The organism is Pseudomonas fluorescens (assembly GCF_002022275.1).
Taxonomy (GTDB): domain Bacteria; phylum Pseudomonadota; class Gammaproteobacteria; order Pseudomonadales; family Pseudomonadaceae; genus Aquipseudomonas; species Aquipseudomonas fluorescens_AJ.
The window spans coordinates 1-45,620 of the sequence record NZ_MSDF01000050.1 but is presented as its reverse complement, the minus strand read 5'-3'; the positions used below and the strand labels follow the sequence as shown (position 1 = coordinate 45,620).

Here is a 45,620-nt window from a genome sequence, read left to right as displayed (position 1 = left end):
GAGCCTAGGCGAGGTGCCGAGTGGTGGGGCGAAGACCTTTTGCTTACTTTTGGGTCTTTCCAAAAGTGAGCCGCTGTAAGAGCGGAACCATAAGCAGCCGTTACCTAAATAACGGATATACACGCAACCCCTACCGCCCCAATCCCTCATTCAAAATCAAACTCCGGTAATGCCCCGGATTCGACCCGGACCACTTGCGAAACGCCTTATAAAACGAACTCGCATCGGCAAACCCCAACCGTGCCGCAATCTCGGCAAAACTGATCTGCGGTTCCGCCAGCCAGACAATCGCCAACTCCTTGCGCACGCTGTCCTTAAGCCCCTGATACGTCTGCCCCTCCTCCGCCAGCCTGCGACGCAACGTCGACGCCGAGATGCACAACGACGCCGCCAGGCCCTCGGTTTCCGGCCACGTCTCGGCAGGCAGCTGACGCAAGTCGTGCTTGATCCGGGCCGCCAGGCTTTGCGGATCGCGGTACTTCACCAGAATGTTGGCCGGCGCATGCGCCAGAAACCGCTTCAGTTCATCAGCGCTGCGCTTGATCGGCAAATCCAGGCAATCCGCCGAAAAGATCATCCGCGTACGCGGCCGATCAAAACGCAAGTTATCGGAAAACATCACCTGATAGTCATCACAAAAATCCGGCTGCGCGCACCGCAGTTCGATGGCCAGAATCGGAATCCGCCGCCCCGCCAGCCAGCAGGCCACGCCGTGAACAATCATCCAGTAGGCAAAGTACGTAAACGCCCGCTTCGGCGGCACCTCAGGCTCAAGTAGCACGATTTCCGCCAGGCTTTGCTGACGCACCAGTTGCGCCGGCAACTGGTCGAGCATCAGTGACAGAAACTGCAGGCCGGCTTCCAGGCTCGCGCCCAGGTTCGGCTGCGCCATGGCGGCACGGCACAGAAACTCGAAGCTGCCGGACTTGAGCTTGCGCGGGTCCATGCCGAAAAATTCATCGTCCAAGCGCCGCGCCAGTGAACGCCACAAGCGTGCATACGCCGTGGCTGGCACCCGAGCGTTGGGCTGCGTCAGCAACGCCGGATCGATCCCGACTTTATCCAGCGCCTCAAGCGTCGCAGCACCCGGCGCGCAGCTCTGCAGCAGCGCTTCACGCACAAGGTGAATGGAAATGGTGTCTTTTTCCGCCATGGGAATTCGGCTATTCAGCTATCAATAAACGTGGCGTGCATCATAAGGGCGGTTGCGATTCGCCACCACCGTTCAGCCACAGTTCAGCAAAGCTCAACATTCACTGTTTAGTAATGAGTATCATTATGTTACAAATTAGCATCCCAACCAGTCTCGATGCGGTGCTGAATGCTTGTTCCCTTTCTAATCATGCTGCGCGAAGGCATTGAAGCCGCGTTGATCGTCGGCATTATTGCCAGTTACCTGCAACAGACTGGCCGTGGCCAGTGGATGCCTGCCGTGTGGATCGGCGTGTTTCTGGCTGCCGCCCTGGCCTTACTGGTCGGTGGTGGCCTGGAGCTGGTCAGCGCTGAATTCCCGCAAAAGCAACAGGAACTGTTCGAAGGTGTGGTCGGCCTGGTGGCTGTTGGCATCCTCAGTTCCATGGTGTTCTGGATGCGCAAGGTCGCGCGCTCCATCAAGCACTCCCTGCATGAATCCCTCGACCACGCCTTGGCCGGGTCCAAACACCAGGTGATCGCGCTGATTGCCATGGTGTTTTTCGCCGTGGCCCGCGAAGGCCTTGAGACCGTATTTTTCCTGCTCGCCGTGTTCCAGCAGAGCGAAGGCCCGGGCGCGCCCATTGGCGCCCTGCTCGGCCTGATCCTGGCAATTATCGTCGGCTTCCTGATCTATTCCGGCAGCATGCGCCTGAACCTCGGCGCGTTCTTCCGCTGGACCGGCCTGTTTATCCTCGTGGTCGCCGCCGGCATTCTCGCCAACTCGGTGCAAGCGCTGCACGAAGCCGGGGTGTGGAACCACCTGCAAACCGTGCTGTTCGACTTCAGCGCCGCGCTGCCGATGGACAGCCCGCTGGGCTCGGTGCTGGCCGGGATGTTCGGCTATCAGGAGGCGCCGACCGTGAGCACCCTGGGCGCTTATCTGATTTATCTGGTGGTGGCTTTGGTGATGTTCTTCCTGCCCTCGGCCCCCACCAAGCCTGTCGCCAAAACCTCTTCCGTTTCCAGCCAGTAAGGACCGTCTCTTGTCCAACCCAATCCCTCAACCGGCACCGCCTGCCCGCGCCTTGCGCTGGGCGGTGGCCGGCTCGGTGGTCGTGATGATCGCCGCCGGTGGCCTGTTTTATTACGCCTCGCAACTGGCTGCCGCCAAGCGCCAGACCAACAGCAATGAAATCGCCGTGACCATTCACGGCCACGCCTGCGAGCCCAACGAGCTGACCGTACCTGCTGGGCGCGCGAGCTTTCGTATCATCAACCGTTCCGACCGTGCGGTGGAGTGGGAAATCCTCGACGGTGTGCTGGTGATCGAGGAGCGCGAAAATATCGCCCCGGGCCTGAGCCAGATCATCAACGCCAACCTGTTGCCCGGCGACTACGCGATCACCTGCGGCCTGCTGAGTAACCCGCGTGGCACCTTGCATGTGACGCCGACCGCCGAGTCCGACGCACAGGCCAAAGCCAAGCCGTCGATGGTCGCGTTTATCGGCCCGCTGTCGGAGTTTCGCGTGTACTTGAGTGGTCAAGGCAGCGCCCTGGTCAAGGCTGCGACGGCATTGCAACAAGCCATCGACGCCGGCGACCTGGCCCAGGCCCAGGCGCTGTACGTACCGGCCCGCGAGGCTTACCAGCGTCTGGCCCCGGCATCGCAACGTCTGGCCGAGCTGGACAATGCGATCAACGCCCGCGCCGACTACTTTGAAAAGCGCGAGCAAGACCCGGCTTTCAGTGGCTTCCATCGCATTGAGTACAGCCTGTTCCAGCAACGCAGCCTCGACGGCCTGGCCCCGATCGCCCAGCGCCTGGTCACCGACGTCACCACCCTCAAGACACAGCTGCTGGCCCAGTCGCTGCCACCGGAGCAACTGGTGAGCATCGTGGTGCGCAACCTCAACAGCCTGGCCGACGTGCGCGCCGCCAGCGGTGAAGAGGAACGCTACAGCCATATCGACTTGAATGGCTTTGCCGCCAACCTCGAAGTCGCCCATAAAGTCGTCGAGCTCATGCGTCCGTTGCTGACCAAATCCGCCGCCGACCTGTTGCCGAACATCGACAGCGCCCTGAATGCCTTCGATGCTGAACTCGCCGGCTTCAAGGTCAATAACAGCTACACCACGTACGACAGCGTTACGGCCGATCAGCGCAAGCAGATCGCCGACAAGGCCAAGGCTCTGGCCGTTGCACTCGATGGAATTGACCCCGCCCTTGGCCTTTCCGGCCTGCAGTGAAGACGACCGCACAGATGAGTGATTCAGAACAGCTTAACCTCCAGCGCCGCCGCGTCCTGCTGGGCATGGCCGCCACCGGCGCCGCCATTGCCGGCAGCACCCTGACCTGCCCGGCCATGGCGGCCGCAGCCGAGCAAGTCACCACGGCGCCACGCAGTGACAAGACCCAGGACCACCACGACTTTTTCGGCAAGCACCAGGCCGGCATCGTCACGCCGCGCCCGGCGTGCGGCATGATCGTGGCCTTCGACGTACTGGCAAGCGATCGCGACGACCTGGACCGCTTGTTCCGCACCTTGAACGAGCGCATCGCGTTCCTGGTGACCGGCGGCACGGTGCCGCAAGTCGACCCGAAACTGCCGCCCACCGACTCCGGGATCCTCGGCCCGGTGGTCGCGCCGGACAACCTGACGATTACCGTGTCGGTCGGCGAGTCACTGTTCGATGAGCGCTTCGGCCTGACCGCGGTCAAACCCAAGCGCCTGAGCCGCATGGTCGGCTTTCCCAATGACGCGCTGGAACCGGCGCAGTGCCATGGTGACCTGAGCCTGCAGTTCAGCTCCAACACCCCGGACACCAATATTCACGCCCTGCGCGACATCGTCAAAAACCTGCCCGACCTGCTGCTGGTGCGCTGGAAGCAGGAAGGCAGCGTGCCGCCACAGGCGCCCGCCAAACCGGGCGAGCCGGCACAAAGTGCGCGCAATTTCCTCGGCTTTCGGGACGGTTCGGCCAACCCCAACTCCACCGACGACAAGGCCATGGACCAGATTGTCTGGGTGCAACCTGGCAGTGACGAACCGGCCTGGGCCGCCAATGGCAGCTATCAAGCCGTGCGCATCATCCGCAATTTCGTCGAGCGCTGGGACCGTACCCCGCTGCAAGAGCAGGAAAGCATCATTGGCCGCGTCAAACCCTCGGGCGCACCGATGGATGGCGACAAGGAAACTCAGGTTCCCGACTACAGCAAGGACCCGGAAGGCAAGTTGACCAAGCTCGATGCCCACATCCGCCTGGCCAACCCGCGTACCCCGCAGACCCAGGCCAACCTGATTCTGCGTCGGCCGTTCAACTACTCCAACGGCGTCAACAAAAACGGTCAGCTGGACATGGGGCTGTTGTTCATCTGCTACCAGGCTGACCTGGAGAAAGGTTTTATCAGCGTGCAAACCCGGCTCAACGGCGAGCCCCTGGAGGAGTACCTCAAGCCGGTCGGCGGCGGGTATTTCTTCACCTTGCCAGGCGTCGCAGGGCCCAAGGATTTCATTGGGCGCACGCTGCTCGCTGCAACGCACCCTCAAACCACTGCCAACACCTAAAACAAACCAGAGCGGATACCGTCCCATGAAGAAGTCGACTATTGCGTTGTCGTTGTTAATGACCCTTTCGCCGCTGGCAGCGTTCGCCGCGACCGCGCCGCTGGACCTGGTAGGCCCGGTGTCGGACTACAAGATCTACGTCACCGAAGAAATCGGCGAGCTGGTCACCCAGACCAAAGCATTCACCGACGCGATCAACAAAGGCGACCTGGCCACTGCCCAGAAGCTCTACGCACCGACCCGCGTGCACTATGAGTCCATCGAGCCGATTGCCGAGCTGTTCAGTGACCTCGACGCCTCCATCGACTCGCGTGTCGACGACCACGAAAAAGGCGTGACAGCTGAAGACTTCACCGGCTTCCACCGCATCGAATACGTGCTGTTCTCCGAGAAGACCACCAAAGGTCTGGAAACGCTGACCGCCAAGCTGAACGCCGACGTCAACGACCTGAAAACCCGTGTTGACGGCCTGACCTTCCCGCCTGAAAAAGTCGTCGGCGGTGCTGCAGCGCTGCTCGAAGAAGTCGCCGCGACCAAGATCTCCGGCGAAGAAGACCGTTACAGCCACACTGACCTGTATGACTTCCAGGGCAACATCGACGGCGCGAAGAAAATCGTCGACCTGTTCCGTGGCCAGATCGAGAAACAAGCCAAGGCGTTCCTGGCCAAGGTCGACAAGAACTTTGCCAGCGTGGACAAGATCCTCGCCAAGTACAAAACCAAGGATGGCGGCTACGAGACCTACGACAAGGTCAAGGAAAACGACCGCAAGGCGCTGGTGGGTCCGGTCAACACCCTGGCTGAAGACCTGTCGACCCTGCGCGGCAAGCTGGGCCTGAACTGATTCACCGCCCGGGCGTTCGAGCGGCCCTTGCGGGCAGCCGAACGCCTTGGGGTGTCACACCTCACGCCGCTTGAGGTGTGAACCGCTCAAGTGGCGCACCTTCGGGTTTGCCACTGATCGGGTTGATGGCGTACCACGCGCCGTTCTTCTCAACTGCAAGAACTTCGCGATTATCGCTGGCGCCCATTCGGGCTCCCGGCCATTGGCTGGCCGACCGGCTAGAGCCTGCGAACAAGGTGTCGCGTGCGCCCAACGTCCATCGCCACTGCTCGAACGTCTTGACCGGCAGATAGAGGTTCGCCCCAAGACGAATCGTTTGCCCCTTCGCAACCATCTTCAGCGCGTTTATTGCGTTCGGGCCAGACCGCATGATGTCGGGGATGCTTTCCAATGGATTGAACAGCCCGCGAAAAAACGTTCCCGCCCCTTTTAATCCGGCCATGCTGAATGGTTTGCCACTGAACGGGATCAGCATTCTCAACCCTTTGGCAAAACTCTTTGCCCCTGCAAGCCCACCGGTGGCGACAAAGGACGCAAGGTCGATGAGCAAGCCCTTTATCCCGTCTTCTGTTTTGCCGTCCACTAAGTCGGCAATCGCGCCCACATAGGGAATCAAGCTGAGTATCGAGCGGGCATTTTCAGCGGTAAATAACGTGCTCGTCGCGTAGGGATGTTTACTCTTGTGCAGTGCGGTCGGCTCGTTGGCATGGGCAATCCGCGCTGCACGGTCGTCGGCAAAGCTATAGGCCTGCAACCTGTTCACGATGTGCGCGGTTTTGGAAGAAACAAAGGAGTTGGGGATGCGCGAGCGGAACGTCGACGGCGTATCAGGCAGCGCCGTGCCGTAGCGCTCAATGATGACCTGCGATTGCACTCCGGAACGCGGCATGGAACCTGTGTCGTACGCCTCGAAATCAAAGGGCTGGCGGGTGCCTTTCTGAAACTGGGCGTTGACGTAGGCAAAGGGCCCGAAAGGCTTTTGACCGTTTTCGACTTTGCCGCCCAGAGGCAGAGTTTCGGGCAGGTCGGTTCGCTTGACCATCTTCATGGAACCGGGAAAAACCTCGAAATACCCGAACCTCGGTTCGACCGCGTCAGTTTCGTAACGCATCAGGAGCCCATGAGTCCCCTTGTTTTTGGCAACTTTCGAGTCAGCGCCTGTGTCCGCCTCAACATCTTCCCCGGTTTCGTTGCGCACGCTAAAGAACTCGATCTTGCCAGACTCCAATGCCCTGCGGTCCTCGAGGGGCAATTGAGCGATCATCAACTTCAACGCCGTGGCCTGAGCCGCCCGGGCATCGGCAGTGTATTTATCAACCGCGGGCGCAACCAAAGGCATGATCATCGGTAATTGTTTGAGGCGCTCTTTAAACGCCGCAGAAGACATCTTGAGGTTGACGCCACTCACCCGACTCTCACGTAAGCCATGTTGCGGGTCGCCCACCGCCTGGTTCATCAAGATGACATCGGTCAGCAGCCTGGGAGCGGCGGGTCGAATCAAATGTGTGTTGTTAAGAACCACCACATCGATATCGCTTTCCCTCTCCACCTTGATGTTGCGAATGCCCTCTTCGGTCATCTCTGGAAACAACAGTGCCAATTGCTTGACCAGCAGGCTGGTTTGGGTCGGCGACTCACTCAGCAACGTGGCGAATGCTTCACGCGTCTGGTTTTCCCGCTCGGTAAAGGCTTTTGAAGCAGCCTCATAATCGCCCGGGGAGTACTTCCCGTCCGAGGTTGCAGGAAAAATCCCCGTCATCACTCCCCAGTCGAGCAACGGTTGAGTCGCGAGTTGCTTGATCAAGGTTTCCTGTTCCGGCCCGGCAGCGCTCAACCGCGACAGCGCCATGATTTGCGTGAAGTTCAAAGACCTTGAACCACCCGCCACGCCCAGAGAATCAACCAGTGCACATCCCAGGCGCAGATTGAGCCAGCCCGTGGAGCCGACCTTGATCGACTCAGGGTCTTGATTGAGTAGCTGAGCCGTATCGGCGGGCACCGTAGGGTCTTTTTTGATCAGCATTTCCGGCGCCGACTGGGCCAAAAACAGGTGGGCCATCAATGACGAGACCTTGCTATCCACACCCTTTTTTTCAAGGTGCGTCTCAACGTCTGAGCGCACCTCCTTAAGCGTGCGCCCGTTATTGCCTGCCTGGTATAAGCCATAACCGGCAACCGTCCCTGACTGGCCCGGAACCGGGGCCTCTACGCTGAGTTTGAGGGCTGCCGCCAAGAGTTGATGTCGATCAGTCTTTGGAAGTACCTGCCCCTCCGCTACCGAGTAGAGTCTGAGCGACTTGGCGATCGTTTCAGCAAGAGCGGTGGCCTGCGCGGAATCAAAAAAAGCGGCGAGCTGACTGTCCGGATCGGGAAAGGATTCAAAGCCTGACCAGCGGCCCGAGAACGCCTTGAGCAGCGCCATCACCTGCGTCGATGAGCCTTTGAGTTTATCCATGACGGCATCGGATAGCCCTCCCGGCCCATAGGGTGTCAGCCCTGCATAATCCCTTGCCAGCGGAGGTTGCGGCAATTGCGTATCCAGCCAGCCCAGGGTCGCACGCAATTGGCCGACGGTATTCGCCGCGTCTGGCGCATACATCGCCAATGCCTGGCGCGCATCATAGGTGCGCGTGGAGTACAGCGCATTGCCGGTTTTCTTCGCCATGCCCACCAACACGTTGTAATCGGCGTTCATCTTGCGGGCGGCCGCTTGTTCCTCCTTACTGCCGCCCGTTGCGACTTTGCTGACTTCGTCGTCGAACGCTCGCTGCAAAGGGACCCATTGGCCTGCACGATTACGCATCTGCAAGTCACCCTCCGACAGTCTGAACTCAGTCATCCTGAACTCGCTGCCGGGCTCCTCGAATCCGGTTTTTTTCAGGAAGGCCGTGAAGGCCGGTGACGCCAGGAATTCGAGAAACTGTTTACGCGCCTTATTGCTCCGTTGATCCAGAGCAGACCCGGGTGCCGCCACCACCCTGTGCTCATCGAGTGTCAGCGGATCGCTGTCAGATTTGCCTTGAATCAGTGAACGCAATTGTTCAGCAAGATCCGCGCGCAAGGCGTTGTCGTCTCGACGCTGCGCCTGTTGTTTGAAGCTGCCCTCCCATTGTTCGCGTTGCGCCACGGAAATCGTGGGCCATCCGTCTTTTTTGAGCTTTTTGCCCAACTGCGGCGCGGACTTTTCATTCAATGGCGGCCGGACGCCGTAGAAATCCAGCAAGACATCACGAGGGACCAGATCCTGTAACTTGCCCGGCATACCGGGCATGCCCAAGTCATTGGGTGACAGCGCGTTCTGCGCCGCACTGATGTTCCTGCCGGCAAGCCCCCAACCTGACCCGTCCGTGGTCGAAAAACGCTGGAAGATTTCCTTGCCATCGCGCACCACAATGCCCGTTACGCAGTCGCTGAAGACACGCACGGTTGCGAGCTTGAAGCCTTTGGACTTGAACCAGGCCTGGAGGTGCGGCTCATGGACCGCTCGCTCGTACGCCTCGATGAAGGGTGTGCCAGAGGCGTTTTTCGGAATGAGATTTTCATTTGCATGACCGCTGTTCAACCACTGAACCAGGTTTTTCTGCAGCCTGGTATCGGCCTTGGTTGCCGCAACGGCAGAAGGGAAACGAAGCCTGACGCCATTGCTGTTCAGGGGGGGTTGCGAACGCGTTGGCGACGTATCGCGCTTGGCACGGTCCGACGACTCTTGCAGCTGCTCGTGCATGCGCATCGCTCGCAAGGAGGTTTGACCGGGATCAGGCGCTTGCCGTGGTGTTGGCGATGGGATTGTTTCGGAGGCGGGATCAAGCTTTTTTTCTGCGTGAGGTGCGGGCGCCTGGAAGGCGTCGGTAGCGTTGAGCACCATCACGTTACGGCTGACGCTAAGTGTAGACATTTCTATTTCTCTCAACCTGATTGACTGGCGAGAGTTCTTGTCCGTAAGAACTGTCAGTAGAAAGCCTACGAAGCTATTGGCAAACGGCGTATAGGCCTATTCGCAAGTTGATGAAAAGAATGTCCTGCCCTATCAACTGAAAAAACCCAGGCCTTGGGTTAGCCTGGGTCATTGTGCTGCGCCTTGACTGCATCAAGCGCTGAAAAACCCGTCCAGCGGTGTGCCCACCGGCAAGCCTGTTTTCGGATCAGTCGCGTACCACAGGCCGTCAATCTGCGTCGCCTTGATATTGACCCCGTGATAAAGCCCATCGGAAGCAGTCGCCTGCTCACTCCCCCGCTGGGTTGTCGCTAACTGCTTCACCCCGCCACTCACGCCGAGGTAGGTGCGCAGTTTTTCCTCAACGGCCCCGAGCGTGGTCATTAGTGTGGGCTTTGGCACTTTGCTCAACAGCTTCGGCACGGCGAAGATTCCTTTCGCGCCGGCGGCCAGCAGGTCCGCCGAACCGTCCAGCGGGTTCAAGAAGCCGCTGACGACGAGTACGCCTTTTTCCAACACACGAAATGCCTTGGCACCGAAGGGAGCCACAACTTTCGTGGTCTTCACCAAAGACCCGACCGCTGACGCTGCGCCTCCGACCAAAGCGCCAACGGTGTCGATAAGCAGTCCTCGCGTGCCCTCGACCCAATTGCCCTTGACCAGATCCATAATCGCGCCCACGAACGGGATCATGCTCAGCAGAATGGCGTCATTGCGTCTTAGCACTTCCCGGCTTTGTTCCAGTTGCAACTCGCCCCTTGCGGCCGTCAATACGCTGTCTCGGTGATGCACGAAATTGCCCTGCATTATCCGGTCGATAATCGCGTCAGTTCGCGCCGAACCAAAGCTGTTGGGCATTGAGTTGGCAGTGCCGTTCTGTGCGGATGTCGGCGCCACCAGGGTGTCACCCAACTTATCAATGATGATGCCTGGCGACGTCGTGCCGGGCGTGGGCTGCGAGTCTGAGCTGTAGGCCTTGAAATCAAACGGTTCCGACGCTCCGTTCTGCACCTGAGTATGTGTGGTCGCCCAATTCCCGTAAGTCTTCGGTTGACTCTCAAAGGTGCCCCCAAGCGTCAATTTGGCGGGTAGATCATCGCGTTTGACCATGAGCATCTTGTCCGGGAACACCTCAAAGTACCGGATCACCCCGTTATATTCGCTACGTATCACCGTGCCCTTGCGCCCTCGCCGCTCCTCTACTTGCCCCGGAGTCAGTTCAACCGTCGGCACGCCGTCGGTTTGTTCGCGCAGGGCAAACAGTTCGACATTACCGAATTCCAACGCTTGGCGATCAGCCAATGGCAGGTTCGCAATCATCCTGCGGGTGACCGTACCCAATCCTTGCTTGAGGTTGTCAAGATAGGTGTCAACTTCAACGGACACCAGGTTCTGCACGTTCGCCAATTTGTCGATCCTGGCGTTCAAGGCTTTTACGTTTTGATCAACGGCGGCTTGCTGCTGCTTGCTCAGGCCCTTATCAGCGGCATAGGGGGACTTCGGCTTGGCGGGTTGAGGCGGTTGCTCGCCAGGGGCCAACAGCATCCAGCGGTTGGTGGTCAGGTCACCGGTCATGTAAGTCTCGATGAGTGAGCGCGTCCTCGGTTCCGACAGTTTCATATTGCGCCGTTCATTTGGATCAGCGATGTACACCCTCATGGCTTCCAGCTGCTTGACATCGAGATCTGGAAACTCTTTTTGCAACTGTTCGATCGCCAAGCTTCGTCGAGTCGGCAGCGGCGTCTTGAACGCATTCAGGGCTTGCAGGAGCTGGTCGCGCTGAGCATCGAACGCGCTGGCGGCCTGCTGATACTGCTGCGGTGTATACGCCCCGTCTGCCGGTTTCGTGTAAAGCCCCTGCATCAACCCCCAATCCAGCAATGGGGCGATCCCATGGTTATCCAGCACCGCTGCTTCTTCAGGGCTTCGGGGGTCCAGCCGGGTCAGTGCCATGACTTCCTGGTAACTCATGGCCCGTGAACAGCCAGGCCCGCCCTGGCGTTCGGCAAACGCGACGCCCAGGCGCAAGTCGGCCCATTCGGTGGTGCCCATGCGCAGCGTGGAGACACTGTCCGCGATCAGGAATTCGGGGGCGGCACTCGCCAGGAACAGATGGGCCACCAGCGGAGCAGCCTTGGCATCAGGCCCCAGCTTCTGTTTAAGGTGCGCCTCAATGTCCTCGCGCACAGCGGCCATCGAGCGCCCGTTGTTGGCGGCCTGGTAAATGTCATACCCGGCGATGACCCCAGGCTTGCCGGGTGCATCAGGGTCGATTTGCAGCATGATTGCCGCCATGGCCCACCGCATGACCTCAAGGGTTGAGGGCCCGGCGGCGGACTGCCCGCGGAACTGTCGACCCGTCGCAATATGCTCCCAGCGCGCCTGAGGTTGACTTCGGTACAGGGCCAGTTTCAGATAATGCTCAGCCTTTGAACGCAGTTCATCAGGGCTGGTGGAGTCGACAAATCCGCCGGAAAGAAGATCGCGCGAAGGATTACGGTGAGAGGGATCCACACGGCTCAACCCCGCCAGGAATTGTTTGTCAGGCTCAGACAACGCCCCCGGCACCCATGGGGTGGAGATCAATTGCGCAAAATTACCCAAGGGTGGCGCTGGTGGCAGCGAAGCATTCAGCCAGCGGATCGTGTTACGCAATTCACCCACGGTTTTGGGCAGCGGCAGATCATGGGTTTTCAGGACGTCGCTGACTGACGCGGTGGTTGCAGCCGCTTTGGCTAGCGACGATGTACTGCCGATTTGCGCTTGAACACCTGTGAGCACCAACGCTTCGTTGTCAGGCTTGTTACCCAAGAGCGCACTCAGCTGGTTTGACAGATTTTTGCGTTCGTCGATTCTGTCGACAACCGTTCTGGCCGTCAGTATCCGCTGATTGATCCGCGCCTTGGTGTCGCCCGGCAGCGCAAGCCAATTCGACGCCGCAAGCTCGTTACGCACTCGGCCCAGATCGCCCTCGTGAGCGGGTGGTTTAACCCCATACCAGCTCAGGACCGTATTGCGTGACAAGATATCGCTGTCATCACTGAGATAGGGCAAGCCGTTGCCCGCAACATCCAGCGCGGCCGCAGCGGCATTTATCCGGGGGCTGATGCGCCACCAACCCGAACCGTCGCCTGCGGTGAAGGTTTCCAGGCGCGTGACACCGTCTCGCGTCACGTTGCCGGTCACCGAATCGGGCTTGATGACGACGGAGGACATTACGATGCCCTGTTTCAAGAACCAGGCGATGGCCTCGGGTGTGTTGATCGCGCTGCGGTACGCGTCAAAAGCGGGGAAAAGGCTGGAGCCAGGCGGGACCTGCACGCGTTTGTCTGTGAGACCGCCCAGTGCAGAGCCACTCATGGAGTCTTGCAGCTGGCGGTCGGCGAGAGGTGCCAAGCGACTCCTGCGGGTGGATGGAGGAAGAAAAGTCCACCCAGGCCTCCTCTCGTCGGTAGAGGCTTGTTGTGTCGTACTGCGCTTGGCGCGAGTACTGCTGGTGTCGGTAGCTGGCGTATCTAACGCTTGCGAGTTGATAACATCCCTGAAATTAAACGTCCTGGAAGCATTGATGCCGGAAATAGGCATAACGACTCTCCCACTGAGTTTGGATGAGTGAAGCAACTGCTCCGATTCCAGAGCAGCAAGGGGCACCTTAAAACGCCATTTATGGCGACGTTGTAAGGAAAATCCCAAGCCTCAACATCCCGCGCCCGGACGGGCGCGACCTCAGAAAGACACAGCGAAATCGCTACAAAATGCGATACAACAACCGCTCGATGCGCACTCGGCTGACCCTGCGCAGGAACTTGCCGACCGCTGGCGGATAATCCAGCAGCGTCTGCAACTGCTGGTAACCCTCAATGCGCGTGGTGTGCTGAAAAATCTGCGCCAGCTCAGTGCGGCGCGGCGCCAGCCATTGCCCCTGCGGGTCATCAATCAGCAAGCCGTTTTCCAGATCCAGGCGGAACGCGCGCGGGTTGAGGTTGTTGCCGGTGAGCAAGGTGTAACGCTGGTCGACCCACAGGCCTTTGAGGTGATAAGTGTTGTCGCCGTCGCGCCACAGGTGCAGGTTCAATTGCCCACTGTCGATCACCGGCTGATGGCGCTTGGCGAAACGCCGCAAACTGATTTCGTACAGATAAGGCAGCGCCGAGATCACCTTGAACGGTTCGCTCGGCGGAATGTAAAAATCGTTGGCGGTTTTGTCGCCGACAATGATGTCGACCTTCACCCCGCGCGCCAGGGCACGGTTGATTTCCCGGGTCACCGGCAACGGCAGGTTGAAGTACGGCGTGCAGATGGTCAGTTGATGCTGGGCGCTGGCGATCAGCTCCAGGATCACCCGGTTCAGCGGGTTGTTCTTGCCCACGCCGAGCAATGGGGTGACGGACAGGTGGCCGTTGGGCAATTGCCCCAGCGTCGTGTCGTAGGTCGCGTGTTTCAGGCGGCTGCGCAAGTCGCCAATATCGTTGCGCAAGCTGCGGGTCGTGGGCGGGTTCGGCAGGTCAAGGCGATGCACCGCCTTGGACGCAACAAGACCGTGCTCAACCAGGTGCTGCATGGAGTCGGCCAACGGCTGGTTGTGAATCAAGTGATAACGGTCAAACCGGTACTTGTCGAACTTGTGCAGGTACACATTGTTCAGGCTCGCGCCGCTGTACAGCACGCTGTCGTCGATCACAAAACCCTTGAGGTGCAGCACGCCAAACAGTTCGCGGGTTTGCACCGGTACGCCATACACCGGCACTTCACTGCTGTGGGATTGCGTCATCGCCTGGTACCAGGCGCTGTTGCCTGGCTGCTTGCCGGCGCCGATCAAACCACGCTGGGCGCGCAGCCAGTCGACCACCACCACGATGTCCAATTCCGGCCGTGCCGCCTTCGCGGCGTGCAAGGCGTCGTAGATTTCCTGCCCCGCCTCGTCCTGCTGCAAATACAGCGCAACGATGTAGATGCGCCGCGTCGCCAGGGGGATTTTCTCCAGCAGGCAACGGCGGTAGGCATCGGCACCGGACAGCACCTCAATGGCATCGCTGGAAAGTGGGAAACCGCGCAGTTTGGGCAACAGGGAGCGTTTGAAGAACGACGGCATAAGGCTCGCAATGGGTCGAATCCGAAGAGGCCCCGAGCTTACACCATGGGGGTGCTCAGGTCTCGTTGCGCGGCATGGAAAAAAGTTTATTGACCAAGAAGAACGATCGTTCTACTGTACGACCCATGAACGACATGACCCACAATGAAACCCGCGACATCATCCTCGACGTCACCGAGAAGTTAATCTATCGCCATGGCATCGCCGCCACCGGCATGGACTTTCTGGTGAAAACCGCCGGTGTATCGCGCAAAAGCATTTATCGCTATTTTGCCAACAAGGATGAATTGGTGATCGCAGCGCTGCAACGCCGAGATGAACGCTGGATGCACTGGCTTCGCACTGAGGTAGAACGCAGCGAGGGTAGCGGCGAACGCCTGCTGGCGCTGTTCAGCGCACTCAAGACGTGGTTCGACTCGGCGGATTTTCGCGGCTGCGCCTTCATCAATACCAGCGGCGAAACCGGCGACCCCCAAAACCCTGTGCGCCTGTTGGCCAAGGCGCATAAACAGAAACTGTTCGAGTACGCACTCGAACTGTGTAAAGCACATGGCACCCCCGACCCGCAACGGCAGGCCGCGCACCTGCTGATCCTGATCGATGGCGCCATTACCGTTGCCCTGGTGATGGGCGATTCAACAGCGGCCGATAATGCGCAATGCATGGCGCAAACGTTATTGGGACTTTGAACGCACTCACGCTGCAACTTTCGATTAACCCTTATTGTTTTAAGGAGCTGCCGAATGACCTCGATTACAGAAACCCGCCCGCCGCTGCCGCCGTTTACCCGTGAATCGGCCATCGAAAAAGTGCGCCTGGCCGAAGACGGCTGGAACTCCCGCGACCCGCAACGAGTGTCTCTGGCCTATACCCTGGACACGAAATGGCGTAACCGCGCCGAGTTCGCCCATAACCGCGAAGAAGCCAAGGGTTTTCTCACCCGTAAATGGGCCAAAGAGCTGGATTACCGGCTGATCAAGGAACTGTGGGCGTTCACCGGTAACCGAATTGCCGTGCGTTACGCCTATGAGTGGCATGACGACTCGGGCAACTGGTTCCGCTCCTACGGCAACGAGAATTGGGAGTTCGACGAGAATGGCCTGATGGCTAACCGTTTTGCCTGCATCAACGACCTGCCTATCCAGGAAAGCGAGCGCAAATTCCGCTGGCCGCTGGGGCGCCGTCCGGATGATCATCCGGGGTTGTCCGAACTGGGACTGTAAGACCTGCCTGCTGAAACAGTGGGAGCTGGCTTGCCAGCTCCCACACAAACCCACCCTCAATCCTGATTCAGACCTACCCGGTACAGCACACCCTTATCCTCATCCGTCAGCACATACAGGTAGCCATCCGGCCCCTGCCGCACGTCACGAATCCGCGCCTTCAGGTCGCCGAGCAAGCGCTCTTCATGGATCACCTTGTCACCGTCGAACTGCAAGCGGATCAACTCCTGACTGGCCAACGCGCCGATAAACAGGTTGTGCTGCCAAGGCTTGAACCGGTCGGCATCATAAAATGCCATGCCGCTGATACCCGGGGATTGTTCCCAGACGTGATGGGGTGCCACCGTGCCCTCCACTGTCTTGCCCTGGGCTTCGGGAATCGGCGTCAGCGAATAGTTGATCCCGTGCGTCGCCAATGGCCAACCGTAATTCTTGCCCCGCTCGATGATATTGATTTCATCGCCACCGCGCGGGCCATGTTCGTTTTCCCAGATAGTGCTGCTCCAGGGGTTCAGTGCCAGCCCCTGGGGGTTGCGCTGGCCGTAGGACCAGATCTCGGGACGTACGCCCGGCTGGCCGACAAAGGGGTTGTCATCCGGAACGCGGCCGTCCGGAAAAATCCGCACCACCTTGCCTTGCAACTTGTCCAGGTCCTGGGCGGTCGGCCGGTCGTTGTTTTCGCCCAGGGTCACGAACAGGTAGCCGTCACGGTCGAACGCCAGGCGCGAACCGAAATGGTTGCCGGTGGAGAGCTTGGGCTCCTGGCGCAGAATCACCTTGAAATCCTTCAAGCCGCTCAAGTCATCCGCCAGGCGGCCACGCCCGACAGCTGTCCCGGCCTTGCCGCCTTCGCCGCCGCCTTCAGCGTACGACAGGTAGACCATACGGTCCTGTTTGAAGTCCGGCGACAGCACCACATCGAGCAAACCGCCCTGCCCTTTGGCCCACACCTGCGGCACGCCGGTCAGTGGCGCGGACAGTTTGCCATCCGGGCTGACAACGCGCAGGTGACCGGGGCGCTCCGTCACCAGGAAGCCTTGTTTGTCCGGTAAAAACGCCACGGCCCAAGGGTGATCAAGGCCTTTGGCAATGGGTGTTGCGGTAATGCTGCCTTGTTCACTGGGGAACTGCTGGGCGTCGGCGGCATAGACTGCTGACAGTGGAAGAATAACGCTGGCGCAAAGGGCGGCTAACAGGGTTTTGCGTGCAAACATAAGACAGAGTCCTTACCGGCGATTGCCGTTGGCATCATAGGTGGGCGCTTTGGTATCGGTCGCAGGGCGGCTGGGGGCGGCGTCACGCTTGGGGTAGCGGTTGCCGATGCCGCCGTTTTCCAGGGTTGGCGCGGGGCTGGTCGGCCCGGTTTGAATGCCGCGCGTAGCCGGTGCATTGGGCTGGGTGCCCTGCATGCTGTTGGGGTTGGCCCGGTGAATCGGGCTGTTGTTGGCATCGCTACGGCCGGGCAGGCTTTGCGCCTGGGCGAGTGGAACAAGTGCCAGGCCCAACGCCAGCACTGCAAGATGACGCACACAGCTGTTCATGACAAAGCCTCTCCAGGACAAGTGATACGTGCTTTCGATAACACGCTACGCCTTGGGTTCGGCCTGCGACACTAAATAGTTTCTCATCAGGTGTAACACAATCTGTCCGCGCATCCGCCCATCGAAACTTTTGCCGCCGCCTGCGAGTCACCAGAACACAGGCTCTACTCAAGGAATCACACCTATGGCGCGGGCAATCTGGAAAGGCGCAATCAGCTTTGGCTTGGTCCATATTCCGGTTTCGCTGGTCTCGGCAACGTCGTCCCAAGGCGTTGATTTTGACTGGCTGGACAAACGCAGCATGGACCCGGTGGGCTACAAGCGCATCAACAAAACCACCGGCAAGGAAGTCACCAAGGAGCATATCGTCAAGGGCGTGGCCTTTGAGAAAGGCCGCTATGTGGTGCTCAGCGAGGAGGAAATTCGTTCGGCGCACCCCAAGTCGACCCAGACCATCGAGATCATCGCCTTTGTCGACAGCGACCAGATCCCGCTGCAAAACATCGACACACCCTACTTTCTCGCGCCCGACAAACGCGGTGGCAAGGTCTACGCCCTGCTGCGTGAAACCCTCAAGAAAACCCGCAAGGTTGCTCTGGCCAATGTGGTGTTGCACACCAAGCAGCACCTGGCGGCGCTGATGCCGCTGGAGTCGGCGCTGGTGCTGGTGATGCTGCGCTGGCCCGCCGAAGTGCGCAGCCTGGATGAACTGGAGTTGGGCAGCGACGTGACCAAACCGACGCTGGCCAAGGGCGAACTGGACATGGCCAAGCGCTTGGTGGAGGACATGAGCGCCGATTGGCAGCCGAACGATTACCGCGACAGTTTCCAGGAAAAGATCATGGCGCTGGTGAAGAAAAAGGCCAAGGCGGGCAAGGTCGAAGACGTGGAAACCACTAAGGGCACCGAGGAGCGCAAGTCTGCGGATGTGATCGACCTGACCGAGTTGCTCAAACGCAGCCTGGCAGGCAAGCCGGCCAAAAAACCGGCCGCGAAGAAATCCACCAAGGCCTCGTGATTCAAGGAACTCTCCATGTCAAAACCCTTGAGCGAATACAACCGTAAACGCGATTTCAACATCACCGCCGAGCCCGCGGGCAAGGCGCCTGCCGGCAAACGCAAGGCCCAGGCGTTGACGTTCGTGATTCAGAAACACGACGCGCGCAACCTGCACTATGACTTTCGCCTGGAACTCGACGGCGTGCTCAAAAGCTGGGCCGTGCCCAAGGGCCCAAGCCTGGACCCGAGCCAAAAACGCTTGGCGGTGCACGTTGAAGATCACCCCCTGAGCTACGGCAGTTTCGAAGGCCGCATTGCGCCCGGCCAATATGGCGCCGGGGACGTGATCGTGTGGGACCGGGGCGTTTGGCAGCCCCACGAAGACCCACAAAAGGCCTATGCCGCCGGCAAGCTCAAGTTCACCCTGATCGGTGAAAAACTGTCCGGCGATTGGGCCCTGGTGCGCACTCGCCTCAAGGGCAGCGGTGACAAGGAGCAATGGCTGCTGATCAAGGAAAAGGATCAGCAAGCCCGGCCAGCCGCCGACTACGACATTGTCCAGGCCGAACCGAAAAGCGTGATCAGCGACGCCACCGTCGGTAAAACCAAGGCACAGGCAAAACCCGGGAAAACCACCACCACCCTCCCCGAACAACTCAGCCCGCAGTTGGCGACGCTGGTCGACCGCGCACCGGACGGCGACTGGCAATACGAGATCAAGTTCGACGGTTACCGCATGCTGGCCCGCATCCAGGGCGCTGAAGTGCGCCTGTTCACGCGCAATGGACATGACTGGACCGAGCGCCTGCCGCGCCAGGTCAAAGCCCTGCAGGCGCTCAAACTCAAGGACAGCTGGCTCGACGGCGAAGTGGTCAGCCTAGATGGCGACGGCTTGCCGGATTTTCAGGCGCTGCAGAATGCCTTTGATATCGGCCGCAGCCTCGACATCGTGTATTACCTCTTCGATGCGCCTTTTCTCGACGGGCACGATCAGCGCAAGTCGCCCGTGGAAACCCGTCGCGCGGCGCTCAAAGCCGCACTGGCCGGCAGTCGCAGCAAACTGCTGCGGTTTTCCGAAGCCTTTGTCGCCAATCAGCGCGACATCTTTGAAAGTGCCTGTGACCTGGCGCTCGAAGGCGTCATCGGCAAGCGTTTGGGCAGCCCTTATACGTCCACCCGAAACACCGACTGGATCAAACTCAAATGTCGCCTGCGCCAGGAGTTCGTGATCGTCGGCTACACACGCCCCAAGGGCTCACGCAGCGGGTTTGGGGCGTTGTTGCTTGCCGTCAATGACGACGCCGGTCTGGTTTATTCCGGGCGCGTGGGCACCGGGTTTGATCAGGCCTCGCTAGAGGCCATCTACGCGCAGCTCAAACCGCTGGAACGCGACACGTCGCCCCTGCACACACCCCTGACCAGCGCCCAGGCGCGCGGCGTGCATTGGGTGGAACCGAGCCTGGTCGGCGAAGCACAGTTCGCTGAATGGACCCGCGAAGGTGTCGTACGCCAAGCCGCTTTCGTTGCGTTGCGCACCGACAAACCGGTTGCGCAGATCATTCATGAGCAACCGCGCGCAGCCAAATCCCTCAAGCCGCCAACCGTCAAAAAAACCGGCGCTGGCGTAAAGATCACGCACCCCGAGCGTGTTATTGACCCGCAAAGCGGTACGCAAAAACAGCAACTGGCCGAGTTCTACGCCGATATCAGCCCCTGGCTGCTACCCTTCTTGCGGCACCGCCCGGTGTCACTGCTGCGCGCACCGGAAGGCATCGAAGGCGAACAGTTTTTTCAAAAACATGCCGAGCGTCTGGCGATTCCGCACATCAAACAGCTCGACCAGGCGCTGGATCCCGGCCACGCACGGCTGATGGAAATCGACACCGCCAGCGCCCTGGCCGGCGCCGTGCAGATGGGCACCGTGGAACTGCACACCTGGGGCGCCACCTCGGACAAAATCGACACCCCCGACCTGTTCATACTCGACCTCGACCCGGACCCCGCGCTGCCGTGGAAAACCATGCTGGAGGCCGCGCAACTGACGTTATCGGTGCTGGATGAATTGGGCCTGGATGCCTACGTCAAAACCAGCGGCGGCAAAGGCTTGCATATCGTCGTGCCGCTGGCTCGCCGGGATGGCTGGGACAGTGTCAAAGCGTTCGCCAAGGCCATTGCGCAGTTCCTCACCGAGCAACTGCCGGAGCGCTTTACCGCCACCTCCGGCCCAAAGAACCGCGTGGGCAAGATCTTCATCGATTACCTGCGTAACGCCCGCGGCGCGAGCACAGTGGCCGCCTATTCGGTGCGGGCACGGCCAGGGTTGCCGGTTTCGGTGCCGGTCAGCCGAGAGGAGTTGAAAGGGTTGCAGGGTTCGCAGCAATGGACCGTCGCCAACCTGCTCGCGCGGTTGCAAGGCCTGAAGGCCGACCCGTGGGCCGGTTACGCCAATCGACAAAAGATCGGCAAGAAGATGTGGGACAAGCTGGGCGCGAAACCACCGCAGTGATTCGCGCCCCGGAGCCACTTCAAATGAGGATGAAGATGAGCGCCAGACCTGCAAAAATTGCCCACTTTTCCAGGTAGTAACGTGCACGATTGCGTTTTTTCAGCTCTTTACCGCGCAGACGAATCTTGTACAGGCGGGTGAACGCGCGGTTCAGGCCGCCCGTCTTGTCGCCATCATCGTTGGGCGAGCCCGCCGCGGCCATTACATTGCGGCTGAACCAGCGGTTGAACGCTGCCGCCCAGCGGTACTTCATCGGCCGTTCGATATCGCAGAACAAAATGATGCGATTTTGCTGTGTGGTGTTTTCTGCGTAGTGAATGTACGTCTCGTCAAACATCACCGGCTCGCCGTCGCGCCAGTAATAGCTCTCGCCATCCACATTGATGTAGCAGCCCGGATCGTTGGGCGTATCCAGGCCCAGGTGATAGCGGTAGGAACCGGCATACGGGTCGCGATGGCGCACCAGCTTGGAGCCCGGTGGCAACTCGGCAAACATCGCCGCCTTGATCGAGCCAATGCTTTGCACCAGCTCAGTGGTGCGCGGGCACAGCTTCATCGCCGACGGGTGACTGTCGCCGTACCACTTGAGGTAGAAACGCTTCCAGCCCGACTTGAAGAACGAGTTGAAACCCACGTCGTTGTACTGATCCGAGCGCTTGATCTCGCCTGCGCGCATGAGGTTCTGGCCTTCCAGGCGGATTTCCTCCCAATGCTCCTGCAAGGGGCTCAGGTCGGGGAAATCGCTGGGCGACAGGAACGGGCGGCTTGGCTGCCTGGAGAACAGGTAGAGAAAGCAGTTGATCGGCGCCAGGAACGTCGAGTGATCGCTAAGCTGGCGACCCAGTTTGTGCCGCACCCGACCACGCAGGTGTACATACGCAATGGAGGCAACGTAGAGAGCAACAATAATGAGTTTCAAGGTATTCGTCACAAGTCAGTAGAGAACAGGCTGCTCCTGCGAGCCCACAACGGCCGAGGATTTAAAAGCAGCACCTGAAATCACAATTACACATGGTCGCCCGAGCCGGCTTGAGACAAATCGGTTCAAGGTCATTGGCAGTTATTTAGCCACAGTTTGTAACCAAAGGTTAACTAAGAATTGTGAAAACCTGTCCACAGAACCTTCTGTGTTCAGCGTGGGCGTGCCTTGCGCACGCCCACTTACCTGACGTTTTACAGGAGTGGCTGCTCGTCCTCACGGCCCGTACGAGCACCCCTTGCCGTATCAAGCCGGGCGGCGCGATGCGTCAATATGAAGTAACGGATCAACGCTGCCAGAACACCCAGAAACAGCCCGACGACCAGACTTCCCGCAATGATCAGCATTTTTTTCGGCTTGATCGGAGACAACGGCTCCTGAGCACGGCGGTCGATGGACACCAGTTTCAAGCGGGTCATATCGATGTTGAGGCCCTTCAACCTGGCGACTTCGGCACGCAGCGGTTCGACGTCCCGCAGGAAAATATCCTCGTTCGAGCGTTTTTGCAGCGTCTCGACTTCTCGGTTGGATTCGAGCAATCGAAGCTCTTTGCTGATCTCGGCGATGCGATTACTGGTGAAGTCATCGCTGGTGCGCTGCTGCAGCGCGCTACGCTCAGCCTCCAACGCTTCAGTGCCGAGGAAATACAGGGGGATTTTCTGGTTGCTGACCTCGGTCCGCATCATTTGACCGGAGCCGTCGCGTTTACCATCCCCCATAGCCGAAGGTGTGGTGGGCGTCCTGATGCCCATCGACTTGGCAATCGAAATCGCTTCGGCCAACTCGGTCAGGCGGTCGGTGCGCTCCATTTTCATCTGCAGGCGAAGCCCGCTGAGTTCATCTTGCAATCGCGCACGCTTGGTCCGGTCGGCCTCAAGCAGCGTGGCAATTTTGGATTCTTTTTGGGTCTCGTAATTGGCGCGAGCCGCGTCGATCTTGCCCTTGAGCTCAGTCAGGCGGTTGTTAACAATGACCTTGAGGTCGGCACCGACTTGTTCTCGTTCTGCGGCAATGGCGTAGTCAACGAAACCGTTGAGAATCGCCACCCCGTTTATGTCTGACGGGTATTGCAATTGCAACTGGACGAAACTGCCGGGCGCTTCGGACTTGCGCGGGTCCGGGAACACCACATTGACGGAGTTTCGGTTAAAACTTTCAAAACTTTGCTCGAGTGTTTGCCCCGGTTTCTGGAACGCCTCGAACAGTTCTTTGTGACTGCGGAAGAAATCCAGGCGAACCCCATAAGAATCCAACTGCGTGCCAACCTTGGCGAGTGCATCGGCGGGGGGCAACTTGTAGACTTCAGAACGGTTCAACGCATCCAGCTCGTTGATTGCTGCCGGGCGGAGCACACTGCTCACCTCATACACCCTGGGCGACTGAAATGCATAGCCTGCACCCAGCAACCCCACGAGAACCGTACACCCCACTATCAATATTCTCTGCCGCCAGATCGCGTGAAACATTTCAAACAAGTCAATTTCGTCTGACGCTGCAGACGCGTTGCGCGGGGAAGTTGGATTCAAAATTAGAACACCTTAAAATTGACGTCAAAAAGCCATACATGCCTGGCGTTCGAGTCTTAAAAGCCCGGTAAGCGTGGGAATCAGGGACAACGCCCCGAATAAACATGATCAATGGCAGTCTGACCACTTAACTTTACGAAAAGTCCGACGCGATTTAGAGATTATTCCTATTTCATGTCGATGACGGTTCAAACCTGCACATCTTGCCAGAAGCGTGGTCAAATCATTAGTAAATTACGTCTAAACAGACCAAAAATGCGCGAATGGCGCGCTCGCGCATCGCTGGAGATACAATTGAGCCCTTTAAACGAGCACACGTTTGTGCCCGGTACAGGGAGTTTGCATGTCGTTCATTTCAGATCCGGACTATCAGACACTTCAAGGAACGTGGGAGCAGACTTCCCTCGAAGACAGTGGCGTTCTCAACCCAGTGGACGCACACAGTGCTCCCGGCGCGCTCACGACCATCAAAGATGATCGATTCGAAGTCACCACCATCAGCGGCGATGTATTGCTCGCCGGCCGGTTTTTGCTGGACAGCAGCACAACACCCAAAAGCATCACCTGGGTGGATTCGATGGGCGATGACGCCGGCAAGTTGTTACCCGCCAGCTATCGCCTCGAAGGGGACGAATTTGTGTTTATCGCGGCGGACGAAGGCATGCCAAGACCAAGCACCTTCAGTACAGGCCCTGGAGAGACCATGCGCACATTTGTACGCAGGGCCTGAACCGTCGACCTTCCGAAGTTGCGACACGGTTTTCACACCGTCTTCACTTCTCCGGGCATAGGGTAAGGCCACCTACTCCAGTGAATCACTTGGCCCGCCTCTCTCGCGGGCTTTTTTTTGCGCGCGCAAAAAAGTCTCATGCGGGGCGTTTGGTGGCGGTCAAGGTGTAGCACAGCGGCAGTTGTGCCGCTTGGTGCTGATACTTGTCGTAGAGCTCCTCGCGATTGGAATGCGCATACTCCTGCAAATGATCAATCTGCAACTGCGCGGCAATCGCCCCGCTGACCACGCTGCCCAAGGTGTGCACATACCAGTAGGACGTCGGCCCGGCAACGTCCGCCTCGCCTTCGTAGACAATCGACGACTGCAGCACGAAGGGGTCGCGCTTGAAATAGGAACTGTCGGGCAACATCGGGGTGGCGGCTCGCGGGTCGAACATTTCCAGGAACGGGTGGGTTTCATAGATCACCAGCGTGCCACCGGGCTTCAGCGTACTGGCCGCATGACGCATAAACAGCGCGACGTCCGGCATCCAGTTCAGCACACCAATCGTCACCAGGGCGACATCAAACCGGCCGAGCAGACGCTCAGGCAAGTGATGGATATCGGTTTCAATGAAGTCGGGGGTGTGGGGTGAAACGTCAGCCAGCTCCCGTGCTTGCTGCAAAAAGGCGCCGGACTGGTCGACGCCAACCACAGAGCGGGCGCCCAGGCCGAACAACGACAGGCTTTCCCGACCATTGTTACAGCACAGTTGCACCACATCCTTGCCGGCAATGCCGACAGCGTGCAGCCGCGCGGTGATGGTCGGGTCCAGGCAGGAAAAGTCCGCACGTTTTACCGCTTCCAGCAGTGTTTTCCAGGTGTCGGTGCCTTTGTGCAGCGTGGCGGATGCGTCCCAGGCGTCTTTATTGTGGCTAATGGCCTGTTGGGCTGAGGGCATGTCCATTGCGTCTCCAGATATTCAATACAGCGGGTGTCGGAAAATAAGCCAAATAGCTGTCGGACGAAACCCTCAATGCCCGCGAAACTTATGGCAAAACCCACTGGTCACTAAGCCAATAGGCGTTCAGCCATTGAACGCCGCCAGATAAAGAGTTTGCCGTGGCTTTTCACTCCGACCTGCGCACCACCTTGTCCCTCGACGGTCTGAATTTTTTCCTGGCGGATGTGCGTGACGGCCTCGGGCCCTATCTGGCGATCTACCTGCTGGCAGTGCACAAGTGGGACCCGGCCAGCATCGGCGTGGTCATGACCCTGGCCGGCATCGCCGCGCTGATCACCCAAGGCCCAGCGGGCGCATTGATCGATCGCACCCGCAGCAAGCGCGCAGTGATTGCGATTGCCGCGATTCTGGTGACGCTCAGTTGCTTGCTGCTGCCGTTTGTCAGCTCATTCAGCTGGGTGGCGCTGACCCAGGCCGCCAGCGCGGTTGCCGCTTCTGTATTCGCCCCAGCGATTTCCGCGATTTCCCTGGGGATCACCGGGCCGCGCGCCTTCACCCGCCGAACCGGACGCAACGAAACCTTCAACCATGCCGGCAACGCCGTGGCGGCATTGCTGGCCGGTGGCCTGGCGTATCTGTACGGGCCGGTCGTCGTGTTTTACCTGATGGCCTTTATGGCAGTCGCCAGCATCGTGGCGGTGAGCTGTGTGTCGGCGGCGGCGATCGACCATGAGGTTGCGCGGGGTTTTGACCCGGCCCACAGCAGCGATCACGAGCAACCCTCCGGCATCAAGGTACTGCTGGCCAATCGGCCCTTGCTGCTGTTCGCCATCTGCTGCGCGCTATTTCACTTGGCCAATGCCGCCATGCTGCCGCTGGTCAGCCAGAAGCTGGCACAGATAAACCTGCAAATGGCCACGCCGCTGACATCGGCGTGTATCGTCGCGGCGCAACTGGTCATGGTGCCGATGGCCTGGCTGGTGGGGCTGAAGGCGGATGTGTGGGGGCGTAAACCGTTGCTGCTGGCGGGTTTCCTGATTCTGCCCCTGCGCGGCGTGCTCTATACCTTGTCCAGCGACCCCTACTGGCTGGTAGCCGTGCAAATGCTCGACGGTATCGGCGCGGGGATTTTCGGTGCGCTGTTCCCGGTGATCGTCAAGGACCTGACCCAAGGCACCGGGCGCTTCAATGTCAGCCTCGGTGCACTGTCGACCGTGTTCGGCCTTGGCGCCGCATTGAGCAGCAGCCTGGCCGGCTTCGTCGTGCAACAGGCCAGCTACAATGCCGCATTCCTGACCCTTGCCGGTGTGGCAACGGTGGCCCTGGCGCTGCTGTGGCTGGCCATGCCGGAGACCTTAACGAAACCATCCTTCCCTGCTCTCAAAACGCTACGAAAACCAGCTGGCCCTTGAGGCTTCCATCATTGAGTAATCGCAACTTGCAGGCAACTGACCAGAGCTGGTCCAGCACGGGCATCACTCTGGTGGCCTCGGCCGGCTGAGACACCGCGAATAGGCATTCATAAAATTTATGAAATGAGGCCAGTTTGACGGAACTGTTCTGCGCTCCACACCACTCATCATTTCGTCGTTATTTTTGTGAAGCAAACAAAGTAACGACAATTCAGTGGAAACCTGCTTGCAAGGTTAAGGCATAAGCAGGTGTGAGTCGGGCAGCTCCACAAGATCCGATCGGTACTGGTTGTTTATAGCGACCCGTGTCAAATGCAGTTTAGAACCTCGATCATCAAGGATGGGAAATAGTGTCAAGAAAAAATAATCGCTGTATTTAATGCGTAGAGGTAATTTCACATGAACCCTATTAATACATCGCGTCCGGGCGTCAGTATTTACCCTTTGACTGTTGAAGCAACTGACAAACCGGCGCCTGCGGCTCCTCCAACAGCGAGAAATGACACCGAGATGATGTTACCTCCGAGTCCAGGAGCATCTCTATCCAAGCCGCGCGTCATGCCGCGCGCAAATGCATTATTAATGGCAAAATTCAATGAAAACAATGAGCTAAATACACCGCAAGGTGACAAGGTGACCCTTCGTGGCGGTGGCCGACACGACGCAGGCTCCTCGAGCAAATCTGCACCGCAAGATCCTACATACTTCGACCCTTTGCCTGGTCATCGCCAAACGCGCATGGCTGATTGCTGGTATGCAGCAATGAAAATGGTACTTCAGGGTAAATATGGCGAGGAATACAAACCGTCGGGGGAAACAGTCACAAAGGCTCGCGGCCTTCCCTTGTTAGGCAAAAAACTGTCCTTCGGAAGTCGAGAGGGCCTACAGATAATGGAAGACAATGGATTTGTAGGCGTTGGCCATAAAATCGTTCCTGAAGACAGTGGATCTATAGGGAATCTACTGGATCGGCACGGTCCATTTATTGTGATGGGATCCTTTGACTTATTAAGCTTAGGGCACGCAGTGGTAGTAGTGGGCGTTGATCATCCGTCCCAGCAGATTTGTGTACAAGATCCTGCCAAAAAAAATGCTGCTCCTGAATGGCTTCCGCTTGATTACTTAAAGAATACCCATCGGAGTTCCGGCTCGGACAACATAGACGTTAACTCTGCGATTGCATTGAGTGCTTAGTAAGCGTCTACCCAACACACTGGGTGTGTTGGGCAGCCACCTTGCGATTTTGCGCAAGGTGGCAGGTCGGGCGAATCGCCATAGCCCCCAGTTGATATGCTACGGAATTCGCCATGTTGATTTTCGCGACCACGAATGCAGGTCAGCTATGCGGCGCTTTTTGAGTGTGTGTTTTTTTCAGGTTTGCGTCTGTCCGAAGCCCTGACCTTGCGGTGGGATGCGGTTGACGAAGAGAAGAGGACGGCCCATGTGTGTCGTGGGATCGCCCTGGGAGAAGTGGTAGAGCGCACGAAAACGGGAGGTGACCGCTTTGTTTTGTTGAATGACCGCGCTATGCACGCCCTTCATTTTTCCGCCATCGAAGAATTCAGAGTACGTGAAACAGACACCCGACCTTCACAAGCAATGGATTCCGAAGCTGAAAACGTTGAACATCCGTCGTCGGCCGCCATACAACTGTCGTCACACCTATGCGACAATATGCATTATGTCTGGCATGAACCCCGCCTTCATCTCCCAGCAGCTCGGCCATAGTGTGCAGATGCTGCTCTCGACTTATGCGCGTTGGATCAACTCAAGCTCGGACTGGAGCGAAATGGAAAAGCTCCAGATTGGTCCCAAATTGGTCCCAGCTCAAATAAGCGCACCCTAAGCTATTGATAGGTAAAGTAATTGATCTCCACAGCTAACATCACCATGCAGTTCGGCGCCAAGCCGCTCTTCGAGAACGTCTCGGTCAAGTTCGGCGCTGGCAACCGTTATGGTTTGATCGGTGCCAACGGTTGCGGCAAGTCGACCTTCATGAAAATCCTCGGCGGCGACCTTGATCCGTCCGGCGGCCAGGTCATGCTGGAGCCCAATGTACGCCTGGGTAAACTGCGTCAGGACCAGTTCGCCTACGAAGAATTCACCGTGCTCGACACCGTGATCATGGGCCACGAGGAGCTGTGGAAGGTCAAGGCCGAGCGCGACCGCATCTACTCGCTGCCGGAAATGAGCGAAGACGACGGCATGGCCGTGGCCGAGCTGGAAACCGAATTCGCCGAGATGGACGGCTACACCGCCGAATCCCGCGCCGGTGAACTGTTGCTGGGGCTGGGTATCCCCCTGGAACAGCACTTCGGCCCGATGAGTGAAGTGTCCCCAGGCTGGAAACTGCGCGTATTGCTGGCGCAGGCACTGTTCTCCGACCCTGAAGTGCTGTTGCTCGACGAACCGACCAACCACTTGGACATCAACACCATTCGCTGGCTGGAAAACATCCTGACCCAGCGTTCGAGCCTGATGATCATCATCTCTCACGACCGTCACTTCCTGAACAGCGTGTGCACCCACATGGCTGACCTGGACTACGGCGAGCTGCGCCTGTTCCCGGGCAACTACGACGAGTACATGACCGTGGCGACCCAGTCCCGCGAGCAACTGCTGTCGGACAACGCCAAGAAGAAGGCGCAGATCTCCGAACTGCAATCCTTCGTCAGCCGCTTCTCGGCCAACGCCTCGAAAGCCAAGCAGGCCACCTCCCGTGCCAAGGCAATCGACAAGATCCAGCTGGCCGAAGTCAAGCCGTCGAGCCGCGTGAGCCCGTTCATCCGCTTCGAACAAACCAAAAAGCTGCACCGCCAGGCGGTCATCGTTGATCGCATGGCCAAAGGCTTCGACGGCAAGCCGCTGTTCAAGGACTTCAGCTTCCAGGTTGAAGCCGGCGAGCGCGTCGCCATCATCGGCCCGAACGGTATCGGCAAGACCACCCTGCTGCGCACCCTGGTCAACGAACTGACCCCGGACGCCGGCAGCATCAAGTGGACCGACGCCGCGGAACTGGGCTACTACGCCCAGGACCACGCGTCCGACTTCGAAGACGACATGAGCCTGTTCGACTGGATGGGCCAGTGGACCCAGGGCGAGCAAGTGATTCGTGGCACTCTGGGCCGCATGCTGTTTTCCAACGACGAGATCCTCAAGTCGGTCAAGGTCATCTCCGGTGGTGAGCAAGGCCGCATGCTGTTCGGCAAGCTGATCCTGCAAAAGCCGAACGTGCTGATCATGGACGAACCGACCAACCACTTGGACATGGAATCCATCGAAGCACTGAACCTGGCGCTGGAAAACTACCCGGGCACGCTGATTTTCGTCAGCCACGACCGTGAGTTCGTATCGTCCCTGGCCACCCGCATCATCGAGCTGAGCCCAAGCGGCGTGATCGACTTCAGCGGCACCTATGACGACTACCTGCGCAGCCAGGGCGTGGTGTTCTAAGTAACACCGGTTACGCAGATTCAAGGCTTCGCACTTGCAGAGCGCCAACGGCAACGTTGGCGCTTTTTTATTGGCCGCTCCCTTCCGCCAGGAAACCCTCCGGCGTTTCATGCCGGGTCGGGGTGCGTTCCTCATGATAGTGCGGCCTGCCCGCCTCGGATTTCATCAGGTCATGATTGGCCAGGATGGTTTCCGTCAGCAACGTGTCCTCGCCCTCCTTGAACCAACAGGCGAGCGCCGAGTTTCGATTGCCGTGCATATCGACGATCTTCAGGCGCGTGTGCGCCGGGGGTGCGCCGAGCAAAGGCGCCTCTGGGAAGTGTTGGGGCGGCAGCACCAGCGCGTCTCCGGGCCGAACCCACAGGTCGGCGAGGCAGATTTCCTCAACGAAAGGCCGCCAGCGCGCCACGCTGATAACCAGTGGCAGCCGGCCGTAGCGTGAAAAAAAGGCATGGGGAAACGCGTGGTATTCCAGGTCGGTCGGGTTGTAAGTCAGCAGCTCGCGCTGGCGCGCCAGCCCCAGATAGGGCGATTGATGCCCGGCCCATTTGCCGTAGGTGTACTGGCCCAGGATCAGTTGCTCATGGTCGAAATGGATGCACTCGCCACTGCGCAGCAAGGTCATGCCAAAGGCCTGTGCGGTCTCTTCAGTGGCCCACATCGGTTCATAACGCACTTCGCGGGCGTGGAAGTCGAACGATTTGATCGTGTAGGAACCGCTGCTGGTGGGGATTTCCCTGGGTTCCCAGGTGACGCCTGTATAGCGGGCGCCCCGCTCAAGTTCGGGGTCCTGCGGCGCGAGCTGGATCAGTCGGCCTTCTTCATGGCGCTTGAAGCGCGCCAGGCCGTGGTCGTTGTACAGGTACGGAAAGGCGCGGGTGTCGAGCTCGACCTCCGCGCCATCGCCGATAAAAGGCACACAGTTGAAGAGTTGCATGGTGGTTGCACCGTCGGGGTCCGGGTGAGACAGCCGGGGCGGCGAGGGTCTGCCGCCGGTTTAATGTCGCCGACCCGGCATCATGACCGGGTCGGCGAGTCGTTTCCTTTACTTCACCACAGCGTTAGCAGAACGGTACGGTACGCGCTGCTCGCGAAACCAGTGCAAGTCCGGCGTCGTGCCCCACTTGCGCACCGATGCCCCCTCTCCGACCCGGGTCAGGTTCTTGTGATTCATATGGAAGTGCGCCAGCAGCAGGTGAAAGACCGGATCACTGCGGCGGTCCCAAACCACATCGTACTCTTGCTTGCCTGCGCTCATGGGCTGGAGGCGGCAATCCTTCTCGTCAGGGTCGCCTTGCAGGCAGGTGCCTGTCTGGTAGTTGATCAACTGGGTGGGACGATGGATGGCGGGGTCGGTATTTTCCAGTTCGAGCATGTACCACAGTTGCCCGGGATTGTGCTCATCCGGTTTTTGCATGGCTAACCGGTCCTCATGCGTTGCGTCCATGGCCAGCGCGCGTTTCTCGCCGGTATTGCTGCGCACGACATACAGCACGGTTTTCGGGTCTTCGAGGGTCTTGCCCGCCTGAACCACTTTCACCCGCCCGAACGAGTCATAAGCCAGGCGTACCGAAACCTTCACGGTTGGGCTGAGGCTGACTCCCGGCTGACCGAAACCGACGATCAGGCCGTCGACCCCTTCATCCCTAAGGTCGTTACCAGCCAGCACGTAAGTCAGGCCGCAGTGCGGGTTAGGCTGGCTTTTCTCGGTGAGGTGTTCCCAGCGTTGCAATATTCTCTCACTGGCCCCGTGCAGGAGCAGCGCTTCGAGCATTGAAGCGCTTGGGAAGTGCTTTTTATCCCGTGGCCAGCGTTCGGTTGCCAACAGCAACTTGTCCCGGCTCTTTTGCTTGAGCAGCAGGGCGAGTGCGTCCCAGAACTGCGTGAAGGCGTCCTGGGAGGCATCCGCCGCTGGAGGGTAGTGGAAGCTTTCGCTGGTCTCTTTAGTGCTGCTGTTGACGAAAATCATGCGCAAGGCCGGGCCGTTTGCCGCAACGTGGGTCGTGGCCGAAACACTGGAGCGCCCGATAACGATGACAGATGTTTTCCAATTGGCGCTGATTTCTACCTTATCGCTGGTGTACCACTGGTAGGCCTCTTCCAGGGCATTGCGGGTCTCCCCTTCCTTGACGAAGCGGTAGATGGGCGTGAGTCGCACCTCTACAACCCGCGGCGCATTGGCCAGGGATTTACGCCATTCCTTGAAGTCTTCGTAGCAGTTGGTGGGGGCCGCATCGTTGAAGCTGATGGAGTGGGTGCCGCCTTGAGTCGTCAGGCTGACACGGCGGTGGGCCAGGTGTTTCTTGATTTCTTCGGAAATTGACGTCGTGGCCTTCGCACTGACGAAGGTGCCGTACTCGGCCTTGATCATCGCGTCGAGGGTGTTTTTTTCACTGGTATAAGTCTTGAGGACGGTCATCGCGTAGTTCAGCGCGCCTCCCACGACCACCTCGTTGACGATGTCGACACCGAAGTCGACAAAGAAATTGAAGAACGGCTTGGGGTTGGCCGGATCGAAACGCTGGGGCAGCTCCTTGACCCGCGTCTGGAATGCCTCGGTACTGTTCGCCGGGTTGACCTCGAAGGCCAGCTTCCACAAGCGCACGGTGTGGCTGTAGATGGCCGCCTCACGCTCTTCAAGTTTTTTGACCTGGGTGCCGAAGGTCATCTCGAAGCCACCGGAAAACGCCCCGTATCGGCCAGAGACTTCGACGCTGGACTGGGTGTGCTTCTCGTATTCATCCCTCGAACTGAAGGTTTCAGTGAAGTAGTTTTCCGACGTCACCTGGGTCACGTTGACGTGTTTACCCACGTTGTACTCCGTGCCATTGCACAGAACCGAGCGTTTGCCGGCCTCCGTGTCACCCACCTTGTGGCACTCCTTGCCGGCTTCGGCCCAGTCCAGCCGGTTCAAACCCCGCCCCAGCAGCTGTGAGCCGTCGATATCCCGAGCTGTAGTGCCCGCGCTGCCTGCGCCGTCCGTCATCACGTTGTTCATCGCCTTCTCCTTTGATCCTGGTGTGATCAGTTGGGCTCAACTGATGGGGGCCAGTATCTGAAGCGCGGTGTCATCGAGACAGTCCAGAGCAGTGTCAGTGTGGTATCAGTTTGGTATCAGATGTGGAGTACACTCAACCGGCTGCCCAGGTACCGCCGAGACGATAGAGATGGACGCCAAACAGACCACGTTTGCCGTTTTGCCCCAGCAGGCCCCGACGGTTTCCGACGGGCGCGTGCTGCTGGATGCCGCGTTGTTGAAAGGGTTGCGCAAACAGCGCGGCCTCAGCCAGGAAACCCTGGCCGAGGCCTGCCTGAACCGCCACTTGTGTGTATCCATCGCTTCCATCAAACGTGCCGAGACCGGCAAGCCTGTGCTCTATCGAACCGCCCGCCATCTGGCCACCGCGTTCCAGATCGACGTCGAGGCGTTGCTCGGGCATTCGGCCACTCGCGCCCTGGTGGAAGTCGAACAGTCGATGACCGAGCTGCACAACACGGTGCTGGCAGCGCAGTCATTGCGCCAGTTCGATGACGATGTGATCCGCTATGTGCTGCAACTGAGCTTTGAAATGGAGGCGCCGGGCGCGCCGGTCAGCCCGGAGCAACAGGCATCCCGGGTGGCGGAAATCGAGCGGCTGATCCGGCAGTTCGGCGGCGTGCCAATGGCGCGTGAGGGCGGCATCGTGGTCGCCCGGTTCGGCGCCCCGCAAGCCTACCGCAGCGACAGCGAACGCGCGCTGCTCTGTGCCCTGGCCCTGAGCCGAGAACAGTTTGCCAGGCCTGACCAGGGCATTGTGCTGCAACTGGTGCGCAACAACGAAGAGGCCTCGGCGATGGGCGAAGCACTGCGCCAGTTGCGCGAGCACAACCGTCGCGACCCGCACGGCAATGCACCGGTGAATGTGGCCCAGGGGTTGGTGGAGCAGCTTCGCGTGCGTTTCGAGTTCTCCCAGGCTGATGAGCCCTTCCCCGCTTATCGCCAATGCCTGCGCTTGCGTCACCTTGACGAGAATGCCTCGCGCCCCTTGGTGGGTCGTACCGTTGAAGTGCAGCAGTTCAAGGCCGTGATCGAGGCCACCCAGGCCTATCAGGACGGGCATGCGGTGTATGTCCGCGGCATGGCCGGTATCGGCAAGACACGCCTGGTCACCGAGTTTTTCGAGATGGCCCGGCAAGGCGGTTTCGCCTGCCATCGCAGCGACGTGCTGGACTTCGGCATGGACAACGCGTTGTGGCCCCTGGGGCAGTTGGTGCGCAGCCTGCTCGGCCTCGACTCGCCTCGACAAAGCGCTGCGCCCGAATGGGAACGCGGCATGCTGCATTTGAAGCTGGCGGACGAGCACCAACTGTTCCTGAGGGTGCTGACCGGCGTGCACCGCGCCGACGAGCCGCCCAGGCACTCCCTCGCGCAGTACGCGGCGATGAGCAGCGAGGTGCGAACCCAGGGCTTGCTCTCGGCGCTTTTACAGTTGCTGCGGCGGCTGGCGGTGCACCAACCCTTGTTGATCTGCATCGAGGACTTGCACTGGGCAGATGTCGCGCTGTGCGCGTTGCTGGGCAAACTGCTCGAAGCGACCGACGAGGTGCCGGTGGTCTGGCTGTTGACCTCACGCCATGAAGGCGACCCGTTGCAAAGCGCCCTGCGCCCTTACTCCAGCAACCCCATGAGCTTGCTGGATATCGCGCCGATCCGGGCGCGCGAAGCCAGCCTGCTGGCCGACCAGTTCAGCGAGGTCGACCCGGCCTATCGGGCCGACTGCGTCAAGCGTGCCCAAGGCAGCCCGTTGTACCTGACGCAATTGCTGTCGAGCCGCGAAGGAGTGTTCCCGGACAGCCTGCGGCACCTGATCCAGACCCGTTTTGACCGACTGCAACCCGAGCATCGGCATGCCCTGCGGTATGCCGCGATCTTCGGCAACCGCTGCGAGCTGGCGCTGTGGCGCGAGGCGCTGGGGCAACCGAAGTATCGGCCAGGCACGGACATGTGCGAAGGCCTGCTACGGGAAACCGAGCCGGGTCGCTACCTGTTCGTGCATGACCTGGTCATGCACTGCCTCTACGATGCGATGCCCGATGCCCTGCGTGAACAGTTGCACCGCGAAGTGGCAAAGCTGTACCGCGAGCGCGATCGCAGCCTGTATGCGCAACACCTGTTGCTGGCCAAGGATCCGGCAGCCTTTGATGCAGTGCTGCTGGCCATGGAGGAAAGGCTCCAGGCCTGCCAATACGACAGCGTGCTGGCACTGGGCCTGCAAGCGGCGGCGTTCGTCGAGCGCGCCGCCGGCAGCTTTACCCTGGCTTTGCGCTGTGGCCAGGCCCATTGCGGCCTGGGGGAAATCGCCCGCGCGCGGGAGTTTTTCCAGAGCGCCCTGGCCCTTGCCGAACAACCGCAGGAACGGATCGAGGCGGCTCTGGAGCTGGCACCGGTGCTCAATACCCTCGACTGCCTTGAGGAAGAGGAGCACCTGATCGAACAGATACTGCCCGGCGCTCAAGCGTTACAGGCACACACGGCATTGGCTCGTTTGTATCAGCTGCGCGGTGATATTTACTTTCCACGGGGCGACTACGCCGAGTGCCGTCGCCTGCATGAGGAATCGCTGTCGTACTCGCGCATCGCGGCAAACCTGGAAACCGAGGCCAAGGCACTTGGCGGCATCGGTGACTCCTACTACGCCCAGGGGCGGATGCAGACCGCCTATGAGGTCTTTGACCAGTGCGTACGGGTGTGCGAACGGCACGGGCTGAGCCATGTTGAGGCCGGTAATCGCAGCGCGCGCGGCTCGACGCTGTTTTACCTGGGCCAGCCCGAGCAGGCCTTGCGCGATGCGATGGACGCTGCGGGGTCCAGCCGCCAGATCGGCAACCGCCGCGCGGAAGTCTTCTCCCGACTGACCGCCGCCTGGGTGCTGGTGGCCACGGGGCGGGACGAGCAGGCCGGGGAGGAATTGGCAGAGGCCCTGACAGTGGCTCGCAGCATTGGCGCCAGCCGCTTCGAGGCGATTCTGCTGGAGGGTTTGGCCCGTGTCGCGTTGCGCCAGAACGAACGCGACCGGGCGCACGTATTGATCCAGGAGGCCGTGGGTTTGGTGGAGCGCTTTGCATTGCAGCGCTACATCGGCCCCTGGATCTACGGCAGCCTGGCCTTGATCGTCGACGACGCCGCACTCAGCGCCCAGGCGCTGGTGCAGGGCGAGGCGTTGCTCACGCAAGACTGCCTGGCGCATAACGCCCTGCGTTTCAGAGTGGCAGCGGCTGAAACCTGCCTGCTCAGCGGCGATTTCGCCCAGGCCAGCCGGCATGCCCAGGGCCTGGCCGCCGTCGCCAGCGCCGCGCCTTGTGCCTGGGTCAGCCATCATGTGCGCTTGATCGAGGTGGCGAGTCGATGCCTGCAAAACCGCGATGGCTCACCTGCGGAACAGATGAAAGTGTTAGAGCGCGAATCCGCGCGCTTGGGCTTCTTGGCGACGATGCCGCGTTTGATGCAACGCCTGAGCCTTACGGGCGAGCGCGATCGGCACTGATTGGGGGTGATAAAAAAGCGCCTGCCGTAACAAAGTAGTTAGCCTGCTTTCTTTTCCCTCAGACCCTTGCGATCATGCCCTCACCGCCCGCCCGCGAACGAGTTCCCATGCCTGCCGCCACCCCCACTTCACTGTCGGTCACCCTGCAGATCGTCTCCATCGTCTTCTACACCTTCATCGCGTTTATCTGCATCGGCCTGCCGATCGCGGTGATCCCGGGCTATGTGCACGAGCAACTGGGCTTCAGCGCGGTAGTGGCCGGGGTAACCATCGGCTCGCAATACCTGGCCACCCTGCTCAGCCGCCCCATGGCCGGGCGTATGTCGGACAACGTCGGTACCAAACGCGCGATTGTGTTGGGCTTGGCGGGGATTCTGGTCAGCGGCGTACTGACGTTTTTTGCGACGCTGGTCGAGAGCATGCCCGGGTTGAGCCTTGGGATTTTGATCGTCGGGCGACTGTTGCTGGGCGTGGCCCAGGGCCTGATCGGGGTGGGCACCATCAGTTGGTGCATGGGCGCGGTCGGCGCCGAACACACCGCGCGCTCAATCTCCTGGAATGGCATCGCGTCCTACGGCGCTATCGCAATTGGCGCGCCGTTGGGCGTGGTGATGGTCGCTGAGTACGGCTACACCAGCCTCGGCATCGCGCTGTCGGTCCTGGCGGCGCTGGGCTTGGTGCTGATTCGCAACAAACCGTCGGTGCCGGTGGTGCGCGGCGAACGGCTGCCGTTCTGGAACGTATTCGGGCGCATCGCTCCGTTTGGCGCCAGCTTGTGCCTGGCGTCGATCGGCTACGGCACGCTGACCACCTTTATTACCCTGTATTACCTCAATCGCGGCTGGACCGGCGCAGCGTACTGCCTCACGGTGTTTGGCGTGTGCTTTATCCTGTCGCGCCTGGTGTTTATCTCGGCCATCAGCCGTTTCGGCGGCTTCAGCGCGGCGATTGCGTGCATGACCATCGAGACGTTTGGCCTGACCCTGCTGTGGCTCGCGCCGTCCACCGGCGTTGCGTTGATCGGCGCCGGGCTGACCGGTTTCGGCTTGTCGCTGGTGTACCCCGCGCTCGGCGTGGAGGCCATCAAGCAAGTGCCCAACAGCAGCCGTGGCGCCGGGTTGAGCGCTTACGCAGTATTTTTTGATCTGGCCCTGGCGATTGCCGGGCCGTTGATGGGCGCCGTGGCGCTGAACCTCGGCTACGGCTGGATTTTCTTCTGCGCGGCGCTGCTGTCAGTCACAGCCCTCGGCGTGACGGTGATGCTCAAACGGCGCGCTTATTGATCAGCCGTCTGCAAGCCCGCACGGGTCGACTGGCCGAGGGTGTGGACGAAGAAACGTCCCGCCTCTGAGACCAGGTCGCGATGGATGCCTTCGCGGTCGACGCCATCGGCGTCCGTGCAAACAGCCGGCATGGCTGCCAGTTGATCGCTGTCACACGGCGCCATAAACACAAAGTGCCCTGCCCCGGCCAACAGTTTGAAATCCGGCGGTTCCGGCAGCTTGCGCGCCAGGGCGGCGGCGTTCTTGTCCACAGCCACCAGCTTGTCGCCATCGCCGCTGTAAAGCAGCACAGGCACGTGCACGTCGGCCAGGGTGTGGCGACCGAACATCAAACTCAGCGGCGCCATCAGCATCAAAGCGTGGATACGCGGGTCGGCTTGCGGTTGCAGGTCGTCACGGTCGACCACCAACTCGCCTTTGGTGGTGCAGGCGTCGCGGTCTTCCGGGCGTTCCTGGCAATAGCGGCGCAGGCGATCGAAATCAGGCTTGGCACCGGCCAGAATCAACGCGGTTTCGCCACCGGCCGAATAGCCGATCACGCCAACCTGATCAACGTTGACGAACGGCGACAGCATCGGGTCGCCAAGGGTGGCGGTAATCGCTTCGGAAATCTGAATCGGCCGTCCGTACAAATTGCTCACGGTGCCCAGTCGGCTGTGATCCTTGTAGTTGTCCCCGGGGTGCAGCACCGCCACCACCACAAAGCCTTTGCGCGCCAGCGACGTCGCCAGGTCGTGCAGCGCCAACGGCGTGCCGGTGTTGCCGTGGGACAGCATCAGCATCGGGAAGCGCCCCATGGCGACTTTCGAATCTTCAGTGGCCGCGACGTTGTAAGGGCCCAACTGCGTGGAGTGCGCATCGTCGGTAGAGGGGTAAAACGCGATGGCCTTCATCGGCTGCAGATCCAGCGGGTCGAGAAAGCTCATACGGTGAAAGCCCACACTCCAATGCGGGTGCGGCGCAGGTGCGGCTTGCACTGAAATCAGGCCGCCGAGCAAGGAAAGAACCAAAACAGCACAAAGACGCATCATGGGGATGTCCACCTTTGCTGCGCAGCTACGTTCAACATCCGCCGCATGTCTAGTTGAAAAGTCCATGGTTCAAGGCGCTCGCACCGGGTGGTATACCCATGTGTGCATAACCTGGGCCAAAGTAGAGACAGCGGGCAAACGAAAAAACTCCGTATTCCGGTCGTTTTGAGGCGATCAGAATACAGAGTTTAGGCGCCCGGTTTCAGATTGATACCGGGCAACGGTGAAATTTACACAAGCCTTACGCGGCGGCGAACAATTGTTCGTTGATGACTACGTTGGCGTCGCTCAAGGACTTGGTGCGGAACTCATCGCCATAGGCCAGGCCTTGGGCGCGAACGAATTCGATGTCGGTGATGCCGAGGAAGCCGAACATCAGCTTCAAGTAGTCTTCGTGACCCACGTTGCTTGGCTGGCCAGCATGCAGGCCGCCGGCGGTGGACACGATGATCAGTTTCTTGCCGCCGCACAGGCCTACCGCACCGGCTTCGGAGTAACTGAAGGTCTGGCCGGCGACGGCGATGCGGTCGATCCAGGCCTTGAGTTGGGACGGCACCGAGAAGTTGTACATCGGTGCGCCAATGACCACGGCGTCAGCGGCAATGAACTCAGCCAGCGACGATGCGCTCAACTGAGCTTCGTGCTGTTGTACGGCGTCACGCAATTCGGCAGCGGTGCCCAGAGCGCCCAGGCTCAGGCCGGATAAATGGCTGATGCCTTCGCTCGCCAAGTCACGGTACGTCACTTCCACGCCCGGCTCGGCCGCTTGCCAGGCCTTGACCACACTGGCGGTGAGCGCGCGGGAAGCCGAGTTGTCGCCGAGGATGCTGGAATCGATATGCAACAGTTTCATGCGGGATCTCCAAGTGAGGATCGCGACGAGGCGATCAAGTGAAGTTGATCCTACAGATGAACCCAATAAACGATTAGAGGGTGTAAATGCGATTGTTTGTCCCACTGACAGGACAATCCGAATTCAGTCGAAATCCAATCCTATAAGGTTGTTGCCCAATCCTCTGCAGCGCTGGATTTCAGCCACGCTTCACTTCATTCTCGCCGCAGTTCCGACAGCCACTGGGCGCACCATGCACGCACACTCCCCCACCCTGACCAAAGGGCTGACCCTGATTCTCGCGATCTGCTGCGGGTTCTCGGTTGCCACGATTTACTACAACCAGGCCATGCTGCCGCTGATTGCCAACACGTTTGAGGTGTCCACCGCCCACGTTGGCCAGATCGCGATGCTCACCCAACTCGGCTACGCCAGCGGCTTACTGCTGTTTGTACCGCTGGGTGACCGCATCAGCCGGCGCACGCTGATCCTCGCCGTGCTGTGCATCAACTTCGTCGCCCTGCTGGCGTCAGCTACGGCGCCTTCGTATGCCTGGCTGCTGGTGGCGAGTGTGCTGCTGGGGCTGTCGGGGATCAGTGCCCAAGTGATCATTCCAGCCGCGTCCGACCTCAGTGAGCCGTCGCAGAAAGGCGCGGTATTGGGTTTGATGGTCAGCGGCTTGTCGGCCGGCGGCCTGCTGGCGCGTACGGTCAGCGGCGTGGTCAGCGGCTGGCTGGGTTGGCGCGGCATGTTTGCGCTGGCGGCGGCCCTGGATGTGCTGCTGTTCATGGCGATCCTGACGCGCATGCCCGTGTCGGTCTCCACCAGCAAGCTGGCGTATGGAGCCTTGCTCAAATCCTTGTGGGGCCTGGCGACAAACTACCCGACCCTGCGCCAATCAGCGCTCAAGGCTGCTCTGGTATTTGGCGCGCTAAACGTGTTCTGGGGCTCGATGGCAGCGCTGCTCGCGGCGCAGCCTTACGGTTTTTCCAGCGCCCAGGCGGGCTTGCTCGGGCTGTCGGCGATCGTCGGCATCCTGTGTGCCACGAAGATTGGCCAACTCACCCGGAGCCACCGAAGCCTGCTGGAGCTGGTGGGCATCGGCACGGTACTCACGGCTTTCGTGCTGATCTATGCGTTCGGGCCGCGCGGCTGGTGGGTGCCGGTTCTGGTGGCCGCGACCTTTCTCGACCTGGGCAACCGCATCAACCAACTGGCCAACCAGACCCGCGTGCTGGCACTGGAGCCTTCCGCCACCAGCCGCCTGAACACCGTGTTTATGGTGGTTTACTTTATCGGCGGCGCACTCGGCTCCGCGGCGGGTGCATTCGCCTCGGAACATTACGGCTGGCAAGGCCAGGCCATCACAGGCGCTGGGTTTGCCGGGCTGGCCCTGTTGATCACGCTGCTCAGTGGGACGAAGGGCAAATCGACGCCGGCATAGACGCCCACATTATTTGAGCTGGATTTGCCCCCGCCACACGCGGATAGTTCGTCCTACTGACAGGACAACGGGCTGAACATGCAAGACCTCAACGACCTTTACTATTTCGCCAAAGTCGTGGAAGCCGGCGGTTTCGCGGCGGCAGGCCGGATGCTGGGGATTCCCAAATCACGCTTGTCGCGGCGCATTGCCGAGCTGGAAGAACGTCTCGACGCACGTTTGCTGCAACGCACCACACGCCAATTGACCCTGACCGCCGTCGGCGAACGCTATTTGCGCCATTGCCAGGCAATGCTGCTGGAAGCGGAAATGGCCGACGAGGCCGTGGCCAGCATGTCCAGCGAACCCCGCGGGCGGCTGCGTGTCAGTTGCCCGGTGGGGATGGCCCAACACATGCTGCCGGAAATGGTCGCGGGCTTTCTCGCCGCCCACCCCCTGGTGCAGCTGGAAATGACCCTGGTCAACCGCCGTGTCGACCTCGTGGCCGAAGGCATCGACGTGGCGCTGCGTGTGCGCGAGCTGGGCGATGAAGACCCGTTGCTGGTGACCAAACGCCTGCGGCAGGCGCAGACGATCCTGGTGGCCAGCCCCGAATTCCTGCAAGGCCGGCCGATCAGCACACTGGAAGACCTCAAGCAATTGCCGATCCTCGGCGCGCTGGAACCCGACCGCCTGGTTCACGTGCGGCTGCTCAACCCTCAAGGCAACACCGAAGAATTATCGATGGAAGCCCGACTGGGTATCGACGACTTCATCGTACGCAAAGCCTGCGCCCTCAAAGGCTTGGGTTTTACCGTACTGCCGATGATGTATTGCGAAGAGGAGGTCGCCAACGGCCAACTGGTGCAACTGCTGCCGGACTGGTCCTTGCCAGGCGGCTGGTTGCAGGCCGTGTACCCGCACCGCCGTGGCGTGCTGCCAGCGATTCGGGCGTGGATCGACTACCTGGAAGAAGCCTTCAAGGGCTGCGGAGATCGCTTGCTATGAACATGACCGAGGAGCAGGTCGCGACGTTTTGCCTGGGCCTGCCCGGCGCGCGGGAAGACTACAAATGGGGCGGCGTACGCGTGTTCTCGATTGCCGGCAACAAGATGTTCGCCCTGCAAAACCTGCGCGGCGAATCGCTGGCGTTCAAGGTCGACAAGGAATTGTTCCTGGGCCATGTGGACCGCCCCGGCATCCACCCGGCGCCGTATCTGGCACGCGCGCAGTGGATCATCATGAACACGCCCTACCCGTTGGGCGCCGACGAACTGCGTGGCTTGTTGCAGCGCTCCCACCAGTTGGTGGTGAGCAAACTGCCCAAGCGCACACAGGTCGGTTTGTTGTTAGAGCACTGACAGCAGCGTGCCGCCGAGGAACAACTGGTCGAGCCAGAACACCTGGTGCAGCAACACGATCACCCAGAACAGCACCTGATAAGACACTTTGCGCGTCTTGTGGCGGAACACTTGCTGGGCGATCAACGCGCCCGGCCAGCCGCCCGCCAGTTCCACGGCGTGCAGGATGTTTTCCGGCGTGCGCCGACCCTCGGTCTGTGCCTTGCGCTTGTCGTTCCAGTACAGCAAATACGCCACCACGCTGACCACGCCGTAAGCCGCCAGCGGGATCACCGTCTCGCCGCGATGCCACAACAACGCCGAACCCAGCAGCGGCGCCGCGCACAACAGCACAAAGATCAGCGCCTTCAAGCGTGGGTGCTGAATGTTCATGGCTTGACCGCAGACCAGTCGATCCAGCCGAACTGCCAGGTGCCCAAAATCACCAGGCCGAATGCGATCCGGTACCAGGCAAACGCTGCATAGCTGTGGCTGGCGATGAACTTGAGCAAGGCCTTGACCGCAATCATCGCGAAGATGAACGAGGTGACGAAACCGATGGCGAAGACCGGCAGGTCGTCCGGCTGAAACAGGTGACGGTATTTGTAACCCGAATACAGCGCTGCACCGACCATGGTCGGCATGGCCAGGAAGAACGAAAACTCGGTGGCCGTCTTGCGCGACAGGCCGAACAGCAGGCCGCCGATAATCGTCGCCCCCGAACGCGAGGTGCCCGGAATCATTGCCAGGCACTGGGCAATACCGACTTTAAGTGCGTCTTTCCAGGTGATTTCGTCCACGGTTTGCGCATGCACCGCATGCTGGCGACGCTCCGCCCACAACATGATGACGCCACCCACCACCAGGGCCGTGGCCACGGTGATCGGGTTGAACAGGTAGTGCTTGATCAGGTCGGCAAAAATCACTCCCAACACCACGGCCGGCATCACGGCAATGATCAGGTTGACGGTGAAACGCTGTGCGTTGCGCTGGGTCGGCAGGCCGATGACCACGTCAAGGATCTTGCGCCGAAACTCCCAGACCACTGCCAGGATCGCGCCCAGTTGAATGATGATGTTGAACGCTTCAAAGCGTTCGCCGCCGAAGCCGATCAAGTCGGCCACGATGATCTGGTGGCCGGTGCTGGAGATCGGCAGGAACTCCGTCAACCCCTCCACCACGCCCAGTATCAATGCCTGTATGGCGGTCCAAAGATCCATATTTCCCCCAAAGGTCATGCCCGCGGCATGCCTCGTTAGTCTTTTTTAGTGGTTCACTGACGCAAGGTGCGCTGAAGGCCAGGCATTCGATGAACAATGCCGGACTGCAAAAATTCCGTGAAAAATCAGGCAGTACTCAGGTTTTTCGCACATTGGCCGAAAGCCTATCAGACACGCCGGAAATGTCGATGCAGCACCCACAATTATAAAAAGCATGGAGTGACAGGACGATGAACAGTTTGCGCAGCATGTCGATCAGCCGCCGTTTGTGGCTGATCCTGATAGTCGCCGTGTTGATGCTGCTGACCCTGGGGCTCCTGATGCTCAAGCAGATCCACGATGACCTTTACCAGGCCAAGCGCCAGCAAACCCAGCACGTGGTGCAAACCGCCAGCGGCGTGCTCGCCTACTACCAGAACCTTGAAAAAACCGGCGTGCTGACCCGCGACGCCGCACAACAGCAAGCCTTGAGCGCCGTGCGTGGCCTGCGCTACGACCATGACGACTATTTCTGGATCAACGACCTGACGCCCGTGATGATCATGCACGCGGCCAACCCCAAGCTCGACGGCCAGAACCTCTCGGCCATCCGCGACCCGGACGGGTTTGCGGTGTTCAACGAATTCGTGATCCTGGCCAAGGCCAAGGGCGCCGGCATCGTCAACTACCGCTGGCCGAAACCCGGTGCCGAGGCGCCGGTGGAAAAAACCTCGTATATCCAGCTGTTCGAGCCGTGGGGCTGGATCATCGGCTCCGGCGTGTACGTGGATGATGTGCAGGCCGAGTTCAAGGGCCAGGTGTGGAAGGCCTCGTTGATCGGTTTGGCGATCGCCGCGGTCATGGCGTTGCTGGTGACGCTGATCGCGCGCAGCATCGTGCAGCCGTTGCAGGCAGCAGTGAATGCCATGGCCAATATTGCCAGCGGCGAAAGCGACCTGACCCGCAGCCTCGATACCCATGGCAATGATGAAGTCACCCAACTGTCGCGGCACTTCAACAGCTTTACCGCCAAGCTGCGGCAGGTGGTCGGCCAACTGCAGGTGTGCGCCAACGCGCTGGGCCAGTCCTCGACCGAGCTGGGGGACAACGCCACGCAAGCCCATGACCGCAGCCAGCAACAGTCGCAACAGATGGAGCTGGTGGCCACGGCCATCAATGAAGTGACCTACGGCGTGCAGGACGTGGCAAAAAATGCCGAACACGCCGCCAGCGAAATGCGCGATGCACAGGCCCAGGCGCAACAGGGCCAGGTGAATATCGACAGCAGCTTGCAGCAGATTGACCAGCTTTCCGGCACCATCAGCCAGGCGGTGGACGTGATTCGCACCCTGTCCAGCGAAAGCACGCAGATTGGCGGGGTGCTGGAGGTGATTCGCTCCATCGCTGACCAGACCAACTTGCTGGCCCTTAACGCCGCCATTGAAGCGGCGCGTGCCGGCGAGCAAGGTCGGGGGTTTGCTGTGGTGGCCGACGAAGTTCGGCTGCTGGCTCAGCGCACGCAAAAATCCACTGCTGAAATTCAGGTGATGATTGAGCGGTTGCAGGGGCATTCGGAGGCGGCCGTTAAGGTGATCAGCGACAGCCACAGCGCGTCGCAATTGACCATCGAACAGGCGGGTCAGGCGGGTGAGAGCCTTAATGCGATTGGGCAGGCATTGCGTAACCTCAATGGGTTGAATGCTTCGATTGCCAGCGCTACGTTGCAACAGGCGCATGTGGTGGAGGACATCAACCAGAATGTGACCCAGGCGGCGGGGTTATCGCATAGCACGGCGTTGGCGGCGGAGCAGTCGAGCGTGGCGAGTGCGCAGTTGCGGGGGCTCAGCGAGCAACTCGACAGCTTGCTGCGGCAATTCCGGATCTAGCACGACGCCATATGTGGGAGCTGGCTTGCCTGCGATGGCGGTTTGTCTGTCGGTGTATATATCCGTTGCTGCGGTAACGGCCGCCTAGGGTTCCGCCCTTACGGCGGGTCACTTTTGGAAAAGAGCCCCAAAAGTAACCAAAAGGGCTCTTGCCCCAACACTCGGCACCTCGCCTAGGCTCGGTGTGCCCTCACTCCGGCTTGAATCCGTGGGCCGCC

The 45,620-nt window shown here is 59.9% G+C and carries 33 protein-coding genes and 2 pseudogenes; 20 read left to right on the top strand and 15 right to left on the bottom strand.

The features are described from left to right. Positions 1-130: 130 nt before the first annotated feature. A complete protein-coding gene (locus BFW87_RS24625) occupies positions 131-1,153 on the bottom strand; it encodes an AraC family transcriptional regulator (RefSeq protein WP_078742310.1) in 1,023 nt (340 codons plus the stop codon). 168 nt (positions 1,154-1,321) lie between these two features. On the opposite strand from BFW87_RS24625, the gene efeU reads away from it, so the two are divergent. Genes efeU through efeO (BFW87_RS24605) form a run of 4 tightly spaced genes read left to right on the top strand, consistent with a single transcriptional unit; the run spans position 1,322 to position 5,543 of the window. Then, complete coding sequence (gene efeU / locus BFW87_RS24620; RefSeq protein ID WP_078742309.1) at positions 1,322-2,167, top strand: iron uptake transporter permease EfeU; 846 nt, start codon at positions 1,322-1,324, stop codon at positions 2,165-2,167. A 10-nt stretch (positions 2,168-2,177) separates the two neighbouring features. Further along, on the top strand, positions 2,178-3,380 hold the full coding sequence (gene efeO, locus BFW87_RS24615) for an iron uptake system protein EfeO (RefSeq protein ID WP_078742308.1): 1,203 nt from the start codon (positions 2,178-2,180) through the stop codon (positions 3,378-3,380). A gap of 14 nt (positions 3,381-3,394) precedes the next feature. Further along, entirely contained in the window at positions 3,395-4,699 is a 1,305-nt protein-coding gene (efeB, locus tag BFW87_RS24610) for an iron uptake transporter deferrochelatase/peroxidase subunit (protein ID WP_078742314.1), read from the top strand. Continuing rightward, positions 4,686-5,543 carry an iron uptake system protein EfeO gene (gene efeO, locus BFW87_RS24605; protein ID WP_303047328.1) on the top strand — a complete coding sequence of 286 codons (858 nt, stop codon included), beginning with the start codon at positions 4,686-4,688 and terminating at the stop codon, positions 5,541-5,543. The genes efeB and efeO (BFW87_RS24605) overlap by 14 nt, the downstream gene beginning before the upstream one ends. A 61-nt stretch (positions 5,544-5,604) precedes the next feature. On the opposite strand, the gene BFW87_RS24600 is transcribed toward efeO (BFW87_RS24605), so the two are convergent. The 3 genes from BFW87_RS24600 to pssA form a co-directional block, all read right to left on the bottom strand. Beyond that, the gene (locus BFW87_RS24600) at positions 5,605-9,438 is read right to left on the bottom strand and encodes a hypothetical protein (RefSeq protein ID WP_254865942.1); all 3,834 of its coding nucleotides are present in this window, start codon (positions 9,436-9,438) and stop codon (positions 5,605-5,607) included. 192 nt (positions 9,439-9,630) lie between these two features. Next, a complete protein-coding gene (locus BFW87_RS24595; protein WP_078742306.1) occupies positions 9,631-12,873 on the bottom strand; it encodes a hypothetical protein in 3,243 nt (1,080 codons plus the stop codon). A 352-nt stretch (positions 12,874-13,225) separates the two neighbouring features. After that, positions 13,226-14,569, bottom strand: a complete 1,344-nt coding sequence (gene pssA / locus BFW87_RS24590) for a CDP-diacylglycerol--serine O-phosphatidyltransferase (RefSeq protein WP_078742305.1) — start codon at positions 14,567-14,569, stop codon at positions 13,226-13,228. 125 nt (positions 14,570-14,694) lie between these two features. Here pssA and BFW87_RS24585 point away from each other — a divergent pair, with 125 nt between their 5' ends. Continuing rightward, the gene (locus BFW87_RS24585) at positions 14,695-15,258 is read left to right on the top strand and encodes a TetR/AcrR family transcriptional regulator (protein ID WP_078742304.1); all 564 of its coding nucleotides are present in this window, start codon (positions 14,695-14,697) and stop codon (positions 15,256-15,258) included. A 54-nt stretch (positions 15,259-15,312) separates the two neighbouring features. Continuing rightward, positions 15,313-15,792, top strand: coding sequence for a nuclear transport factor 2 family protein (locus tag BFW87_RS24580; RefSeq protein WP_078742303.1), 480 nt, complete (start codon positions 15,313-15,315; stop codon positions 15,790-15,792). Positions 15,793-15,848: 56 nt separating this feature from the next. Here BFW87_RS24580 and BFW87_RS24575 read toward each other — a convergent pair whose 3' ends face one another. Beyond that, positions 15,849-17,006, bottom strand: coding sequence for a PQQ-dependent sugar dehydrogenase (locus BFW87_RS24575; RefSeq protein WP_078742302.1), 1,158 nt, complete (start codon positions 17,004-17,006; stop codon positions 15,849-15,851). 12 nt (positions 17,007-17,018) lie between these two features. Further along, entirely contained in the window at positions 17,019-17,333 is a 315-nt protein-coding gene (locus tag BFW87_RS24570; RefSeq protein ID WP_078742301.1) for a hypothetical protein, read from the bottom strand. A 184-nt stretch (positions 17,334-17,517) separates the two neighbouring features. Here BFW87_RS24570 and BFW87_RS24565 point away from each other — a divergent pair, with 184 nt between their 5' ends. After that, the gene (locus tag BFW87_RS24565) at positions 17,518-18,351 is read left to right on the top strand and encodes a non-homologous end joining protein Ku (RefSeq protein WP_078742300.1); all 834 of its coding nucleotides are present in this window, start codon (positions 17,518-17,520) and stop codon (positions 18,349-18,351) included. A 15-nt stretch (positions 18,352-18,366) separates the two neighbouring features. Continuing rightward, positions 18,367-20,838: a DNA ligase D gene (gene ligD, locus BFW87_RS24560; protein WP_078742299.1), complete on the top strand. Its 2,472-nt coding sequence runs from the start codon at positions 18,367-18,369 to the stop codon at positions 20,836-20,838. A 19-nt stretch (positions 20,839-20,857) separates the two neighbouring features. On the opposite strand, the gene lpxO is transcribed toward ligD, so the two are convergent. Both lpxO and BFW87_RS24550 read right to left on the bottom strand, forming a co-directional pair. Then, positions 20,858-21,757, bottom strand: a complete 900-nt coding sequence (gene lpxO / locus BFW87_RS24555; protein ID WP_078742312.1) for a lipid A hydroxylase LpxO — start codon at positions 21,755-21,757, stop codon at positions 20,858-20,860. A 254-nt stretch (positions 21,758-22,011) separates the two neighbouring features. After that, entirely contained in the window at positions 22,012-23,343 is a 1,332-nt protein-coding gene (locus tag BFW87_RS24550) for a Wzz/FepE/Etk N-terminal domain-containing protein (RefSeq protein WP_078742298.1), read from the bottom strand. 343 nt (positions 23,344-23,686) lie between these two features. Here BFW87_RS24550 and BFW87_RS24545 point away from each other — a divergent pair, with 343 nt between their 5' ends. After that, on the top strand, positions 23,687-24,073 hold the full coding sequence (locus BFW87_RS24545; protein WP_078742297.1) for a TIGR03067 domain-containing protein: 387 nt from the start codon (positions 23,687-23,689) through the stop codon (positions 24,071-24,073). Positions 24,074-24,209: 136 nt separating this feature from the next. On the opposite strand, the gene BFW87_RS24540 is transcribed toward BFW87_RS24545, so the two are convergent. Then, on the bottom strand, positions 24,210-25,022 hold the full coding sequence (locus tag BFW87_RS24540; RefSeq protein WP_078742296.1) for a class I SAM-dependent methyltransferase: 813 nt from the start codon (positions 25,020-25,022) through the stop codon (positions 24,210-24,212). A gap of 155 nt (positions 25,023-25,177) precedes the next feature. Here BFW87_RS24540 and BFW87_RS24535 point away from each other — a divergent pair, with 155 nt between their 5' ends. From BFW87_RS24535 to BFW87_RS24520, 4 genes and pseudogenes are all read left to right on the top strand, one after another. Then, the gene (locus BFW87_RS24535; RefSeq protein ID WP_078742295.1) at positions 25,178-26,431 is read left to right on the top strand and encodes an MFS transporter; all 1,254 of its coding nucleotides are present in this window, start codon (positions 25,178-25,180) and stop codon (positions 26,429-26,431) included. A gap of 399 nt (positions 26,432-26,830) precedes the next feature. Then, a complete protein-coding gene (locus tag BFW87_RS24530) occupies positions 26,831-27,625 on the top strand; it encodes a papain-like cysteine protease family protein (protein ID WP_078742294.1) in 795 nt (264 codons plus the stop codon). Between the two features lie 147 nt (positions 27,626-27,772). Further along, a pseudogene (locus tag BFW87_RS24525) lies at positions 27,773-28,277 on the top strand (site-specific integrase); the annotation flags it as partial. 20 nt (positions 28,278-28,297) lie between these two features. Further along, positions 28,298-29,884 (top strand): ABC-F family ATPase, encoded by a 1,587-nt coding sequence (locus BFW87_RS24520; RefSeq protein WP_074851754.1) that lies wholly within the window; start codon positions 28,298-28,300, stop codon positions 29,882-29,884. A gap of 67 nt (positions 29,885-29,951) precedes the next feature. Here BFW87_RS24520 and BFW87_RS24515 read toward each other — a convergent pair whose 3' ends face one another. Together BFW87_RS24515 and BFW87_RS24510 are read right to left on the bottom strand one after the other, a co-directional pair. Continuing rightward, a complete protein-coding gene (locus BFW87_RS24515; RefSeq protein WP_078742293.1) occupies positions 29,952-30,821 on the bottom strand; it encodes a hypothetical protein in 870 nt (289 codons plus the stop codon). 108 nt (positions 30,822-30,929) lie between these two features. Next, positions 30,930-32,882 carry an MAC/perforin domain-containing protein gene (locus BFW87_RS24510; RefSeq protein ID WP_254865941.1) on the bottom strand — a complete coding sequence of 651 codons (1,953 nt, stop codon included), beginning with the start codon at positions 32,880-32,882 and terminating at the stop codon, positions 30,930-30,932. Positions 32,883-33,051: 169 nt separating this feature from the next. Here BFW87_RS24510 and BFW87_RS24505 point away from each other — a divergent pair, with 169 nt between their 5' ends. Together BFW87_RS24505 and BFW87_RS24500 are read left to right on the top strand one after the other, a co-directional pair. Then, positions 33,052-36,408, top strand: coding sequence for an ATP-binding protein (locus BFW87_RS24505; RefSeq protein ID WP_078742292.1), 3,357 nt, complete (start codon positions 33,052-33,054; stop codon positions 36,406-36,408). Positions 36,409-36,515: 107 nt separating this feature from the next. Then, positions 36,516-37,691 carry an MFS transporter gene (locus BFW87_RS24500; protein WP_078742291.1) on the top strand — a complete coding sequence of 392 codons (1,176 nt, stop codon included), beginning with the start codon at positions 36,516-36,518 and terminating at the stop codon, positions 37,689-37,691. Here BFW87_RS24500 and BFW87_RS24495 read toward each other — a convergent pair. Both BFW87_RS24495 and BFW87_RS24490 read right to left on the bottom strand, forming a co-directional pair. Then, positions 37,685-38,722, bottom strand: a complete 1,038-nt coding sequence (locus BFW87_RS24495; protein ID WP_078742290.1) for an alpha/beta hydrolase family protein — start codon at positions 38,720-38,722, stop codon at positions 37,685-37,687. The two genes, BFW87_RS24500 and BFW87_RS24495, sit on opposite strands and share 7 nt — an antisense overlap. A gap of 241 nt (positions 38,723-38,963) precedes the next feature. Next, on the bottom strand, positions 38,964-39,575 hold the full coding sequence (locus BFW87_RS24490) for an FMN-dependent NADH-azoreductase (protein ID WP_078742289.1): 612 nt from the start codon (positions 39,573-39,575) through the stop codon (positions 38,964-38,966). Between the two features lie 232 nt (positions 39,576-39,807). On the opposite strand from BFW87_RS24490, the gene BFW87_RS24485 reads away from it, so the two are divergent. From BFW87_RS24485 to BFW87_RS24475, 3 genes are all read left to right on the top strand, one after another. Then, on the top strand, positions 39,808-40,998 hold the full coding sequence (locus BFW87_RS24485) for an MFS transporter (RefSeq protein ID WP_078742288.1): 1,191 nt from the start codon (positions 39,808-39,810) through the stop codon (positions 40,996-40,998). Between the two features lie 78 nt (positions 40,999-41,076). Continuing rightward, on the top strand, positions 41,077-41,985 hold the full coding sequence (locus tag BFW87_RS24480; RefSeq protein ID WP_078742287.1) for a LysR substrate-binding domain-containing protein: 909 nt from the start codon (positions 41,077-41,079) through the stop codon (positions 41,983-41,985). Continuing rightward, positions 41,982-42,338 carry an MmcQ/YjbR family DNA-binding protein gene (locus BFW87_RS24475; protein ID WP_078742286.1) on the top strand — a complete coding sequence of 119 codons (357 nt, stop codon included), beginning with the start codon at positions 41,982-41,984 and terminating at the stop codon, positions 42,336-42,338. The genes BFW87_RS24480 and BFW87_RS24475 overlap by 4 nt, the downstream gene beginning before the upstream one ends. Here the strand turns inward: BFW87_RS24475 and BFW87_RS24470 are convergent. Together BFW87_RS24470 and BFW87_RS24465 are read right to left on the bottom strand one after the other, a co-directional pair. Continuing rightward, positions 42,327-42,710 (bottom strand): DUF1294 domain-containing protein, encoded by a 384-nt coding sequence (locus tag BFW87_RS24470; protein ID WP_078742285.1) that lies wholly within the window; start codon positions 42,708-42,710, stop codon positions 42,327-42,329. The two genes, BFW87_RS24475 and BFW87_RS24470, sit on opposite strands and share 12 nt — an antisense overlap. Then, positions 42,707-43,537: an undecaprenyl-diphosphate phosphatase gene (locus BFW87_RS24465; RefSeq protein ID WP_078742284.1), complete on the bottom strand. Its 831-nt coding sequence runs from the start codon at positions 43,535-43,537 to the stop codon at positions 42,707-42,709. Before BFW87_RS24465 ends, BFW87_RS24470 begins: the two co-directional genes overlap by 4 nt. A gap of 230 nt (positions 43,538-43,767) precedes the next feature. Here BFW87_RS24465 and BFW87_RS32660 point away from each other — a divergent pair. Together BFW87_RS32660 and BFW87_RS32655 are read left to right on the top strand one after the other, a co-directional pair. Then, positions 43,768-44,547 (top strand): annotated as a pseudogene (locus BFW87_RS32660) (cache domain-containing protein); the annotation flags it as partial. A 120-nt stretch (positions 44,548-44,667) separates the two neighbouring features. Then, complete coding sequence (locus BFW87_RS32655; protein WP_439848401.1) at positions 44,668-45,402, top strand: methyl-accepting chemotaxis protein; 735 nt, start codon at positions 44,668-44,670, stop codon at positions 45,400-45,402. Positions 45,403-45,620 lie beyond the last annotated feature (218 nt).

Bases quoted from the DNA above. Each gene is read 5' to 3' on its own strand.
- BFW87_RS24625 (WP_078742310.1), bottom strand. From the start codon at position 1,153: ATGGCGGAAAAAGACACCATTTCCATTCACCTTGTGCGTGAAGCGCTG.
- efeU (WP_078742309.1), top strand. From the start codon at position 1,322: ATGCTTGTTCCCTTTCTAATCATGCTGCGCGAAGGCATTGAAGCCGCG.
- efeB (WP_078742314.1), top strand. From the start codon at position 3,395: ATGAGTGATTCAGAACAGCTTAACCTCCAGCGCCGCCGCGTCCTGCTG.
- BFW87_RS24600 (WP_254865942.1), bottom strand. From the start codon at position 9,438: ATGTCTACACTTAGCGTCAGCCGTAACGTGATGGTGCTCAACGCTACC.
- pssA (WP_078742305.1), bottom strand. From the start codon at position 14,569: ATGCCGTCGTTCTTCAAACGCTCCCTGTTGCCCAAACTGCGCGGTTTC.
- BFW87_RS24585 (WP_078742304.1), top strand. From the start codon at position 14,695: ATGAACGACATGACCCACAATGAAACCCGCGACATCATCCTCGACGTC.
- BFW87_RS24580 (WP_078742303.1), top strand. From the start codon at position 15,313: ATGACCTCGATTACAGAAACCCGCCCGCCGCTGCCGCCGTTTACCCGT.
- BFW87_RS24575 (WP_078742302.1), bottom strand. From the start codon at position 17,006: ATGTTTGCACGCAAAACCCTGTTAGCCGCCCTTTGCGCCAGCGTTATT.
- BFW87_RS24570 (WP_078742301.1), bottom strand. From the start codon at position 17,333: ATGAACAGCTGTGTGCGTCATCTTGCAGTGCTGGCGTTGGGCCTGGCA.
- BFW87_RS24565 (WP_078742300.1), top strand. From the start codon at position 17,518: ATGGCGCGGGCAATCTGGAAAGGCGCAATCAGCTTTGGCTTGGTCCAT.
- ligD (WP_078742299.1), top strand. From the start codon at position 18,367: ATGTCAAAACCCTTGAGCGAATACAACCGTAAACGCGATTTCAACATC.
- BFW87_RS24545 (WP_078742297.1), top strand. From the start codon at position 23,687: ATGTCGTTCATTTCAGATCCGGACTATCAGACACTTCAAGGAACGTGG.
- BFW87_RS24540 (WP_078742296.1), bottom strand. From the start codon at position 25,022: ATGGACATGCCCTCAGCCCAACAGGCCATTAGCCACAATAAAGACGCC.
- BFW87_RS24530 (WP_078742294.1), top strand. From the start codon at position 26,831: ATGAACCCTATTAATACATCGCGTCCGGGCGTCAGTATTTACCCTTTG.
- BFW87_RS24515 (WP_078742293.1), bottom strand. From the start codon at position 30,821: ATGCAACTCTTCAACTGTGTGCCTTTTATCGGCGATGGCGCGGAGGTC.
- BFW87_RS24510 (WP_254865941.1), bottom strand. From the start codon at position 32,882: ATGAACAACGTGATGACGGACGGCGCAGGCAGCGCGGGCACTACAGCT.
- BFW87_RS24505 (WP_078742292.1), top strand. From the start codon at position 33,052: ATGGACGCCAAACAGACCACGTTTGCCGTTTTGCCCCAGCAGGCCCCG.
- BFW87_RS24500 (WP_078742291.1), top strand. From the start codon at position 36,516: ATGCCTGCCGCCACCCCCACTTCACTGTCGGTCACCCTGCAGATCGTC.
- BFW87_RS24495 (WP_078742290.1), bottom strand. From the start codon at position 38,722: ATGATGCGTCTTTGTGCTGTTTTGGTTCTTTCCTTGCTCGGCGGCCTG.
- BFW87_RS24490 (WP_078742289.1), bottom strand. From the start codon at position 39,575: ATGAAACTGTTGCATATCGATTCCAGCATCCTCGGCGACAACTCGGCT.
- BFW87_RS24485 (WP_078742288.1), top strand. From the start codon at position 39,808: ATGCACGCACACTCCCCCACCCTGACCAAAGGGCTGACCCTGATTCTC.
- BFW87_RS24480 (WP_078742287.1), top strand. From the start codon at position 41,077: ATGCAAGACCTCAACGACCTTTACTATTTCGCCAAAGTCGTGGAAGCC.
- BFW87_RS24475 (WP_078742286.1), top strand. From the start codon at position 41,982: ATGAACATGACCGAGGAGCAGGTCGCGACGTTTTGCCTGGGCCTGCCC.
- BFW87_RS24470 (WP_078742285.1), bottom strand. From the start codon at position 42,710: ATGAACATTCAGCACCCACGCTTGAAGGCGCTGATCTTTGTGCTGTTG.
- BFW87_RS24465 (WP_078742284.1), bottom strand. From the start codon at position 43,537: ATGGATCTTTGGACCGCCATACAGGCATTGATACTGGGCGTGGTGGAG.
- BFW87_RS32655 (WP_439848401.1), top strand. From the start codon at position 44,668: ATGGAGCTGGTGGCCACGGCCATCAATGAAGTGACCTACGGCGTGCAG.